A 56,753-nucleotide genomic window follows, 5' to 3' on the forward strand; every position below is an offset into this window, starting at 1 on the left:
TCTGGCGTTGACTTTTGGCACGCTGTTGAGTTCTCAAGGAACGGACGCTTCCTTTGTACTCACCCTCTCGGGCTTTCCTCCGGGCGCTTCCCTTCTGTGCTTCACACTCTATCAGGAGTTTTTCCGCTCTCCCGCCGCCCTGTTTTCCGCAGACATAAAGACATACGGACACACAGCAGCAGATCCGAGAAAGGATCACTTCTGATGGGGTGCTGCCCCCACCTCGCCGGCAGTTGACTGCGGGCCTCGGTCGTGGGCAGGGATCTGACAGTACATGCCCTCCCCACACGAGGCAAATCGATTACGCACCGCACACGCCGGGGGCCGCTTCGACTCGTGCGGAATCCTCAGTTCCTATGACTTAGGCTTCCGATCAGTGCGCCGTCCAGGACAGGTAGTGACGGCGCGTGACGAATCTCCACCTGGGAGGCTTCCCATGACCACCGTGTCGTCCCCGATCGCCGGACGCGCCATCGGACTCGCGGCAGTGCCCGATCCGGTCTTCTCCGGCGCGATGGTGGGACCCGGTACCGCCGTCGACCCCGTTCGTGAGCCCCACGCCGCGGTCTCCCCCGTCGACGGCGTCATTGTCTCGCTTCACCCGCACGCGTTCGTCGTCGTCGACGCCGAGGGCCACGGTGTGCTGACGCACCTCGGCATCGACACCGTGCAGCTCAACGGCGAGGGCTTCGAGCTGCTCGTCAACAAGGGCGACACCGTGACGCGCGGCCAGGAGGTCGTGCGCTGGAACCCGGTCGCCGTCGAGGCGGCCGGCAAGTCGCCGGTCTGCCCCGTCGTTGCGCTGGAGGCGACCGCCGACTCGCTCGGCGACGTCCGCGAGGACGGCGACGTCAAGTCCGGCGACCAGCTCTTCAGCTGGAAGTAGCCGATTCCGCTCCCGGTGACAGGGGGCGGCACGTACGACATCCACCGCGGCGGCCCGAGCCGCCGCATCAACCGGAGACGGGTGAAATGGAGACAACGCTGCGAGGCGTCGGCGTGAGCCACGGTGTGGCCATCGGCGAGGTCCGGCACATGGGCACGGCGGTGCTGGAGCCGCCGGCCAAGCAGATTCCGACGGACGAGGCGCCGCGCGAGCAGGGCCGCGCCCGCCAGGCCGTGGAAGCTGTGGCCGCCGACCTCATCGCGCGCGGCAACCTGGCCGGTGGCGAGGCCCAGCACGTGCTGGAGGCCCAGGCCATGATGGCCCAGGACCCCGAGCTGATGGCCGACGTCGAACGGCGCATCACCGTCGGCAGCACCGCGGAGCGCGCGGTGTACGACGCCTTCGCCGCCTACCGCGCGCTACTCGCCAACGCGGGCGAGTACCTGGCCGGCCGCGTGGCCGACCTGGACGACGTGCGCAACCGCATCGTCGCGCGCCTGCTGGGCGTGCCGATGCCGGGCGTGCCCGACAGCGACGAGCCCTACGTGCTGATCGCCCGGGACCTCGCTCCCGCCGACACCGCACTGCTGGACCCGACGCTGGTGCTGGGCTTCGTGACCGAGGAGGGCGGGCCGACCAGCCACAGCGCCATCCTGGCGCGGGCCCTCGGGGTGCCGGCGGTCGTGGCGCTGCCGGGTGCGGGTGAGCTTGCCGAGGGCACGGTGGTGGCCGTGGACGGCAGCACGGGTGACATCTTCGTGGACCCGAGCCCGGAGAAGCGCGCCGAGCTGATCAAGACGGCCGAGGAGCGCAAGGCGGCACTGTCGGCGTCGTCCGGTCCGGGTGCGACGTCGGACGGTCACAAGGTGCCGCTGCTGGCGAACGTCGGCGGTCCGGCGGACGTGCCGGCGGCCGTCGAGGCGGGTGCCGAGGGCGTCGGTCTGTTCCGTACGGAGTTCCTGTTCCTGGACGACAGCCAGAAGGCGCCGTCGGAGGCCAAGCAGGTCGAGGCGTACCGCAAGGTGCTGGAGGCGTTCCCCGAGGGCCGTGTGGTCGTGCGGGTGCTGGACGCGGGTGCGGACAAGCCGCTGGAGTTCCTGACGCCGGCCGACGAGCCCAATCCGGCGCTGGGCGTGCGGGGTCTGCGGACCCTGCTCGACCACCCGGAGGTGCTGCGCACGCAGCTCACCGCGCTGGCCAAGGCCGCCGAGGGGCTGCCGGTCTACCTTGAGGTCATGGCCCCGATGGTGGCGGACCGTACGGACGCGAAGGCGTTCGCGGACGCGTGCCGGGAGGCCGGGCTGCAGGCGAAGTTCGGTGCGATGGTGGAGATTCCGTCCGCCGCGCTGCGGGCCCGTTCGATCCTGCAGGAGGTCGAGTTCCTGTCGCTGGGCACCAATGACCTGGCGCAGTACACCTTCGCCGCCGACCGTCAGGTCGGTGCGGTCTCGCGGCTGCAGGACCCGTGGCAGCCGGCGCTGCTCGACCTCGTCGCCGCGTCCGCCGAGGCGGCGAAGGCCGAGGGCAAGAGCTGCGGCGTGTGCGGTGAGGCCGCGTCCGACCCGCTGCTGGCCTGTGTGCTGACCGGTCTGGGCGTGACGAGCCTGTCCATGGGCGCGGCGTCGATTCCGTACGTCCGCGCGACGCTGGCCAAGCACACCCTGGCCCAGTGCGAGCGTGCTGCTGCTGCGGCTCGTGCGACGGACTCCGCGGAGGAGGCCCGGCTGGCCGCGCAGGCGGTGCTGTCCGGCGAGTGAGCCGGGCCGTCGCCGTCGCGGTGATGTGAGGTGAAGGGTGTCCCGCCGGGTGGCGGGGCACCCTTCGTCTTTACGCCTCCCCGTCAGTCGTCCAGGGGCAGCCCCGCGTGGTAGTCGACGCCGGGCTCCGGTGGTACGGGTTCGCCGGTGCGGGGGTCGGTGCAGTAGGCGGCGAAGACTTCCGCTTCGGTCAGCGGGTGGAGGCGGCCGCCGTCCTTGAGGTTCCAGCCGCGGACGGTGTCGCGCCGGCCGGGCCTGGTGCTGCGCAGGACGACTCCTCCGGGCCGGTCCGTGGCGATGCCCGCCGCGAGGACCGTGCAGAAGAGGAGTGCTGCCGCTTCGCCGAGGTGCAGCAGCCCGTCGCCGCGGCTCTCCGCGTGGAGCACGGCGACGAGCGGGACCGGTCCTTCGGCCGGGACGCTGCAGACGAAGTGGTGGGTGCCGGGGCCGACGGCTTCGATGATGCGCCGCAGGAGTGCGGTGGCCCGGGCGAAGGCGGCGCGGCCGATGTCCTCGCCGCAGGAGTCGCAGTCGCCGCGGGTGAGCAGCGCCGAGGCGTACTCCCACGTGGCCTGCTGTTCCGCTTCGGCGACGAGGCGGGGCAGCAGGCGGGCGAGGGGCTGGCCCTCGTACGTGACCTTGGTGCCGGCGGCGGCGACCTCCGCGGTGTAGCGCGTGCGGCTGGCCGGGGTGTCGGGGTCGAGGTGGGACTCGGTGCAGAACTCCTCGTAGCCGACGGGGTCGAAGAGGGCGACGCTCGTGTGCGTGCCCCGGGCGGCGAATTCCCGCAGCAGGCCCTCCATCTGCCGCATGTACGTGGCGTGGTCGTCGAAGGTGAAGCTCGTGTAGCCCTGCATGGCGGCGAAGTCCTCCGCACCGGCCAGGACGGCCACGGTGCTGGGGACTTCGCTGCGCAGCCGGCGCCGGGCGCTCACCGTGCGGCGCTCGGTGAGGGGTCTCCTCCTCCCGTCGCGCTGTTTGGTGTGCGGACGTTTACCGCCCGGGGCGCGCTTACCGCCCGGGATGCGCTTGCCGCCCTTGGTGTGCCTGCCGCCCCCGTGGCGGTCCCCTCCTGCCGGCCGTCCTCTGCCGTCGCTCGTGTGCGCCATCTGTCTCCCCCTCAGCGCGGGTGATCAATGCTCACTCACCGTAATGCGTGGCACTGACAATGCGGTCTCGTCATCGTCGCGGGTGAGCCTGCGCTGGGCGAGGCATATGACGGAGAGTCCTGCGCCGAAGGCGAGCCAGCCGAGCGGGCCCGCGGCGATCGCGCCGGTCACGGCCAGGGGTCCGGCGCTGCGCTGGGCGGCTTGTGCGAGGCCGTGGACGCCGAGGTAGGCGCCCTGGGCCGTGGGCGGGGCGAGGGCGACGGACAGTTCCCAGGAGACGGTGGCGTGGAGCATCTCGGCGACGGTGAAAGCGATTGCGGCCAGGGTCAGTGCCGTTGCGGCGAGCCAGCGGCTGTCCGTGGCGGAGGCGGCGAGGGCCGCTCCGCCCGCGAGGAAGGCGGCGGCCAGGGCCGGCAGCGTGCCGCGGGCCTTCTCCGGGGTGGTGCCGAAGCGGGCGAAGGGGACCTGGAAGCAGACGACCAGGACGTTGTTGAGGACGAGGAGGAGGGGAACGAGCCCGTGGGGGACGGTCGTTGCCGTGACGGCCCACAGGGCGAGGCCCATCTTGAAGACGGAGTCGTCGAGGAAGAGGAAGATTTCGGTCACGGTGTAGGCGAGGTAGCGGCGGTCGCGCCAGGGGTTGGTGGTGCGGGCCGGGCGGGCCTCCGCACCGGCCGGGAGCTCCTGAGCACCGGCGCCCGCCGCGCCACCGGTGCCGGAGGCGGAACCGGTTCCGGAGCCCGTGCCGGATCCGGTGGAGGCGCTCGGGCCGCCCCTGGCTACCCGCCGCGACGCCGACGGCGGTTCGCCGCAGCGCAGGGTGAGCAGGGCGACGGCGACGAAGGAGAGCGCGTCGCCGGTCAGCAGCCAGCGGTAGACGGCGGTGGTTCCGGTGGTGAGGGCGGCGGCGGCCACGAGTCCGCCGACGGCCCAGCCCACGTTGGACATCGTGCGGTTGACGGCCTGGTAGTGGCTGCGGTCGGGGCCCGCGATCCGGGTCGCGTAGAGCTTGGTGAGGACGGCGGACGCGCGGTCGCCGAGGCTGCCGACGGCGGCGATGCCGAGCAGGACCCAAAGGTCGGTGCCGGCCAGGAGGGCGAGCGAGGCGACGGCGCGGAGTACCTGGACGGCGGCGAGCAGCGGCCGGAGGGGGATGCGGTCGGCGAGGAGGCCGCCGAGGGGCGGGCCGGCGATGCCGACGGCGCCGGAGACGCCGAGCAGCAGGCCGATCTCGGCCGTGCTCAATCCGGCGACGTAGGTGAAGTACAGGGCGGCGGTTGCGCCCCAGAGGCCGGAGCCGGCCTTGTCGACGAAGGCGACGGCCAGCATGCGGCGGCCGTCCGGCCCTCCCGGTATCTGCATGTGTGTAATCCCCCTTGACCCGGATATTGTATTGATACATACTCAGATCTGTGGCAACACAATATGAGATCACTGGTACGAACGCCAAGGGAATTGCCGCGTCCGTCGAGCGCGGCGTCGCCGACGGCTCGCTGACGCCCGGGAGTTCGCTCCCTCCGGTGCGCACACTCGCCGAGCGGCTCGGCGTGAGCCCGGGGACGGTCGCCACCACGTACAAGGAGCTGCGCCGGCGGGGCATCGTCGTCACCCGCGGGCGCGGCGGGACGGTGGTGGCCGAGGCCCCCGCGGTCGCCTCCCGGCGGCCGCCGAAGGTGCCGGAGGGCCTGCGCGACCTGGCGGGCGGCCATCCCGACCCCGCGTTCCTGCCCGTGCTCGCCCCGCCGGCGCAGGCGGTCCGGGCGGGGCGCTCGCACCGGTCGGCGCCGCGGCTGGCACGGCTGGAGGAGATCACCCGCGCCTGGTACGAGCGCGACGGCGTCCCGTCCGCGCACGTCACCTTCGCGCACAGCGCGCTCGACTGCCTGGCGCGGCTGCTCTCCGTCGAACTGCGGCCCGGTGACGCCGTGGCCATGGAGGATCCCGGCTACCACCACATGCTGGACCTCGTGCCGGCGCTCGGCCTGCGGATCGTGCCGGTCGCGGTGGACGACGAGGGGATGCGCCCGGAGGAGCTGCGGGCGGCGGTGCGCGGCGGGGTGCGGGCCGTCATCTGCAGCCCGCGGGCACAGAACCCGTACGGGGGCGGCTTCTCCGCCGCCCGGCGGGACGCCCTGCTCGCGGTGCTCGCGGAGGCGCCGGAAGTACTGGTGATCGAGAACGACTACGCCGCGGAGGTCTGCGGCGCCCCGCTGCACAGCCTGACGGCCGGGGGCGGCCTGCCCCGCTGGGCCCAGGTGCGGACGGTCACCAAGCACTTGGGGCCGGACCTGCGCTGGGCGGCGGTGGCGTGCGACGCGACGACGCTGGCGCGGCACGACGGGCGGCTGCTGCTGACGTCCGGCTGGGTCAGCCATCTCCTGCAGGAGACGGTGGCCGGGCTGCTCACCGATCCCGGGGCCCGGGCGCTGGTGGACGAGGCCCGCGCCGCCTACGCCGTGCGGCGCGAGGCGCTCATCGCAGAGCTGGCCCGGCGGGGCATCCCCGCGCACGGGGGGAGCGGGTTCAACGTGTGGGTGCCGGTGCGGGACGAGGCGGCCGTGGTCAACGGGCTGCGGTCGGTGGGGTGGTGGGTGGCTGCGGGGGCGCGGTTCCGGATCGGGGCGGCGCCCGGGGTGCGGATCACTGTGGCGGATCTGCGGCCGGCCGAGGCGGTTCGGCTTGCCGCGGACTTTGCTTCTGTGCTGGGTGAGGCCCAGGCTACGTACGGGGGGTGACGGGTCGGGGTTTTCCCCTACCCGCCCCTACCCGCCCTTCCCGTAACCGGGGCTCCGCCCCGGACCCCGTATCGCGCTGGACGCGCTCGTCCTCAAACGCCGGACGGGCTTGATTCTTTGGTGCTCGGACGGGCTGGATCAGTGCCCCCCGCCGCGCTGGACTCTCAGCGCTTCCGTCCCAGGTCCTCGTAGAACTTCAGCAAGTCCGCGTTGTCCACCGAGCCCGGGTTGACCGCCTTTTCCAGGGGTGTGCCCTGGAGGAGGCGTTTGACCGGGACCTCGATGCGCTTGCCGGTGAGGGTGTGGGGGACGGCCGGGACCTCGATGACCTCGTCGGGGACGTGGCGGGGCGAGAGGTTCTCGCGGATGGTGCGCTTGATGCGGTCCAGCAGCGCGTCGTCCAGGCGGGCGCCGGGCGCGAGGTGGACGAAGAGCGGCATCCAGTAGCCGCCGTCCGGCTGTTCGACGCCGATGACGAGGGACTCGCGGATCTCGGGGAGCCGTTCGACGACCTCGTAGATGTCGGCGGAGCCCATGCGGACGCCCTGCCGGTTGAGGGTGGAGTCCGAGCGGCCGTGGATGACGACGCTGCCGTGCGACGTGAGGGTGATCCAGTCGCCGTGCCGCCAGACGCCGGGGAACATCTCGAAGTAGCTCTCGCGGTAGCGGCTGCCGCCGGGGTCGTTCCAGAAGCGGACGGGCATCGACGGCATGGGGTTGGTGACCACCAGCTCGCCGACCTCGTCGGTGACGGGCTTGCCCTGCGGGTCCCAGGCCTGCAGGTCGGTGCCGAGGCAGGGGGCCTGGAGCTCGCCGATGCGGACCGGCAGGGTGGGCACGGCGCCGGCGAAGCAGCTGCACACGTCCGTGCCGCCGCTCACCGACGCGATCCACATGTCCTCCGCGACCTCGTCGTGCAGCCAGCGGAAGCCGTCCGGCGGCAGCGGTGAGCCCGTCGTGGCGACGCACTTGACGCGCGAGAGGTCGAAGTCACGGCCGGGGTGGACCTCCGCCTTGCGGCAGGCCATGACGTAGGCGGCGGAGGTGCCGAAGAGGGTCGCGCCGGTGCGTTCGGCGATGCGCCACTGGGCGGCGGTGTCGGGGTGGCCGGGGCTGCCGTCGTACAGGACGACCGTGGAGCCCACCAGGAGGCCGGAGACGAGGAAGTTCCACATCATCCAGCCGGTGGAGGTGTACCAGAAGAAGCGGTCGCCGGGGCCGAGGTCGCAGTGCAGGGAGAGCTGCTTGAGGTGTTCGACGAGGATGCCGCCCTGGGACTGGACGATGGCCTTGGGCAGGCCGGTGGTGCCGGAGGAGTAGAGCACCCACAGCGGGTGGTCGAAGGGGACTTGTTCGAAGACCGGCTCGGTGCCGGCGGACGTCAGGGCGTCCCACTCCAGGGCGCCTTCGGGGGCCGGGGTGCCCAGCAGCGGGATGTGGACGACGGCGCGCACGGTGGGCAGGCCGGCGCGGAGCTCGGCGACCGTCCCCGCGCGCTCGTGCTCCTTGCCGCCGTAGCGGTAGCCGTCGACGGTGAACAGGACGACGGGCTCGACCTGCTGGAAGCGGTCGAGGACGCTGCGGGCGCCGAAGTCCGGGGCGCACGAGGTCCACACGCCGCCGACGGCCGCGGTGGCGAGGAAGGCGACGACGGCCTGGGGGACGTTGGGCAGGTAGCCGCTGACGCGGTCGCCGGGGCGCACGCCGAGGCGGCGCAGCCCGGCGGCGAGCGAGCCGACCTGCCGGCGCAGGTCGGCCCAGGTGACGGGGCTCGGCTCGTGGGTTTCGTCGACGGCGAGCAGGGCCGGTTCGTCCGCCCGCGCGGGGTCCTCGGCGGCGCGCAGGGCGTGCTCGGCGTAGTTGAGGGCGGCGCCGGGGAACCAGCGCGCGCCGGGCATCGAGCGGTCGGCGAGGACGCGCTCGTAGGGGTGGGAGAAGCGGACGTCGCACCACTCGGCGAGGGCCTGCCAGAACGTCTCCAGCTCCTCGACGGACCAGCGGTGCAGTGCGGCGTAGCTCGCGGCGGGGTCGCCGGGGACCGCGGCGGGGGCGCCGTGCCGCTCGGCGGCCCAGGCCTGGAAGCGGGTGACCTGCGCGCGGGAGATGCGGTCCGCGCCGGGGCTCCAGAGGGGCTCCGGCCGGCCGGCGTGCTGCGGTGCGGTGGTCATGGCTGCTCCCGGGCTCCTGCGCGTCGTGGGCGGTGCCGCGCACGGCCGGATGAGCGCATGGCGCGGCTGAGCAAGGACGATGCCACGTGATCGACTCCTGCACCAGAGCCGGTGGCGTACGTCTCCGTCACGCCGCTCCGGGCGTGCGCGGTCCTCCCCGCGTCCCGCCCCCGTCCTCCCCGCGTCTTCCCTGCGCCTCCCTGCGTGGGTGAACGCCGTCTGAACGCAGGGCGCGGGCGATCGTCCGGGTGGCAGGCTGAGCAGCATGGATGCGCGTGATCTGCTGCGGTTACTGAGGACGGTCCGTACGGCGCGGGGGGCGCGGGCCCTGCGTTCGGCGCTGCGGCGGCGGTGCACGGACAGGGCGGGGCTGCCGCGGCCGGGTGCGGAGAAGGCGCGGGTGCCGGGTGCGGCGCAGGGGGCGGATCCCCTGCCGGGCGGCGGGGTGGTGCACTTCGCGCGGTCGTCGCTGCGGGTGCGGGTGGCGGTGGGCGGTGCGGTGTTCGTCGGCTGGGACGGGGCCGGGCCGGAGCCGTCGTACGCCCTGAGCGGGCCGGGGCCGGAGGCGGACGAGCGGGCGGTGCTGGAGCCGGACACCGACGGCGGCTGGCGGGTGGTGTCGGAGCGGATGCTGGTGGTCGTCGGCCGGCACGGCACGGTGGAGGTCCGGACTCCGGGCGGCGTCCTGCTGCGGCGTGACCTGCCGCCGCGGTGGTGGGAGCCCGTGGCGGACACGGACGCGGAGGCGGACGGCCGGCGGGGCGTGCGTGAGGCCCGCTGGGCGCTGCGCTCGGAGGTCGCGGCGGACGCCCGCTTCTTCGGGCTGGGCGGCCGGTCGGCGGGTCCGCGGCTGCGGGACGGCACGTACCGGCTGTGGAACACCGATCCGTACGGTGCCTTCGAACCGGGTGACGACCCGCTGTACATCACGATGCCGGTGCAGCTGGTGGTGGCGGACGCGGGGACGCACCTGGTGTTCCACGACGACTCGTGGGACGGGCGGGTCACGGTGGCGGAGGGCGAGGAAGGGGCCGGGTCGGGCCACGACCGGCCGGGCCGCTGCGAGGTGCGGATGGACGGCGGCCCGCTGCGCTACTGGGTGCTGGTGGGGACGCCGGCGCGGGTGCTGCACGGCTGGTCGGCGCTGACGGGGGCCGCGGCGGTACCGCCGTCGTGGGCGCTGGGGCACCACCACGCCCGCTGGGGTTTCGGCAGTGAGCAGGAGGTGCGGCGCGTGGTGGCGGGGTACGCCGAGCGCGGGCTGCCGCTGTCGGCGCTGCACCTGGACATCGACCACTACCGGGGGCACCGCGTCTTCACGGTGGACCGGGAGCGGTTCCCCGATCTGCCGGGGCTGGCGGCGGAGCTGCGGGAGAAGGGGGTGCGGCTGGTGTCGATCGTGGACCCGGCGGTGAAGGCCGAGCCGGGCCAGTGGGTGTACGACAGCGGCGCGGCGGCCGACGCGTTCGTGCGGGACGGCCGGGGGCGGCGGGTGCGGGGCGAGGTGTGGCCGGGCGAGTCGGTCTATCCGGACTTCACCGATCCGCGGGTGCGCAAGTGGTGGGGCGGGCTCTACGGGGAGCGGCTGGCGCAGGGTTTCTCGGGGGTGTGGCACGACATGAACGAGCCGGTGTCGTTCGCCCCGTTCGGGGATCCGTCGCTGCCGCTGTCCGCGCGGCACTCGCTGGAGGGCCGCGGCGGGGACCACCGCGAGGCGCACAACGTGTACGGCCTGTCCATGGCCAGGGCCGGGTACGAGGCGCTGTGCGAACTGCGGCCCGGCGAGCGCCCGTTCCTGTTCTCGCGTTCGGGCTGGGCGGGCATGCAGCGCTACGGCGGCACGTGGTCGGGTGACGTGGCGACGGGCTGGCCGGGGCTGCGGGCGTCCCTGGCGCTGGTGCTGGGCCTGGGGCTGTGCGGGGTGCCGTACTCGGGGCCGGATGTGGGGGGCTTCTCGGGGTTCCCGTCGCCGGAGCTGTACGTGCGCTGGTTCCAGCTGGGCGCGTACCTGCCGCTGTTCCGCACGCATTCGGCGATCACGGCGGGGCGCCGGGAGCCGTGGGAGTTCGGCGGGGAGGCCCTGGAGCACACGGCGGCCGTGCTGCGGGAGCGGATGCGGCTGCTGCCGTACTTCGTGACGCTGGCGCACCTGGCGCAGCGCACCGGGGCGCCGTACGTGCGCCCGGTGTGGTGGCGGTCGCCGGAGGACCGGGCGCTGCGGGACTGCGAGGACGCGTTCCTGCTGGGTGACGCGCTGCTGGTGGCGCCGGTGCTGGAGCAGGGTGCGGACCGGCGGGCGGTGCGGCTGCCGCGCGGGCTGTGGTACGACACGGCGACGGGCCGGCCGTACGAGGGGCCGGGGCAGGTGCTGCTGGATGCGCCGCTGTCGCGGATCCCGGTGCTGGCGCGGGCGGGATCGGTGGTGCCGGTGCGGCGGGACGCCGGGGACGGGGCCGGGCCGGTGGAGCTGGAGGTGTGGGCTCCGGCCCCGGGCCGTACGGGCGGCGGGGTCCTGGTGCCCGACGCGGGGGACGGGTGGGAGCAGCCGCAGGTGGTGCGGTTCACGACGCGGCTGCGGGACGGTGCGGTGGTCGTGGAGCAGGAGGGTGCGGAGGTGGTGGGGTATCCCGTGCGGGTGCGGGGTGAGGGCGCGCGGTGAAGGTGAAGGTGAAGTGAGGGGGCGGGGGCTCTTCCCGGGGCGCCCGTCCCGCTGCTATCTGGACGTCATGAACAGAACACGGTTCTCCTCCGCCCTGCGCTCCTCCGTCCTGCGGGCCGTCACGCTCCTCGCGGCGGCTCTCCTCGCCATGGTGGTCTTCCCGCCGGCGGCGCCCGCGTACGGGGCCGCGCAGGGAGCTCCGCACGAGCCGCGCCCGCCGCGCGGGTTCGTCGCCCTCGACGACGTGGATCCCACGATCCTGCAGGAGATGCGGTACGTCACCGTGCACAACTTCACGGGCCACCGCGTCGACGGCTACCGGCGGCCCCTGTGCGTCCTCACGCGGGAGGCCGCCGAAGCCTTGCACCGGGCGCAGCGCTCGCTGCTGCGCCGGGGCTACTCGCTGAAGGTCTACGACTGCTACCGCCCGCAGCGGGCCGTGAACGACTTCGTGGAGTGGGCGAAGGACCTCGGGGACACGCGCATGAAGGCGGAGTTCTATCCGCGCGTGGACAAGTCCCGGCTGTTCGCGGACGGGTACATCGCGGAGAAGTCGGGGCACAGCCGGGGCAGCACCATGGACGTGACGCTGGTGAAGCTGCCGGCCCTGCCGGCGCGGCCGTACGTGCCCGGGGAGCCTCTCGTCCCCTGCTACGCGCCGCAGCAGCAGCGCTTCCCGGACAACTCGGTCGACATGGGCACGGGCTTCGACTGCTTCGACACCCTCGCGCACACGCTGGACCCGCGCGTGACCGGCGCGCAGCGGGCGAACCGGCTGCTGCTGAAGTCCGCCCTGGAGGGCCAGGGATTCGTCAACCTGCCCGAGGAGTGGTGGCACTTCACGCTCAAGCCGGAGCCGTTCCCGGACACGTACTTCGACTTCCCCGTCCTGCGCCGCCCCGCTCACGCCGCGCCCTGACGCACGCCCTGACGCGCTCCTTGACGCTCCGTCACGGCGGGAGAACACTTCCCGTCCGGACAGGCTCCGGGTCATTCCGAGGTCAGGAGGCGCCATGACGGGTCCGTACGTCGCCGCGATCGACCAGGGCACCACGTCCAGCCGCTGCATCGTCTTCGACCGGGACGGCCGGCCCGTCGGCGCGGACCAGCGCGAGCACCGGCAGATCTTCCCCAAGCCGGGCTGGGTGGAGCACGACGCCGCCGAGATCTGGGCGAAGGTGACGGCCGTGGTGGCGGGCGCGCTGGCCGCGGCGGGCCTGCGGGCCGGCGACCTGAGCGCACTGGGCATCACCAACCAGCGGGAGACGACGGTCCTGTGGGACCGTTCCACGGGCAAGCCGGTGCACAACGCGGTCGTCTGGCAGGACACCCGCACCGAAGCGCTCTGCCGCGAGCTGGGCGGAGCGGACGGGCAGGACCGGTTCCGGGCGGCGACGGGGCTGCCGCTGGCGAGCTACTTCTCCGGCCCCAAGGCGGCCTGGCTGCTGGAGCACGTGCCGGGGCTGCGGCGCAGGGCCGAGAACGGCGAGATCGCCTTCGGCACGGTCGACTCCTGGCTGATCTGGAACCTGACGGGCGGCACGGACGGCGGGGTGCACGTCACGGACGTGACGAACGCGGCGCGCACCCTGCTGATGGACCTCGGCACGCTCCAGTGGGACGCCGGGATCCTGGCGGCGATGGGCATCCCGGAGGCCGTCCTGCCGGAGATCCGGTCCTCCTGCGAGGTGTACGGGAGGGCCGTGGGGCCGCTCGCCGGGGTGCCGGTGGCGGCCGCGCTGGGCGACCAGCAGGCGGCGGTGTTCGGCCAGACCTGCTACGGGGTGGGCGAGGCCAAGAACACCTACGGGACGGGCAGCTTCCTGCTGCTGAACACCGGGACCCGGCCGGTCCCGTCGAAGAACGGCCTGCTGACGACGGTGGGGTACCGGCTGGGCGGCGAGCCCGCCGTCTACTGCCTGGAGGGGTCCATCGCGGTCACGGGCGCGCTCGTGCAGTGGTTCCGCGACCAGCTCGGGCTCATCCGGTCGGCCGGCGAGATCGAGGCGCTGGCGGCGAGCGTCCCCGACAACGGCGGCGCGTACGTCGTGCCCGCCTTCTCCGGCCTGTACGCGCCGTACTGGCGCTCGGACGCCCGGGGCGTGATCACCGGCCTGACCGGCTACGTGACGCGGGCGCACCTCGCGCGGGCGGTGCTGGAGGCGACGAGCTGGCAGACGCGGGAGGTCGTCGACGCTATGTTCCAGGACTCCGGCGTGCGGATCAGCTCGCTGAAGGTGGACGGCGGCATGACGGCAAACGGCCTGCTGATGCAGCATCAGGCCGATGTGCTGGGGGTGCCGGTGATCCGGCCGGTGGTGGCCGAGACCACGAGCCTGGGCGCGGCGTACGCGGCCGGGCTGGCGACGGGCGTGTGGCGCGATCCGGACGAGCTGCGGGCGCACTGGCAGCGGGACGCGGAGTGGACGCCCCGGCGGGCGCCGGCGGAACGCGAGGCCGAGTACCGGGTGTGGCGGAAGGCGGTCGAGCGGAGCTTCGGCTGGCTCGAAGCGGAGGAGGAGGAAAGGCCGAGGATCGAGGGCTGAGAGCCGCGGGCTTGAGAGCCGAGGAGCCCCGGGGCTGAGGGCCCGGGGCCCGCCGGGCGGGCGCTACGCCGAGCGCTGCCGCGCCGCCCCGGCGGCGATCGCGTTCTCCACCACCGACACCAGCACCCCCTTGACCGACTCCTTCTCCCGCGCGTCGCAGAGGATCACCGGCACCGCGGGGTCGAGGTCGAGGGCGTCGCGCACGTCCTCCTCGGGGTAGCGGGCGGCGCCGTCGAAGCAGTTGACGGCGAGGGTGAAGGGGATGCCGCGGCGCTCGAAGTAGTCGACGGCGGCGAAGCAGTCCTGCAGCCGCCGGGTGTCGGCGAGGACGACGGCGCCGAGGGCGCCGCGGGCCAGTTCGTCCCACAGGAACCAGAAGCGGTCCTGGCCCGGGGTGCCGAAGAGGTAGAGGACCAGGTCGTCGCGGAGGGTGATGCGGCCGAAGTCCATGGCGACGGTGGTGGTGCGCTTGCCCTCCACGCCGGAGGTGTCGTCGACCGGCCGCCCCGCTTCGGTGAGCAGCTCCTCCGTGCGCAGCGGCCGGATCTCGCTGACCGCGCCGACGAGCGTGGTCTTGCCGGCCCCGAAGCCCCCGGCGACCAGGAGCTTGAGGGCCAGCGGGGCCGGCGCGGGGCGCGTGCCGCCGCGGTCGGAGCGCAGGAGCCTCATGGTTGTTCGTCCTCCGGTCGTGGGAGCTCCGGGGATGCCGTTCCCCCGGGTGGAAGGTGATCGTCCCCGAAGACCATGACCACGACAAGTCTCTCCAGGGGTGTGCGTCAGGGGTGCGCGGGGTCTCAGAGGGCCCGCAGGCCGTCGATCACCTCGCGCAGAATGCTTTCGTCGGGGAGCTCGGCCGGGGGCACGGGGCGGGTGACCCGTACGAGCCCCGTGGTCAGCAGGTCGCCGACGAGCACCCGCACCACGCCGACGGGCAGGTCGAGCCCGGCGGCCAGTTCCGCGACCGAGCGCGGCAGGTCCCGCGTGAGGTCGACGATGTCGAGGTGTTCCGGGGACAGCGACTGATCGGCGAGGGCGTGCGCGGCGCCGGGGAACGCGGCCGGGTCCTCGGCGACGACGACCGCGATGAGGTCGAGGCCGGGCGCGTCCGCGATGCGGGTGCGCCCGCGGGTCATGGCGTACGGGCGGACCACCGGGCCCGCCGCGTCGTCGTACCAGCGCACGTCCCCGTCGCCGGAGCCGTCCCCGGGCAGGCCGGCGGTCACTCCTCGGCGGCCACGCCGGTGCGCGGAGCAGTGGCCAGGTGCGCGCCCACCCGCTTGACCAGCAGGGTCATCTCGTAGGCGATCAGACCGATGTCGGAGTCGGCGTCGGCGAGCACGGCCAGACAGCTGCCGTCCCCGGCGGCGGTGACGAAGAGGAACGCTTCGTCCAGCTCGACGACGGTCTGGCGGACCTTGCCCGCGTCGAAGTGCCGGCCGACGCCCTTGGCGAGGCTGTGGAAGCCGGAGGCCACGGCCGCCAGGTGCTCTCCGTCCTCGCGCGAGAGGTCCTTGGAGGTGCCGGTCGCCAGCCCGTCGCCGGAGAGCACGAGCGCCTTGCGGATGCTGCCGACGCGCTCGACGAGTTCGTCGAGGAGCCAGTTCAGCTCGCCCGTCGCGGCCGGCGAGCCGTTCGCTGCGGTGGTTGTCCCGTTCTCGGCCTTCGGTGCGGTCATCGACCGTCCCCCTCAGATGTGGTTCGTGGTGCTGTGCTTGATGGACTGCCCGGTGGTTCCGCCTCATTGTGCTCCCGGGCGCGCTGCCAGCCGCGCTGGAGGGCGGCCATCCTGGACCGCACCTCCTCGGCGTCGCGCTCGGGTTCCGGACCGGCGGGGTCCGGGCCGGCGGTCCCGCTCCGGGTGCGGGGGGCCGCCGGATCCTTCCTCAGCTGGGGGGCGAGGCTCGCCTGGCGCACGCGCCGGGGCAGCCCGCCGGTGGGGGCCGGCTCGGTCACCGGCTCGTCCGCAGCGGGGGCGGAGGACCTGCGGCGGGGCAGCGGCACGGGGCGGTCGCCCGCCTGGTGGTGTTCCTCGTCCTCGTCCGCGCGCGGCTCGAACGGGCAGAGCGCGTCCTCGCCGGCGGCCGTCCCGCCGGGCCCGGAGCCGCGATCGGGATCGGGTGCGAGGGAAAGCGCCTCCCGCGCGGGCGGCACCGGCCCGGGCGCGCGGCTTCCGTGCATGTGGTTTCCGTGGGCGTGTGTTCCCCGGGTGAGGAGCTGTTCGCCCGTGTCCTCGTCCCCCGGCCGGGGTTCGGTCTCCGTGAGCAGGTCGAGGGGGATGAGGACGACGGCCGTGGTGCCGCCGTACGGGGAGGTCTGGAGCGTGACCCGGACGTCGTGGCGGCGCGCCAGGCGGCTGACGACGAACAGGCCGAGCCGGTCGGTGTCGGAGAGCTCGAACTCGGGGGTCTCGGCGAGCCGGAGGTTGGCCTCCAGCAGGGCGTCCGGCGCCATGCCGAGGCCCCGGTCGTGGATCTCCAGGGTGAAGCCGTTGGCGACGCGCTGGCCGTGCACCTGCACGGTGGTGTGCGGCGGGGAGAACACGGTGGCGTTCTCCAGGAGTTCGGCGACGAGGTGCGTGAGGTCGCCGACGGCGGGGCCGCGGACGGCGAGGCGGGGCAGCCGGCGCACCTCGATCCGCTCGTAGGCCTCGACCTCGGCGACGGCGGCCCGGACCACGTCCATGAGGCGGACGGGCCTGCGCCACTGCCGGGCCGGGGCGGCGCCCGAAAGGATGACCAACCCCTCGGCGTGGCGGCGCATGCGGGTGGTGAGGTGGTCGAGGCGGAAGAGGTCGGCGAGCTCCTCGGTGTCCTCGGTGCGGCGTTCCATGGTGTCGAGGAGGGTGAGCTGACGGTGCAGCAGGACCTGGCTGCGGCGGGCGAGGTTGACGAAGACGTCGGAGACGCCGCGCCGCATGTCGGCCTGTTTGACGGCGGCTTCCACGGCGGCCCGCTGCAGGGTGTTGAGGGCCTTGCCGACCTGGCCCAGCTCGTCCGGCCCGAACTCGCGGAGCGGGGCCTCGGCGTCCAGGTCGATCCGCTCGCCCGCGGCCAGGCGGCGCATGACGGCGGGCAGCCGGACGCCGGAGACCTCGTGGGCCTCCTTGCGCAGCTGCCGCAGGTCACGCACGAGGCCGCGGCCGATGCGCAGGGAGATGAACAGGGAGGCGGCGAGCGCGGCGGCGCCGAGGACGCCGGCGACGGCGGCCTTGATCAGCACGCGGGCGGCGATGGGCTCGACGCGGTCCGCGTAGCGGCCGGTGGCCTCGGTGTTCATCCGGGCGAGCTCGTCGAGGACGACGCCGGCGGCCTTCTCCCAGCGCTGCGGGTCGATGGTGTGCGGGGCGCGGCCGGCGCCGGCGAGGATCGCGGTGTCCTCGGCGGCGCGCAGGGTGTGCGGTGCGCTGCCGCGCCAGTACTCCTCGAAGATCTTCTGGTCGGTGGCGGGCAGGACGGCAAGGTTGGTGGTGTAGAGGATCTGCCGTTCGGCGACGCGGTCGGAGACGGCCCGCAGGTCCTGGCCGCTCATGGCGCCGGCGGTGAGGGCGGCCGCGAGGAGGGCGTCCTCGCGGGAGAGCGCCTCGCGGGCCCGGGCCACGCCGATGAGTGCGCGGGCCTGCTTGTCCATCTCGGCGTCCTCGTAGGCGCCGAGGCTGCCGAGGAACGCGTAGTACGGCTCGACCAGGTCGTTGTACGCCTGGAAGGCGCCGTGGCGGCTGATGGAGCCGGATTGGACCTTGCCGCGCAGGCCGTCGAGGTCGCCGAGGGCCTTTTCGAGGCGGCGGTAGCGGGCGTCGGTGGCCGGGCTCATGTCGTCGCGGACCTTCGCGGCGCCGGCCCGGAAGGCGCTCGCCGCCTTGTCGGTGGCGGCCTGCTGCTCGCGCAGGAGGGCGAGGTTGTCGGCGCGGCCCGGGTCGGCGAGCAGGACGAGCGTCTGGCGGCGTTCCTTCTGCAGCCCGCGGACGACGTCCTCGGCGGGGAGGGCCGCCGTGCGGATGGCCTCGGCGGCGGAGAGCAGCCGGGCGGCCTCCGTTCCGGTGATCACCGTGGCGAAGACCCACAGGCCGGTGAGGGACACCAGCGGCACCAGCAGCAGCGCCACGATCTTCCGGCGGATGGACTTCCCGCGAAAGCGCATGGCCTCCCCAACGTCGACCTCGCTCCGGAGGCGTGGTGTTCCGACAACAATGCGGCGTGAGCCTACTACTGCGGGGTACGGGACTCGAAGACCAGTACGGTGATCGGACTGCCGGGACGGCCACCCGTATGGCGGTAATTCCCTGCCCATGGGAACTATCGGGCACCGTCCTTCGCTCTAGTGGAGGGAGCCGGGCCGCCGTGCCCGGCCTTCGGCACGGGAGTCGGCGGGTCCGCCGACGAGGGGGTGAGCCGTCGTGGAGCGGGAAGATGACGTCCCGTCGCACCGGGCGCGACCGCCGCTGTGGGTGGAGGAGCCCGCCCGCAGGCGCCGGATGCCGGATCCGGTGCGGACGGCCGCGGTGCGCGCGGTCCTCTTCGCCGCCGTCACGCTGGTGCAGGGCATGGTCGCGGCGCTGTTCGCGCTGGCCGAGTCGTGGCTGGCCCTGCCGGCGCTGCTGTGCGCCCTCGCCAGTGTGGTGGCCAGCACGTGGGCGGTGCTGGACGTGTGGGTGACGCGGCAGGTGTGGCGGCAGAGGCACGGAGTGGTGTCCGTCCCCAGCAGTACCGCCCGCGCGGGAAGACGAGCGCGCCGCCCCGGGTTCCCCTGATCGTCAACTGCCGGGTAGGTTCGGCAGTTGAGGCGAGGGACGGTGGCGGCGGCCGGCGCCGGCGCACACCGGGCACGGGCGGGCGGACGGGCCATGGGGGGATGTACGGATGGTGGAGCGGGACCGGGCGGTGCATCGGATTCCGGAAGTCCTCCGGGATGCCGGCTGGACGGTGTGTCTGGTCGGCGAGGAGCAGTCGGGCAAACTGGCCCAGGTGACCGCCGGGTTGCGGCGCGGGCCCGACCCCTCGGGCTCGGGCAAGCTGATCACGTCCGGCTTCTCGTACTGGGGCCTGGAGTCGACGGTGGCCTGGGCCCACGCGTGCAACGACCTGTACTACCCCGTGATGCGCGAGAGCATCGCCTCCTTCAGCCGCCGCTGGCGCGGCCTCAGCGAGCTGCTCCCGGACGGGCCGCTGCACTACGTGAGCCTGGGCCCCGGCACCGGCCAGAAGGACCAGGCCCTGCTGCGCTCCCTGGACGGCCGGGGCCGCTGCGGCTGTTACCTCCCCGTGGACGTCAGCGCCGAGATGCTGCGCCTCGCCCAGCGCGAGGCGCTGCAGCACCTGCACGTGCCCGCCGCGGACGTGCTGCCCGTCCAGCTGGACTTCTCCATCCCCGCCAACCTCGACCGGCTCGGCACGCTGATCCGCCGCACGGTGGGCGACGAACCGGTGGTGTATTCGCTGCTGGGCAACACCCTGGCGAACTTCGACAGCGACACCCAGCTGCTGACGCTGCTGGCCGAGAAGCTGCTGCGGCCGCAGGACCGCTTCCTGCTGGAAGTGGCCAGCACGGCCGGTCAGGACGAGGTGGCGGCCCGCGCCGCCGCCCAGGAGTACGAGAACAGCCCGCGCTTCCGGGAGTTCGTCACCAGCGCCCTGCTGCAGTACACCGACCTGCAGATCGACATGAACAGCCTCACCTGCGAGGGCCTGGTCGAGGACGACCGGGCGCTGCTGATCAAGGTGATCTACCGCAACCGGACGGGGGCCGGGCTGGAGCTGACGCTGCCCGACCGCAGCACGGTGCAGTTCCCCGACCAGGACACCATCCGGCTCCTCCTCAGCCGCAAGTACACCCGCACCGGGCTGGAGAAGATGCTGGTGGACGCGCGGGTCACCGCGATCGGCGAGACCCACGAGTGCGGTCACGCGTCCTTCGACCGGCCCGCGTTCGGGATGACGCTGCTCCTCCTCGCCAAGGGCGACGGGGCACGGCCCGACGGGCCCAACCCCTTCGACTGACGGCGCGTCACCGTGACGGGCTTCCTCGGCCGGCTCAGCCGGCAGTTCTTCGCCGCCGCGACCATCTCCTGCCTGCTGCTCGCGCTCGGCATCTGCGGCTGGTGGCTGGCCGTCGCCCAGGGCCGCGACGGCCGCTTCGAGCCCGCCACGTCCGGGCTCGCGCTCGTCGCCGCCATCACCGGGGTGTACGCCGAGCGGCGGGCCGCGGCCCGCGAGCGGCGCGCCCAGGCGCTCCACGCCCTGGCCGACGAGCTGGCGAAGAACACCGAGCTGCTCACCGGCGGGGGCTTCGCGCCGCTGGACCGCTACGCGCCGAAGGCGCGCGTCCACCCCCGGCTGGTGCAGTCGGCGACGGACGCCGCGCTGGTGTCGGGGGTGTTCTCCGGCCCCGGGCACGCCGGCCTCGTCGCCCTGCTGCACCGCTGGCGGGACGCGGTGCACGACTTCAACCGGCGGCTGGACCTCACCGAGCTGCGCACGTACGTCACCCGGGTGCCCGCCGAGGAGCTCCTCGCGATCGACGACGCCATGCACCGGCCCGGCGGGCAGCTCGACGCCCTGCAGCAGCTGCGGGACGGGCTGGAGGAGGTGCTGCGGGAGCGGTACGGGGTTCCGGTGCGGTTGCGGCAATCCGGGTGACTGCCGCGCACCGCCCCGGGGCCCGTCCTAAGCGGGGACCTCCTCCGGCGGGCGGCGGTACATCCGGGTGGCCGTGATCTGGCCGTGCACCTTCTCCTCGTCCGGGTCCTGCTGCTGCGGCAGGCCGGGGCGCAGGTGCTCCTCGACGCTGATGTACTTCAGGCCCGCCCTCAGGTCGGCGTCGTTGCGCAGCCGGATGACCAGCGGGAACTCGGCCAGGGCCGTGGTGTCGAACAGGCCGGTGGTGTACAGCAGCTGGACGCCGAGGGCGTCGGCGACGGCCCGCTGGAGCTCCAGCAGGTACGTGGCGTTGGCGCGGCCGATGGGGTTGTCGAGGAACAGCGTGCCCGCGTGGCGCTGCTTGTCGCGGCCGCGGTCGTTGCTGCGGAGGGCGGCCATGGTGCAGTACAGAGCGATGGCCGCGGTCAGCAGCTGGCCGCCGGAGAACACGTCGCCCATCTGCCGGACGGGCACCCGCTCGGCGCGCAGCACCGCGTCGGGCTTGAGGATCTCCACGGCGACGCCGCGCGGCTCCAGGGCCGCCCCGACGCCGCGCAGCAGCAGGGACATGCCGTCGCGCCGCAGGTCGGAGTTCTTCTTGACGGCGGCGCGGGTCGCCTCGTCGATGACCTCGCCGAGGCGCTCGGTGAGCGTGCTCTGGTCGGGGTCGTCGAAGCGGATGCGCAGGAACTCCTGGCCCGACCACTCCCCCAGGCCCTCGGGCAGCCGGGAGAGGCGCTGGGCGGAGCGCAGCGTGGTGAGCGAGGACTCCACGAGGCCGCGCAGCCGGTCCACGATGCTGTCGCGGTTGCGCTCCAGCTGCTCCAGCTCGTCGGTCAGCACCCGCAGGCGGGGCGCGAACGCCTCGGCCCACGCGGCCGCGTGCTCGGGCAGGGCGGCGGCGGGCAGCTCGCGGATCTGCTGGCGTGCGGGGGTGCGCACCTGCTCGTAGCGGGTGGAGTTGGCGTGCCGGACGAGGACGTCACTGGCCTCGCGGACGGCGGACTCGGCGGCCGACAGGTCGCCGGCGCAGCCGCGCAGGGAGCGGCGGGCCTCGGCCGCGGCCTGGCGGGCCTCCTCCAGGCCGCCGCTGTACGGCTCGGGCTGCTCGCCCTCGTCCTCCGGGGAGTTGTCGCGCAGCAGGTCGCGCAGGAGGGCGGCGGTGTCGTCGAAGCCGGTGGCGGCGTCCTCGGCGGCGCGGTGGGCACGCAGCAGGTCGGCGTGGGCGGTGCGGGCGCGCTCCAGGGCGTCGGTGCGGGCGCCGAGCTCGGCGGTGACGGTGCGCAGGAGCTCCTTGGCGCGGTCGGCGTCGCCGGGCACGAGCTCCTCGGGGAGCTCGGTGTGGGCGTCGCCGTCGGCCGGGGCGAGCCGCTCGGCCTCGCCGCGCAGCCGGCCCAGCTGCTCGCTGGCCGCGGAGGCGCGGCTCTCCAGCATCTGGACGAGCTCCTCGGCGCGGGCCGCCGCGGCCTGCCGGGAGGGCCCGTCGGCGCCTTCGGTGCCCTCCAGGAGCTGGGCGGCGCGGGTGCGCACCTTGTTGGTGAGCCGGTCCAGCTCGTTGCGGGCGGCGCTCTCGTCGCTCTCGGCGCGGGCCTGCTCGGCGCGGAGGTCGGCGCCGACGCCGACCTTCTCGTAGACCTGGGAGGCGGCGCGGTAGGCCTCGCGCAGGGCGGGCAGCGAGGCGGTGGGCGGCTCGGCGGCCTCGGGCACCTCGTCGGGGGCGCCGGCGATCTCGGCGCGCTCGGCACGCAGGGCGCGGGCGGTGCGGCGGGCGTCGTCGGCGGCGCGCTGGGCGGCGCGGCGGTCCTCGTCGGCGGCGCGGGCGCGGTCGACGCAGGCGGCGGCGCGCTCCTCGGCCTCGGCGGCCTCCTCGGCGAGCTCGCGGGCGCGCGTCTGCCAGTTGGCGCGTTCGCGCAGCCGGTAGGCGAGGCCGGCGAGGGCGTCGGCGACGCGGCGGGCCCGCTGGGCGGTCTCCTGCCGCTCGTCGCGCACGCGGGCGGTCTCGGCGGCGGTCTCCTCCGCCTCGGCGCGGGCGGCGCGCAGGCCGGCGAGCTCCTCGTGGGCGGTGTCCGCGGCGCTGCGGGCGCGGCCGGCCTCCGCGGCCAGTTCGGCGAGGCGCCCGGCGGGGCAGCCGGCGCGCCAGGAGGCGAGGCGGGCGGCGAGGGTGCGGTCGCCGGCGAGCCGGGCCGCTATGGCGCGGATCTCCTCGTCGCGGGCGAGGGCCCGCTCGCGCAGCGTGTGCCGCTCCTCGTCGGCGGCCCGCTCGTCGTGCATGGCGGGGTTCGGCGTTACCAAGAAGACGCTGCCGACGCCCGCGTCCTGCCGGCCGGTCTCCGGCACGGGGGCGAGCAGGGCGTCGGACGTGCCGACGGCGAGGGCGGAGCGGGGCAGCAGGGAGGCCGCGCCGAGGACTTCGCGGGCCCGGGCGTGGGAGTCGGCGTCGGTGATGACGACGCCGTCGACGAGCTCGGGGCGGGCCGCGAGGACGGCCGCGTGCCGGGCCGGGTCGACGGCCTGGGCGAGGTAGCGCCAGCCGGGCAGGGCGGGGATGCCGTGCTCGCCCAGGTACTCCACGGCCGTGAGGACGTCGGGGCGGGGCGGCAGCAGGCCGCCGTCGCCGAGGGCGCCCAGGATGCGGGAGTCGTCGGCGGCGGCCGTGCGCAGGTCGAACAGGTGGCGCTCGGAGGCGGCGACGCTCTCGTCGAGCAGCTCGCGCAGCGCGTCGGCGTTGCGGTCGAGCTCCTCGGCGGTGAGCGGGCCGGTGACGGGCCGCTGCGCGCGGCCGCGGGCGGCGGCCGCGCGGACCGCGCCCGGGTAGTACGGGCCGGGGGCGCCGGGGTCCTCCTCGGCGGGGCGGCGCGGGGCGGGCGGCTGGTCGGCGCCGTGCGGGCCGGTCTCCGACCGCGGGCCGGGCACCTGGCCGGAGGCGTCCGGCTCGGGCAGGCCCAGCAGTTCGGTCAGGCGCTGCTCGGCGCCGATGGACTCGGCGGCGCGCCGCTCGGCGTCGTAGGCGGCCTCGGCGGCCGTGGCGGCGTCCGCGGCGCGGGCGGCGGCCAGCTCGGCGCGGCTCTCGGCGGCGGCCGTCTCCTTGGCCCGGTCGGCGGCCTGGCGGGCGGCCTCCCGCGCGGCTTCGTAGGCGGCGACGGCCGGCTTCTCGGCGTCGCTGGCGGCGAGCGCGGCGCGGGCCGGGTCGGCGTCGGGGCCGGTGTCGTCGATCCAGCCGGCGCGGACGGCCTCGGCGGTCTCCTGCTCGACCTCGGCCAGGCGCTGGCGGAGGTGGCCGGCCTCGCTGCGGGCGCGCTGGGCCTCGGTGGCGGCCGCGGTCGCGTCGCGGTGGGCGGCCTCGCTCTCCTCCTGGAGGGCGGCGGAGCGCTCCTCCTCCTCGTTGGCGCGCTGCTCGCCGTTCTCGGCGGCGGTGTTGAGGGCCCGTACGAGCTCGGTGGCGGCCCGGGCGCGGGCGGCGAGGGCGGGGGCGGCGTCGCGCTCGGCCTCGCGGATGGCGGCGGCGACGCGCGCGGAGCGGTCGGCGGCGGCGCGGTGGCGCAGGACGGTTTCGGCGGCCTGCCAGGCGGAGTGCAGGGTGCGGGCGTCGTTGAGCTCGCGGCGCTGGGCGGCGGCGGCCTTCTCGGCGGCGGCCAGTGCCAGGGAGGCGTGCCGGTAGGCGATCTCGGCGGCGATCAGGGAGCTGCGGCCGCGCTCGGTCTCGGCGTCGGTGACGGCGTGGGCCGCGGCGGCCACCTGCTCGGCCAGTTCGGCGGCCCGGCCGCGCTCTTCGAGCGCGCGGGCGGACAGGCGGCGGGCCAGGCCGCGGGTGCGGCGCTCGGCTCCGGCGTGCACGCCGCGGGCCTGCTCGCGCTTGACGGCCGCGTCGGCGATGCGCGACAGGAGGTCGAGGGAGCCGGCGGTGAAGTCCCGCTCGGCGGTGAGCTCGGCGCGGCGGCCGAGCTTGTGGGCGAAGCCGTGCACGAGGTCGGCGAGGCCGTCGGTGTCGCGGGTGTCGGTGACCGCGCGCAGCAGCAGGTCGGTGAAGTCGGAGTCGTTCTTGACGGCGAAGAGGCCGGCGGCCTCGCCCTCGTCGGCGTTCATCTCGCGCTGGTAGCGGAAGAGTTCGGGGTCGAGGCCGAGCTCGCCCAGGTGCTCGTTCCAGCGCTCGTGGATCTCTTCCCAGACCACGTCCAGGTGCGGGTAGGCCTTGCCGGCCTCGGTGAGGGCGTCGCGGAAGCCCTTCATCGTGCGGCGGCGGCCGCGGGCGCCCGAGGAGCCGTCGGCGGCGCGCATGGCGGTGGACTCGGCGACGGGCAGGGCGTCCAGGCTGAGGCCCGGGCCGGGCCGGAACGAGTACCAGGCCTCGGCGAACTTCCGCGGGTCGTTGGAGACCTGGCGGCCGCGCCACTCGCTGACCTTGCCGACCACGATGGTCTCGCCCGTCAGGACGTGCTGCCACTCCAGGGCGACGTGCCCGCAGTCGTCGGCGAGCAGGAACTTGCGGAGCACACCCGAGCTGGCGCCGCCCAGGGTGTTGCGGTGGCCCGGCAGCATGACCGAGAAGATCAGCTTGAGGAGGACGGACTTGCCGCCGCCGTTCTCCAGGAAGAGCACGCCGGCCGGCGCGGGGCGGCGCGGCGGCCCCACGGGCTCCTCCTCGAAGAACTCCGCCTGCGTCGGTGCGGGGGTGGGCACGGGCGCGCCCACTCCCCGGAGGTCCAGCACGGTGTCGGCGTAGCGCGCACCGGCGGGCCCGATGGAGTAGAGGCGGACCCGGGACAGCTCGTACATGGCGGCGGACTCTCGCTTGTTCGCAGTGGACGGACGACGGAGGAGGAGGCGGTGTCAGGAGTGCCGGGGGCGTCAGGAAGCGTGGAAGGGCAGGCCGGCGTCGGCGACCAGGTCGAGGTCGTCGGCGTCGTCCGGCGGCAGGAGCGTCGCGCTGCCGTCGCCGACGGGCACGATCCCCAGTTCCAGCAGCTCGGCCATGGCGGCGCTGCCGGCCATGTCGCGGACCTGGAGCTGGTAGCGGGCGGTGGTGCGGTACGCGCCGCCGGCGTCGTCGCCGGTGCGCTGCAGGAAGCCGGAGTCGACGAGGAAGGCGACGGCCTTGGCGATGATGCCCGTGGTCGAGCCGGCCAGGCGGCGGGCGTCCTTGGTGGCGCCGGTCGCGCTGCGGCGGGCGTAGACCCGCCAGGCGGCCTCCAGGCCGGGGGCGCCCGTCGTGGGGTCGGTGTTCTCGCCCTCCTGGGCGGCGCGCTCCTCCAGGCGGCGGCAGGCCTGCCGGACGAACGCGTCCACGCCGTTGACGGTGATGCGGCCGATGTAGCCGTCGTCGGCCAGGTCCTCCGGGCGGGGGAAGGCCAGGGCGGCGACGGCGAGGTGGGCCAGGCCGTGCAGGAAGCGGTCGCCGGAGTCGACGGTGGCGCGGCGGGCGTAGTCGCCCATGCGCACGGCGAAGACCGAGTCCTCGGCGGCGGTCACGGCCATGCCGGCCCGGGTGGACACCTCCAGGACGATCAGGCCGAGGCCCGCCGCGACGGCGTCCGCGAGGCGCGCGAACGCGGGGTCGTCGCGGTGCCGGCGCAGCAGCTCGGCGTACTCGGCGTCCCGCGCGGGCACGAGCTTGGGCTGCAGCCCGAACGCGATGAGCCGCGCGGCGTCGGCGGCGTCCGCGGGGGTCACCGGCGCGGTCCCGCTCGCCGCCGGGGCCTCCGTCTCGTCGACGGCGTCCGGCTGCGCCGTCTCGTAGGCGTCGTACTCAGTCACGTTCGCTCGCTCCTGCGGATGTGGTCTTTCGGTGGGCCCGGCACGGCCGGGCAAGAGTCGTCGGCGTCGGCCGCGGGCGAGCCGCCGTGCCGGGCAGGGCGCGATCCCGGGCCGCCCGCCGCGGGCGCCCCGTCACGACGCCTCCGCGCGGTCCGCTGCCATGCCGGCCGCGTCGAGGAGGGCCGTGCCGACGATGAGGTCCGCGCCGCCGAATTCGGGGTCGTCGAGGACCGTGCCGTCGTCGACGGCGAAGAGGAGGGACGGCTCGCCCTGGCGGTAGGCCGTGCCGACCGGGGGGCTCGCGGCGTGGACGGCCAGGAGGGCGACGAGGTAGGGCAGTTCGGGGTCGCGCCGGCGGGCGTCGGCGAGGAGGCCGGAGAGGCGGCGCGGCGCGTCGGGCGGGAGGGTGAGCAGCTCCATGGCGCTCGCGAGCTGCTCCTCGCTGAAGCGGCTGTCGTCGGGCGTGGCGATGAGGTCCGGCTCGGGCATCTCCGCGCCGAGGTGCTCCCGCTCGGCGGGCGGGCTGAGGAGTATGCCGACGAGGTCGGCGACGCGCACGGAGACGGGCGTGCGCAGGCCCGTGCCGCGGGCGAAGAAGGCGTCCGTGACGCGTCCGGCCTGTTCGAGCGGCAGGGGCAGCACGGGGGCGAGCAGCTGCCCGTAGAGGTCGAGGCCGGCCCGGCCGGCGGAGGTGGAGAACGCCTGGCGGTCCTGCTCGGCGCGGAAGAGGGGCCCGGCCTCCAGGAGCCGCGACTGGAGCTGGGTGTGGCGGCGGATGCAGTCCTTGACGATGTCGACGAGCTCGGCGGCGCGGCGCTTGTGCTCGGGCTCCTCGGCCTCGTCCCGCGCCTTGCGGATGTTGGTGAGGATCGCGTTCTCGTGGCGGTAGCGGTCGGCGACGTGGTCGAGCGCCTCGGCGATCATGTCGGGGACGGTCTTCAGCCAGTCGACGGCGCGGACGTTGCGCCGCGTGGCGTCGAGGGTCTTGCGGAGGGTCTCGGCGTACTGCACGGTGCGGTAGCGGGCCTGCTCCGCGGCGAGCTGGGCGTCGGCGAGCCGGCCCCGGCTGATGAGGACCTCCAGCTTCACCTCGGCCGCGATCTGCGCGCTGGTGACGTCGGTGTCGAGGGCGCCGACCAGGACGTTGACGGCTTCGTCGGTGGTGCGCAGGAAGACCGTGCCGCCGGGCCCGGGCACCTCCTCGACGAGCTTGAAGTCGTAGTCGCGCCGGACGTAGACCCCGTCGGCCCCGAAGGTGCCGTAGACGGCGCGGAAGCCGCGGTCGACGCTGCCGACGTTGATGAGGTTCTCCAGGACCCAGCGGGCCACGCGCTCGTGCTCGGCCTGCGGCCGCTCCGGCGCCTGGGCGGCGACGCGCGGCTGCAGCCGGGCCACTATCTGCTCGTGGTCGGCGCCGGTGTCGAAGTCCATGTTGAGCGTGACCAGGTCGATGGCGGCGAGCGCCACCTCCGCCATGGCGTAGACGCCGTACTCGCCCGCGAGGTTGGCCTTGCGCACGTCCAGGTCGTGCAGCGGCGCCGTGCAGGCGAGCGCGCGCAGCCGGCGGGCCAGGCCCTCGTCGGCGGCCGGGCCCGGGGCGACGGGGGCCGCCCCCGCCCGGGGGAGCGACGGCCCGTTGAGCTGGGGCGGAACGGCCGCCGGGGCTGGAGAAGTCACGTCGCACAGAGTAGGCGGTCACACCGACAACGGACGAAACGGCACGGGTGGAATGTCCGCCACGTCCCTAGTGTGTGGCTCCGCCTTCCGCACGGATGTCCACGGTGCGCCCGGCGGCGGTGACGGCGATCACACAGAGTGCCTCCGCGGCGGCGGAGACGGGAAGCGACGGCAGGGCCCGGTCGGTGACCTGTCCGGGCGCGTAGGGGACGTGGACGAACCCGCCCCGCAGCCCGGGGCGTTCGGTCGCGGCGAGGTGCATCAAGCCGTAGAAGACGTGATTGCAGACGAACGTGCCGGCCGTCTGGGAGACCGAGGCGGGCAGCCCGGCTTCCCGCACGGCCGCGACGCACGCCTTGACGGGCAGCGTCGCGAAGTAGGCGGCGGGGCCGCCGGGGACGACGGGTTCGTCGACGGGCTGCGCGCCCGCATTGTCGGGAATGCGAGCGTCGTCGATGTTGACGGCGATGCGTTCGACGGTGACGTCGGGGCGGCCGCCCGCCTGCCCCACGCACAGCACGAGGTCCGGTTCGGTGCGGTCGACGGCCTCCCGCAGGGCGTCGAGGGCGGAGCCGAAGACGCAGGGCAGCAGGGCGGTGGAGACGGCGAGGCCTCCGGGCGCCCGCGCGGCGGCGGCGCGGACGGCCTCCCAGAAGGGGTTCACGTCCTCTCCGCCGAAGGGCTCGAATCCGGTCAGCAGGACACGGGTCACGGTGGTGGCTCCCGGGCGGTCGTCAGACGGCGAAGGCGTACATGAGGGCGATGTTGCAGCCGAGCAGGACGACGGCCGTGGGCAGCTGGGCCTTGATGGGCCCGTACTGGTCCTTCAGTTCGAGGAGCGCCGCGGGGACGACGTTGTAGTTGGCCGCCATGGGCGTCACGAGTGTGCCGCAGAACCCGGCGAGCATGCCGATGGCCAGGACGGCCGGGGCGTTGCCGTGCTCCTGGAGGACGAGGACGGGCCAGCCGACGGCCGCGGTCATGACGGGGAAGGCGGCGAATCCGTTCCCCATGACGATGGTGAAGAGGAACATGCCGGTGCAGTAGACGACGACGGCGAGGAAGAGCGAGCCGTCGGGCAGCACCGCGGTGGCGATCCGGCGCACCTGGTCGCCGACGCCGGCGACGGAGAAGACGGAGCCCAGCGTGGCGAGGAGCTGGGGCAGCAGCATGGCCCAGCCCATCGTCTCCAGCATGGACCGGCCGGCGTGCAGGGGCGTCGACAGCCGCTTCTCGCGCAGCATCACCATGCCGACGACGAGAGCGACGACGGCGCCGATGCCGAGACCGAGGATGGTCTCGCTGCCCTTCTGGAGGACGGGTTCACCTCCTGCGGAGAGCCTCTTGACGCCGACCGCGCAGGTCAGGGCGACGGCGGGGATGGTGAGCGCGGGCACGAACAGGCGGCTCCCCCACCGTGCGGCGCGCGCCTCCCGCTGCGCGGGCGTGGCCGCCACGCCCTTGCCGCGCCCGGTGAAGCCGAAGCCGGCGAGACAGACCATCACGAGGACGGCGGCGCCCAGCGGCTCGGCGGGGGCGGACTTGTCCGCGACCCAGGTGCCGTAGACGAAGCCGAGACCGAGCAGGCCCCAGAAGGCGGCGGTGCCGAAGCGCTTGGGGTTGCTGCGGTCGGTGAGCATCTGGGCGGCCATCACCAGGAAGATCCCGCCGACCAGCCAGTAGAACCACTCGGCCTTGATCACTTGACGGTCTCCCCGAGCTCGGCGGCGCGGGCGGGCCCGGGGGCCGCGCCGGGCGGCGGTTGCAACTGGCGGTCCAGCCGCAGCAGCCGCCAGCCGTGGACGGCGAGCGCGCACAGCGCCGTGGGCACGGCCCACAGCGCGAGCTGCAGCGGTTCGAGGTGCGTGTGGTAGGTCGTGTTGACGAAGCCGGTGATCAGCAGGATCGACCCGACGGCCAGGAAGACGTCCTCGCCGAAGAACAGCCCGACGTTGTCCGCGCTCGCGGCGAACGAGCGCACCTTCTCGCGGGCCTTCTCGCCCAGCGGCCCGTGCCTGCGCTCGGCGGCGCCCTCGGCCATGGGCGCGGCGAGCGGCCGTACGGTCTGGGCGTGCCCGAAGACGTTGTTCAGGCCGACGGCGGCGGTGATCTGGCGCAGCAGCAGGTAGAGCGCGAGGAAGCGGCCCGCGGTGAGCCCGCCGAAGCGGGTGATCAGACGGCGGGCCTGCTCCTGCAGGCCGTGGTGTTCGAGCAGGCCGATGACGGGCAGGGTGATCACGAAGATCGTCACCGAGCGGCTGGAGGCGAACCCGGTGCCGAAGGCGGCCAGGACGCGCTGGGGCGAGAGGCCGCCGAGGAGGCCCGTGACGATGCCGGCGGCACCGACCACCAGCAGGGGGTTGCGTCTCGTGGCGAAGCCGAGCACGACCACGAGGACGCCCAGGAGAACGATCATGCGCTCCGCCTTCCGGGATCCCGGACGGCCCTCATCCGGTCGGGTGAGGGGATTGGCGAGGAGGCTAAGGTATTGTTCAACAATCCTCAATAGGCATGGGGGTTGCTGATGGCCTTGTCCACTGCGCAGCGCGCGGCCGGCGTGCTCCGCGACCGCATCGAGGGCGGCAGCCTGCCGCCCGGCACCCGCCTCTCGGAAGAAGCGCTCGGCCGGGACCTCGGAGTCTCGCGCAACACGCTGCGCGAGGCGTTCCGGCTGCTCGTCCACGAGAGCCTGGTGGTCTACCGGCTCAACCGCGGGGTCTTCGTCCGGGTGATCGGCCCCGAGGACGTCACGGACATCTACCGCCTGCGCGCCGCCCTGGAGTCCGCCGGCGTCCGGGCCGCGGCAGGGGCCGGGCCGGCGCTGCGCGAGGCCGTGACCGCGGCGGTGGACCGCGCCGAACGGGCCGCCGCCGAGGGCGACTGGCAGGAGGTCGGCTCCGCCGACATAGCCTTCCACCGCGCCCTCGCCGCCCTGTCCGGCAGCCCGCGCACCGACGCCGCCATGGACCGGCTGCTCGCCGAACTGCGCCTGGCGTTCCACGCGATGCCCTCGCCGCGCCGCTTCCACGAACCGTTCCTGGCGCGCAACCGCACCCTGGCCGGGCTCCTGGAGGACGGTGCGTACGCGCGCGCGGAGAGCGAGCTGACCACCTATCTGGACGACGCCCTGGACCTCATCCTGGGCGCGATGCGCGAGCGGGAACCACACGGCGGAGACACCGGGAGGGCTTCATGACGACAGGCACCGGCAGCGGCAACGGCGGCAGCAGCACGGACGCCGGAAGCGGCGGCACCGCCGCCGTGCTCGACCTCAACGCCGACCTCGGGGAGGGCTTCGGGCACTGGCGCCTCACCGACGACGACGCCCTGCTGTCCATCGTGACGAGCGCGAACGTCGCCTGCGGCTTCCACGCCGGCGATCCCTCCACCATGCGGCGGGTCTGCGAGCGGGCCGTCGAGCGCGGGGTGCGCATCGGGGCGCAGGTCTCCTACCGCGACCTGGCCGGCTTCGGGCGCCGCGCCATGGACGTGCCCCCCGGCGAGCTCGCCGACGAGATCACCTATCAGATCGGCGCCCTGCGCGTCTTCGCGCAGGCGGCCGGCGCCGACGTCGCCTACGTCAAGCCGCACGGCGCGCTCTACAACCGCACGGTCGCCGACGCCGGACAGGCCGCGGCCGTCGTCGCCGGAGTGCTGGGCGCGGGCAGAGCCCTGCCCGTCCTGGGCCTGCCGGGCTCGCGGCTCCTCGACGCCGCCGGAGAGGCCGGACTGCCGGTGGTCGCCGAAGCGTTCGCCGACCGCGCGTACACGGCCGCGGGCACGCTGGTGCCGCGCCGGACCCCCGGCGCGGTCGTCCACGACCCGGACGCCGTCGTCACCCGCTCCATACGGATGGCCCGGACGGCCGCCGTCACCGCCCTGACGGGCGAGGAGGTCACCGTGCGGGCCCGCTCGCTGTGCCTTCACGGGGACACGCCGGGCGCCGCGGAGCTCGCCCGGCGGGTGCGCACCGCACTGGAGGCCGCGGGCGTCCGCCTGAAGGCCTTCGCATGACCGCGCGCCCCGCGGACGCCCCGCCCCGCCGTCCGCTGCCCGTGGGCCGGCACGCCCTGCTCGTCGAGGTCGCGGGAGCCGGGGAGGCGCAGGCGCTGCACGCCGAACTGCTGCGGCGCCGGGCCGCCGGGACCCTGCCGTCCGTGACCGAGATCGTGCCCGCCGCCCGGAGCGTCCTCCTCGACGGGCTGGACGATCCGCGGGCCCTCGCCGCCGACATCGTGCGCTGGGACGTGCCTCCGCTCGCGGCCACCGGCAGCGAACCCGTCGTCCTGCCGGTCCGCTACGACGGTGCCGACCTCGCAGAGGTCGCCGCCCTGTGGGGAGTTGCCGCGGACGAAGTCGCACGCATCCACTCCGGCCTCGAATTCCGCGTCGCCTTCTGCGGCTTCGCCCCCGGCTTCGGCTACCTGACCGGCCTCCCGGAGCATCTGCACGTGCCGCGCCGGGCCACACCCCGCACCGCCGTGCCGGCCGGCTCGCTCGGCCTGGCGGGCCCGTACACCGGCGTCTACCCCCGCTCCTCCCCCGGCGGCTGGCAGCTCATCGGCCGTACGGACGCGACCTTGTGGGACGCCGCGCGGGAACCGGCGACGCTGCTGGCCCCCGGCACGCGCATACGTTTCGAGGTGACCGCGTGACCGGCCGGGACGAGGGCATATCCGGCCGGTGCGAGCGCACGACCGGCCCGTCGGCCGGGACGACCGCCGGGACGACCGCCGGGACGACCGCCGGGACGACCGCCGGGACGCGTGCCCTGACCGTCGCCCGGCCCGGTGCCCTGACGACCGTGCAGGACCTCGGCCGGCCCGGCCATGCGCACCTGGGCGTCGGCCGCTCCGGTGCCCTGGACCGGCCCGCGCACGAGCTCGCCAACCGCCTCGTCGGCAACCCGGCGGGCCACGCCACGCTGGAGACCACCGTCGACGGCTGTGCGGTCCGGGCCGGGGCGGCCGTGACCGCGGCGGTGACGGGCGCGCCCTGCCCGGTGCGGGTCGACGGCCGCCCCGTGGCCTGGGGCGCCGCGGTGCGGGTGCCGGCGGGCGCCGTGCTCGACGTGGGCCGGGCCACCTGCGGGCTGCGCAGCTACGTGGCGTTCGCGGGCGGCCTGGCCGTACCGCCCGTCCTCGGCAGCCGCTCCCGCGACCTGCTCTCGGGGCTCGGCCCCGAGCCCCTCGCCGCGGGCGCGGCACTGCCGCTCGGCGCGCCCTGCGGACCGCCCGCGGACGCCGACGCCGTCCCGTGGACGGGTCCGCCCGCCGGCGGGCTGGTGCTGCCGGTCGTGCCCGGCCCGCGCGACGACTGGTTCACGCCCGCCGCGCTGCGCACGCTGGCGCGCGGCGCGTTCCGGGTGTCGGCCGCGAGCAACCGGATCGGCCTGCGCACGGAGGGGCCGGCCCTGGAGCGCGCCGTCGACGGCGAGCTCCCGAGCGAGGGCATGGTCCTGGGCGCCGTCCAAGTCCCCCCGGACGGCCGCCCGGTCGTCTTCCTCGCCGACCATCCGACGACGGGCGGCTACCCCGTCGTCGGCGTCGTCCCCGAGGCGGAACTGGCCGCCGCGGCCCAGGCCGTGCCCGGTACGCCGCTGCGGTTCGTGCCCGTACGGGCCTGAGGGCGGCCGCCCGCGGTCGCCGGTCCCGCCGGGCGGCACCGGTCGCCGGCCGCCCGGGCGGGGTCCGGCGTTCAGTCCAGGCCGCGGATGATGTGCGACTCGGCGTCGGGGTCCTCGCCCGACCGGTCCGGGCTCTCGTCCCGGACCGGACCGCGGGTCCGCGCGGTCTCCTCCCGGGTCTCTCTCCGGTGCTGCATGTGCTCGTCCTGTGCCTTGAGCTGTTCCACGGCCGCCTCCTCGAGGTGCACTTCCGGCTGTTGCTCGTACGGCTCCCCGGAAACCGACTGGCCGGGTTCCCTCAGGGTGACGGTCCGAAACCGGGCACCGCCACAGGGGATATCGCCAGATATGGCGGCCTCCATTCGGGTGAAAAATCCGCCAATCGGGATAAAATGCATGCAGGTCCGACCTGACACTGAAAGAAGGTGGCTGACGTGACCGCTCCTACGTCGCCCCGGATAGACCAGCACCCGGACATCCTGGCGCTCCGCGCCCACTCCGAAGCGGCGACGAGCACCCCCGTCGCCCAGGCCGTCGAGGCACTCGCCCTCCTCTGCGGTGTCTACCTGGCCGCTTCGCCATGGATTGTGGGCTTCAGTGGCGCTTTCACCCTTGCCATCCACAATGTGATCGTGGGTGCGGCCTTTGCTTGCCTGGTCGGCGGTTTTGGTCCGGCCTACGAGCGCACCCATGCCATGAGCTGGGCGGCCCTGTGTCTCGGCGCCTGGACGATCATTTCGCCCTGGGTCGTCTCCGGCCACGCGTTCATCACGGCCGCCATCGTCAGCAACGTCATCACCGGAGCGGTGGCCTGCCTGGTGGCCCTCGCCCTGGCACGCATGGGGATGGCGAGGTCACGGCGCTGAACGCCACCCGTCCTGAAAAAGGCTGAATTTCGCCGTTCTTGCCGTTCGCCCCTTAGGCGTCCGGCACGGCGTCCGCCGGATCCCCCTTCAGGATCCCCCCTCCGGCCCCGTCGTCCGCACCCGGGCGACGGGGCCGGAGTACGTCCGCCCCGGACGGCAACGGAAACGGCAACGGCAACACCGGCGGCAACAGCAACCACCCCGTTCACCCCTGGGGATGAAAAGTCGGTTGATGTTCGTACCCGATGACTCCGCCGGACGTGAAGTGGCAATGCTCCCCCTCCCACTGATCACTTCACCCTCATAGAGGTCCGGAAGGCCCAGGGATGAACCACCTGTACAGCTACAGCGCGCCCGGGGTCGGCACGGGCCGGGACACGACGCTGCCCGCCGCGTCCGCGGGCGAGAATCTCCGGCTCACCCTCGTCTATTTCCTCCCCAACTACCTCAAGGGCGTCTTCCGCTCCCGGCCCCGGGTCGCCGCGTTGCTCGACCGGGCCGACACCGCCCGGCGCGGCCTGGAGGCCATGCGCCGGATGCGGCGGCGGCACGGCCGCGGCCCGGTCGTGGTGCGCGGCGCCGCCGGCCCCACCCTGCTCGTGCTCGACGCCGACGACGCCCGGCAGGTGCTGTCCGGCCCGGTCTCGGTCTACGCGGTCGACACCTGGGAGAAGGTGAGCGGGTTCGCGCCCGTCCAGCCCGAAACCCTGGTCGCCTCGCACGGACACCAGCGGGTCGTGCGCCGGATGTTCAACGACGCGGTCCTGGACGCCGGATGCCCGGTGCACCGGCTCGCCGACCGCTTCCTGCGCATCGCCGGTGAGGAGGCCGCCGCTCTGCTGGGCCCCGGCGCCGTGGCCGGGCTGCGCCCGGAGGCCGTCCGGGAGAGCTTCGAGCGCGTGGGGCGGCGCTGCTTCCTGGGCGAGGCGGCCGCCGGCGACGAGGAGTTCTCCCGGCTCCTGCACGCACTCCTCGCCGAGGCCAACTGGATGGGGGCCCGGTCCTGGCGGCCCGGCCGCACCCGCCGGCTGCGCCGCAGGATGATGCAGCGCCAGGCGAGATATCTGTACGAGGCGGATCCGCGCAGCCTGGCCGGTCTGTTCGCGTCCGCTCCCCGCAGCCCCGAGACGGCCCCGGAGTGCCAGGTCAGCCACTGGTTCATGGCGCTCGGAGCGCTGAGCGCGGTGACGGTGCAGACGCTCGCCCTGCTCGCCACGCACCCGCGCCAGCGCGAGCGCGTGATGGCGGAGATCCGCACGGCGGACCGCGCCCACGGCCCCCGCACGGTCCCCGGTTTCCTCGGCATGCCCTATCTGCGCGCCTGTGTGCAGGAAGCGGCCCGGCTGTGGCCCCCTGTGACGGGCCTCGCGCGCCGGACCACCGGCGAGACGCACTGGCGGGACGCCGTCGCGCCGGGCGGGATCAACGTCCTCGTACCGGCCGCCTTCCACTCCCGCGACGGCGAACGCCTCGACTACGCCCACCGGTTCGCCCCCGAGAAGTGGCTGGACGGCACGGCGGACCGCGACTGGGCGGTCAGCCCGTTCAGCCGGGGCGAGGCCCAGTGCAGCGGCATGGAGCTCGGCCTGCAGCTGGCCACCGGGTTCGTCGCCGAGCTGCTGCGCGGCGGTGAGCTGGCCGTCGCGGGGATCCGGCTCGGCCCCGGCCGCCCGCTCCCGTACGCCTTCGACACCTCGCGGCTGCGGATCGGGATCCGCGCCGCCCGCACGCCCGGAGCCCCGGCGCACGAAGCTCCGGCGCCCGAATCCCCGGCGGCGGAAGCCCGTCCGGCAGGGGCCCGCTCGCCCGAGGAGGACGCATGACGGCCGTCGGCACACCGAACACCCCGGGCATGACGGGAGCCGGCCCCGAGGATGCGGAAGCCGCTGCCCGGCTCGTCGCCGTGGCCCGGGAGCTGGGCGAGGCCGCCGGGGCGGTCCGGGCGGCGGAGCTGGCGGTCGCGGCCGTCGCCGGAGATCCCGCGCTGCTCGCCTCGCTCGCCCGCTCGCCGCGCCGCGGCCTGCAGGCGGCGACCGCCCTGGCCCGCGGCCTCGCCGGCCTGGGCTGCGTCCCGGGCGGCGGCCGCACCGCCCTGGTGGCGGGCGCCGTCGTCCGCCGCGGAGGCCTCGCCGCCGGCCTCGCGGCCACCGCGCTGCGGCTGCGGATCCGGCTGTGCACGACCCGCCATGCCGAATACGCGGCGGAAGGCCCGGTCCGGCGCATGCTCGTCGCCGTCGAAGCCGGGCTCCCCGACCTGGCCCTGCGCATCCTCCGGGAAAGCGTCCGCGTCCGGAGCGCCGGGCCCAGCCTGGCCGCGCTCACCCCGGCGCTGGAGGAGGTGACGGCCTGGCACGCGCTGGCCTGCGGCAAGCCCTTCAACGACGCGGCGGCCTGGCACACCGTCATGGGCACCGGCCTTCCCGGGGACCACCGGGCCGGGAGCGTTCCCTTGCCCGCCGTCCGGTCCCGCCGCTCCCGCCGGCCGGAGCCGGCCGTGGAGCCGCTGGACCGCGTGTTCCCGGACGGCCTCGACGAGAGCGGCGGCATCACCGCCCACCTGCGCAACCTGGCCGCCCTGGGCCCCGGCAGGATGCTCACCCGGCAGCTCACGGGCCCGGACGGCACCACCCGCTGCCTGGTGCTCCTGCCCGGCCCGGAGTTCGTCCTGCCGCGCACCGCCTCCCCGGAGGAGCTGGCCGGGGCCGTCGCCGCACTGGGCCGCGGCGACCTCCCGTACGCCCTGACCGCGCGCGACGTCCTCCGCCGGACGGTGCCCGAGGGGATGCCGGTCGCTCTCGTCGGGCACGGCCCCGGCGGTGTGACGGCCCTGCGTCTCGCCGGTGTCCCGGAACGGGCCGCCCCCGCCGTCACACAGGTCGTCACGGTCGGCTCTCCCGCCGGCCCGCGGCACCCGCACGCTGCCGGCGCCCCCGTCGCCGCCCTCACCGAGGAGCACGACCTGCTGCCCCGGCTGGAGGGGCGCAGCCCGGTCCCGGTCCTGCCCCCGCACCCCGGACGGCTGGAGATCGCCTGGGCGGATCCCTCGTTCGACGTCCCGCAGTGCCACGGCGCCGAAACGTACGCCCGGAGCCTCGACAAGACCGCCACCGAGGCCCGCGACCGGGTGGACGAACTGCTCGCCCCCTACCGGGGCCGGGCGGGGAGGACCGTCGTCCACCGCCTCCCCGGCGGCTAGGCCGGTGCGCCCGAGTGCCCGGCCCCCCTTCTGCAACCCTCACGGAGACCTGTCGATGACACCGGTACCGCGCCGCCGCGAGTGGCACTCCCTCCCCTTCCCCCTCGCGCTGCTGGAGCTCAGAAGACAGCGGCAAGTGCTGCGGGCGCACAATCTGTACGACACCTACGGGGCCGGCGGGGAGCGTCCCCGCACGCCCGTCGCCGAACTGCTCCCCCACCGCAGCTACGACGGCTCGGGGTACGACCCCGCCGACACCGACATGGGCCGGGCGGGCACCCGCTTCGACCGCAACTGCGCCCTGCCGGAGACGTATCCCGAGCCCGAGGACGACGGGCTGCTCTCGCCCAGCCCCCGCGAGGTCAGCCGGCAGCTGCTGCGCCGCCGCTCCGGCTTCCGGCCGGCCACCGGCCTCAACCTCCTGGCCGCGGCGTGGATCCAGTTCCAGAACCACGGCTGGTTCAGCCACGGGGACAACCGGGCCGACCGGCCGTTCGCCGTGCCGCCGGCCGCGGACGACGACCGGCCGCAGTGCCCCGTGCTCGTACGCCGCACCCGCCCCGACTCCGTGCCCCACACGGACACCACCGGCCCGGCCCGCCCGCCGACGTACGAGAACACCGTCACCCACTGGTGGGACGGCTCCCAGCTCTACGGGTCGAGTGAGGAGCGGTGCCGGGCGCTGCGTACGGGCGAGCGGGGGAAGCTCGCCCTGACGGACGGCCGGCTGCCCGCCGAGACCGCCCCGGGGCTGTCCGGCATCGACCTCACCGGGTTCAACGACAACTACTGGGCCGGGCTGTCCCTGCTGCACACGCTCTTCGCCAAGGAGCACAACGCGATCTGCGACCGGATCGCCGCCGCCCGGCCCACCTGGGGCGACGAGCGGCTCTTCCAGACGGCGCGGCTCGTCAACACCGCCGTCATGGCCAGGATCCACACGCTGGAGTGGACTCCGGCGCTGGTCGCCCACCCCGTCACGCGGGCGGCCATGCACATGAACTGGTACGGCGTCCTGCCCGCCCGGGTGCGGCGCCGCACCGGCCGGTTCGGCAAGGGCGAGACGCTGTTCGGCATCCCGGGCTCCCCGACCGACCACCACACCGCGCCGTACGCGATGACGGAGGAGTTCGTCGCCGCCTACCGGATGCACCCCCTGATCCGCGACGAGTACGCGATCTCTTCGCACCGCACGGGCGCGCTGATCGAGCGGACGGACTTCGACGCCCTGCAGGCCCTGGCCACCCGCCCGGCGGTCGACAAGTACGGCCTGTCCGACCTGCTCTACTCCTTCGGCGTCATGAACCCCGGCGACATCACGCTGCACAACCACCCCGACTGCCTGCGCGACCTCGTCCGGATCTCCGGCGAGCACGTCGACGTCGGGGCGGTGGACGTCCTGCGCGACCGCGAGCGGGGCGTGCCCCGCTACACCGCCTTCCGGGCCGCGCTGCACCGCCCGCCCGTCTCCGGTTTCGAGGAGCTGACCGGCGGCGACGTGGGGCTCGCCGCGGAGCTGCGCGAGGTCTACGACGGGCGGCTGGACCGCGTCGACACCATGGTCGGCATGTACGCCGAGCGGCGGCCGCGGGGGTTCGCGTTCAGCGACACGGCGTTCCGGCTCTTCGTCCTGATGGCGTCCCGGCGGCTGAAGAGCGACCGCTTCTTCACCCGGGACTTCCGCCCCGAGGTCTACACCCCCGAGGGCATGGAGTGGATCGAACGCACCGGCATGACGGATGTGCTCATGCGCCACCACCCGGAGCTGGCCCGGTCGTTGCAGGGGGTGCGCAACGCGTTCGCGCCCTGGCGGATGCTGCGGCCCGGGGGGATCCGGTGATGGGCACCGGCGCGGAGCACGCGCCCTGGTCGCAGCCCGTCCGGGCCCAGGCCTGCTCGCTGCGGGAGCAGGCGGCCCGGCTGCGGTCGAGCGCCGAGGAGGTGGCGTCGCTGGGCCCGGAGGGCGCGGCGCTGCGCAAGCGGATGATCGCCCATGCGGATCGCGCCGAGGCGGCCGCGCGCTCGCTGGAACGCGCGGCCGAGGCCCTGGCCCGGCACGAGGTGGTGCTGGCGGCCTTGGACCGCCGCCTGGAGGACGACGGCTTCAGCCCGCCGGGCGGACCGCCCCGGCCCGGGTGGCGGTAGCCCTGCCGGGCGGGCGGGGCCGCAGGTGACGTGGCCACCGCCGGTCCCGCGTCCCCGTGGCCGGGCCCCGCGGTGGCGGGAGGTCCTTCCGGCGCCACGGCGGCCCGGCGGGTCCTAGCGCGCCGCGAGCGCTCCCACCGGCTCGCGGGCGTACCAGCGTTCGTCGCGGAGCTCCGCCAGTCCTTGGTCCGCGAGGCCCTGGACGTGCTTGGTGACGGTGCGCGGCTGGTAGCCGGCAGCCGCGCACAGCTCTTCCAGGGAGGCCCCGGCGGCGCCGTACGTCCGCAGGCTCTCCCACGTGCGCGCGGCGTGCCGGCCGAGCCCGGGCTGAGCCGCCTGCTCCACGGGCGCCCCGGCCACCGCCTCCGCGGGCCGCCCGGCCGCCGGCTGCCGGACCGCCCGGGAAGCCGCCTCCGCCGCCGGCTCCCCGGCCGGCTGCGCGACCACCTGCGCGGCCGGCTGCGGCACCGCCGGCGACGCCGTCTGCGGGGCCGCCGCCGTGGAGCGCGGGCGGGCCGCGCCGACCGGGCGTGGTGTGCGGTTGACCCTGCGGTGCCTGCGGCCCTTCTGGCGTTTGCTCATGGATGTACCACTGCTCCGTCCTGTGGCGGGGTGCGTGCTGCGTGCTCTCTCCCGGGTCAACCCGGGGGTCATCAGGCGGTTACGGCCCTCTCTCCGAGTGTGCGGGACATCACGCGCGAGCCCGGAAGGACGCGCCGCAAGTGCTTCTCACGCCATGTGCGGCGCTCGGGACGTGCGCCGGGTGACGCCTTGTTGACTGAGGCACCCATTTTTGCGGAGGCTTGAGGCACCACTGCGGGGAAGCCAGCGAGTCGCAGGAACCAAGCAGGAAAGAGGCGCACGGATGTCCCTCACCCACGACGAGCCCACCGCCTATCCCTTCAACGACCCCACCGGACTGGATCTGTCCGGGAAGTACGCGGAAGCGCGCAGCGGCGAGGGGCTGCTGCGCGTCCGGATGGAGTACGGCGAGCCCGCCTGGCTCGTCACCCGTTACGCGGACGCCCGGCTGGTCCTCGGCGACCGCAGGTTCAGCCGGGCCGAGAGCGTCCACCACGACGAGCCCCGCCGCGGCGACGGGCCGCGCGACACCGGCCTGCTGAGCATGGACCCGCCCGACCACACCCGGCTGCGCACGCTGGTCACCAAGGCGTTCACCACGCCGCGGGTCGAAAGGCTCCGCCCGGACGTGCGCGCGCTGGCCGAGAGCCTCGTGGACGCGATGGTGGCGGCGGGCCCGCCCGCGGACCTGGTCGAGGACTACGCCCTGCCCATCCCCGTGGCGGTGATCTGCCGGCTGCTCGGGGTGCCGCTGGAGGACCGGCCCCGGTTCCGCAAGTGGAGCGACGCGGCGCTGTCCACCAGTGCGCTGACCGCCGAGGAGAAGACGGTCAACCGGGACGAGCTGCGGGCGTACATGGCCGGGCTCGTCGAGGAGCACCGCGCGCACCCGGCCGACGACCTGATGACGGCGCTCATCGAGGCGCGCGACGTGAACGACCGGCTCTCGGAGCCCGAGCTGATCGACCTGTGCGTGGGCATCCTCGTCGCCGGCCACGAGACCACCGCGACCCAGGTCCCCAACTTCGTGCTCACCCTCTTCGACCACCCCGGGGAGCTGGAGCGGCTGCGGAACGACCCGGGCCTGCTGCCCGCCGCCGTCGAGGAGTTGATGCGCTACGTCCCGCTGGGCGCGGGGGCGTCGTTCGCGCGGTACGCGCTGGAGGACGTCGAGGTGGGCGGGACGCTGGTGCGCAAGGGCGACGCGGTGCTGGTGGCCGTCGGCGCGGCCAACCGGGACGCCGGGCGGTTCGCCGACCCGGAGGCGTTCGACATCGGCCGGGAGGGCAACCAGCACCTCGGCTTCGGCCACGGCGTGCACCACTGCCTCGGCGCTCCCCTGGCCCGGCTGGAGCTGCAGGAGGCGCTGCGGGCCCTGGTCCTGCGGCTGCCGGGGCTCCGGCCGGCCGGTGACATCGAGTGGAAGACGGGCATGCTGGTCCGCGGGCCGCGGTCGATGCCGGTGGAGTGGTGAGCCCGGTGACGGACGCGACGGCAGGAGCAGCGGCGGGCCCGGAGGCGTGGCGGGTGGCGGTGGACCGGAGCGCGTGCATCGGTTCGGGGATCTGCGCGGCCCTGGCCCCGGAGTCGTTCCGGCTGGAGGACGAGCGGTCCCGGCCGCGCAGAGACACGACGGAGCCCGGCGAGGCGGTGCTGGACGCGGCGGACTCGTGCCCCGCGGCCGCCATCACCGTCACCGAGGGAACGGAGGTCATCGGCCCCCGGCCATGACGTGACGCGGGGTAAGGGCGCGGCGCGGCGATACGGGCGAGCCGGGACGGGTACCTAACCCGGTGCCCGGGCCCGACCACGCGCCCGCTCGCCGAAAGGACATACGCATGCAGCATGTCCGGCTCCCGCACCGCAAGGGCGGGGCTCTTCTCGCCCTGCTCCTCGCCCTGTTCTCCGTCACCTCCGTCACCTCCGCCGCCGCGGCGCCACCGGGCCCGCAGCGGACGGGCACACCGGACGGACCGGTCGTGACCACCGATCACGGCCCGGTGCGCGGCAGAGCGCACGGCACGTACGCCACGTACGAGGGCATCCCCTACGCGGCGCCCCCGACCGGGGACCTGCGCTGGCGCCCGCCGCACCCGGCCCGGCCGTGGCAGGGCGTACGGGACGCCGGAGCGCCCGGCCCGCAGTGCCTGCAGCTGCCGATGGCCGGCACCGGCGGCCCCACGGGCTCGGAGGACTGCCTGTACCTCAACGTCACCACGCCGGCGGGCCGCGCCCCCCACCGGGGCCGGCCCGTCATGGTGTGGGTGCACGGCGGCGGGTTCATCGGGGGCGCCGGCAGCGACTACCGCACCGGGCGGCTGGCCGAGCGCGGGGACTCCGTCGTCGTCACGGTCAACTACCGGCTGGGCGCCCTCGGCTTCTTCGGCCACCGGGAGCTCGGTGACGCGCCCGCCTTCGGCCTCGCCGACCAGCAGGCCGCGCTGCGCTGGGTGCAGGCCAACGCCGCCCGCTTCGGCGGCGACCCGCACAACGTGACCCTCTTCGGCGAGTCCGCCGGCGCCATGAGCACCTGCGCCCAGCTCACGTCGCCCACCGCGGCCGGCCTCTTCCACAAGGCCGTTCTGCAGAGCGGCTCGTGCACCACGGCGTTCCCCCGCGGCGCGCTCGTCCCGGGCACGCCGGCCTCCGAGTTCTTCGCGCCCGAGGAGACCGTGCAGAAGGCTGGGGCCGCGGCGGCCGCGAAGCTCGGCTGCCCGGAGGGGTCCGGGGCGCTGGCGTGCCTGCGCGGGCTGAGCGCGGAGAAGCTGGTGACGCCCGAGCTGTCGCAGACGTTCAGCCGGCCGGTCTACGGCAACGCCCTGCTGCCCACGGCGCCCGACCGCGCGCTCGCCACGGGCCGCTTCCACAAGGTGCCGGTCGTCCAGGGCACGACCAGTGACGAGATGCGGCTGTTCACCGGCCTGAACCTGAAGCAGTACCCGCTGCGGAACGCCCAGGACTACCGGGCCCGCCTGGCGGACTCCTTCGGTGCCGCCGCGGCCGCGGTCGAGGCGGAGTACCCCCTGGCCAAGTACCCCTCGCCCGCGCTGGCCTGGTCCGCGCTGCTCACCGACACCACGTTCACGTGCACCTCGCTCCGGGCCGACCGGGCGCTGGCCGGGCACGTGCCCACGTACGCCTACGAGTTCGCCGACCGCGGCGCGCCCGCCGTGATGGGCGTGCCCGAGGTGCCCGGATTCCCCTTCGGGGCCGCGCACGCCTTCGAACTGCCGTACCTGTTCAGCCCCTTCCCCGTCCAGCGGCCGCTGGACGAAGCACAGGTCGCGCTCTCCGACCGGATGATCGACTACTGGACCCGCTTCGCGCACGCGGGCGACCCGAACGGCCCCGGTGCCCCGCACTGGGCCGCCTTCCGGGACCGGGCCCCGCTCGCGCTGTCCCTCGCGCCGGGCGCGCACGGCATCCGGCCGGTGGACATCGGCGCCGAGCACCACTGCGCGTTCTGGGACCGGCAGCAGGGCTGACCGGAGAGGACCCGGCGGACCGCGCGGCGGCGGCTCCGGCGCGCACGCCGCGCCCCGCCGGCGAGGCGCTGGCACGATGAAGACATGCTCCTGGCCGATGTCGCCCGCGTGTCCGCCGAGGTCGCCGCGACGTCCGCACGGTCGGAGAAGACCGCCCTGCTGGCCGGTCTCTTCCGCGGCGCGGACCCGCAGGAGGCGCCGATCGCCCTGACGTACCTGTCGGGACGGCTGCCGCAGGGCAAGGTCGGCATCGGCTGGAGCACGCTGCGCTCCTCCCCGGCCCCCGCGGCCGCGCCCACACTGACCGTCGCCGACGTGGACCGGGCGGTCGAAGGGATCGCCGCAGTGGCGGGCAAGGGCGCGCAGGCCGAGCGGCGCCGCCGGGTGGACGAGCTGATGGCCGCGGCCACGGCGGAGGAGCAGCGCTTCCTGCGGGGCCTGCTCGGCGGGGAGCTGCGCCAGGGCGCCCTGGACGCGGCCGCGGCCGAGGGGCTCGCTGCCGCCACCGGCGCGGACCCCGCCGAGGTGCGGCGGGCCGTGATGCTGAGCGGCTCGACGGCTGCGGTGGCCCGGGAGCTGCTGGCGCGGGGCCCGGAGGCGCTGGCCGGCTTCCGGCTGGAGGTCGGGCGCCCGGTGCTGCCGATGCTGGCGCACACGGCCAAGGACGTCGACGAGGCGCTGGACCGGCTGGGGCCGTGCGCCGTCGAGGAGAAGCTCGACGGCATCCGCGTACAGGTGCACCGGGACGGCGGCTCGGTGCGGATCTGGACGCGCAGGCTGGAGGAGATCACCGGGCGGCTGCCCGAGCTGTGCCGTACGGCGCAGGAGCTGCCGGTGTCGTCCGCCGTGCTCGACGGCGAGGTGATCGCGCTGGACGCGGAGGGGCGGCCGCGGCCGTTCCAGGAGACCGCGGGCCGGGTCGGCTCGCGGCTGGACGTGGCCGGGGCGGCCGTGACGGTGCCGCTGTCGGCGGTCTTCTTCGACGTGCTGGCCCTGGACGGCCGCGACCTGCTGGCGCTGCCGGCGTCGGCGCGCCACGCGGAGCTGGCGCGGGTGGTGCCGGAGCCGCTGCGCGTACGGCGCCTGGTGGTCTCGGATCCCGCGGGGGCGGAAGCCCGCTCCGCGGCGCGGGACTTCACGGAGGCGGTGCTGCGGCGCGGCCACGAGGGCGTGGTGGTCAAGGCGCTGGACACGCCCTACACGGCGGGCCGGCGGGGCTCCGCGTGGCTGAAGGTGAAGCCGGTGCACACGCTGGACCTGGTGGTGCTGGCGGCGGAGTGGGGGCACGGGCGGCGTACGGGAAAGCTGTCCAACCTGCATCTGGGAGCGCGGCTGCCGGACGGCTCGTTCGCGATGCTCGGGAAGACCTTCAAGGGCATGACGGACGCGATGCTGGCGTGGCAGACGGAGCGGCTGCGGTCGCTGGCGGTGAGCGACGACGGCTTCGTGGTGCGGGTGCGGCCGGAGCTGGTGGTGGAGGTCGCCTTCGACGGCCTCCAGCGGTCCTCCCGGTACCCGGCGGGGGTGACGCTGCGGTTCGCGCGCGTGGTGCGGTACCGGGAGGACAAGCAGGCCGGGGAGGCCGACACGGTCGACGCCGTGCTGGCGCTGGGCGCTACGGGATAGGCCCTCGCCTCGCCCCCCGCGGAGGGGGCAATGGGCTGTCGAGCAGCGGCCGTTGACCTGCCGGAAAGCGCATCGCACTGCCGGGAGGCGGCCGTTGCGGCCGGGCCGGCGGTGCCGGTCCGGCCGCCCGGGTCTCACTCGCCGCGGAAGAGCTCCAGCAGGTCCTGCCGGCCGAACACGCCTGCCGCCTCCACGGCGGAAGGCGCCCCCGCCGCGGGGTCCGCCCCGTGCGCGAGCAGGGTGCGGATGATCTCGTCCTCGCCCTTGAAGACGGCGCCCGCGAGGGGCGTCTGGCCGCGGTCGTTGGCCCGGTTGGGGTCGGCCCCGCGGTCCAGGAGGGCCAGGACGGCGTCGAGGTGGCCGTGGTAGGCGGCCAGCATGACCAGGGAGTCGCCGCGGTCGTTGGTGAGGTTGGCCGGCACCCCCGCGTCGACGTAGGCGGCGAGCGTGTCGGTGTCGCCGTGGCGCGCCAGGTCGAAGACCTTGGCCGCGAGCTGGAGCACCTCGGGGTCGTGGGCGGGCTCGGTCTCGGGGGTCTGCTCGGTCATGGGTCTGCGGTCCTCCGGTCAGGGCGCCTGCGGTGCACGCGATATCGGTGTGCCCCCCACCCTATGTACGGCCGCCGCACGGTGTCCGGCAGGCACGGACGCGCCCGTCCGGGTGAATTACCGGACACCTGCACGGGAAGCTCCGCGACCGGCCGGTGCCGGTGTATGAGGCGCGGGCCGGGCCCCGGTCTGGGGGTTTGCGCATTTGCGGCCCCTTACCACCCCTCCGTGGGCCGCGGCAGGACCTGCCCGCTCGAACTGCGAGGTCTTTTCGTCGCATTAATACTTTTCGTGAGTCCTGAGGAGCTCATGGTGAACCCCTCGACCCACTCAGGAGAAACATCATGATTCTGTCCATCTCCGGCGTCGTGCTGTTCGGTGTCATCGTCTTCCTGTTCTTCCGCAAGGACAGCCTGAAGGCCAGCCACGCCATCGTCTGCGCCCTCTTCGGCTTCTACCTCTCCAGCACGGCCATCGCCCCCAGCATCAGGGCCGGCAGTGCCAGCCTCGCGGGCCTCCTGGGGGGTCTCAAGTTCTGACCCCCGCGCCGGCGGCGCTCCCGCCCGCACCCACCCGCAGGAGGAGACCGACGTGGACCCACGACAGCTCCCCCGCACCCTGGCCGGCGGCCGGCCGGTCGCCCGCGGGCAGGAGCTCGCGCGCACGGCGGCCGACAGCGCGGCCGACATATTCCACCCGCTGCTCGTCATCGCGCGCGGCCTGCGCGTCCTGGCCGCCGCGGCCTGGGGCAAGTGGCTGGAGACGCCGGGCGACCGGCGCGGCCCCACGCTGCTGCTGGCGGCCTCGTGCGCGGTGATCGTGGCGCTCGTGCCGTACGGGCCGGTGCTCTCCGGCGTCGTCCTGATGACCGTGGCGGCCTGGGCCGGCCGTGACCGCGGAAGGGCGGACGAGGCGGCCCGGGAGGGCAAGGGCGAGCGGCTCCAGGCGCTGTACGAGGCCCTCGTGCCCTACTTCTCCGTCCCGGAGGACCCGGCGCCGCTCTACGCCCACGACGGCGACTGGGAGCAGGCGTTCACGGACCACGCCTTCGACCACCGGGGCCGGCTGGCCTCCCTGGAGCTGCGCTACCCGCCCTACTTCACCGACGGCGAACCGGAAGCGCGCGCCAGGATCGAGCAGTTGCTGCGGATGAAGGCCGGGCGGGGGCGCGAGTACCGGTTCGACTGGGACGCGGAGGCCAACCGCCTCCACGTGCACGTCCTGCCCCCGCTGCCGTCGGACATCTTCGCCCAGCGGTTCGTGACCGCGCCCGGCGAGACCGTTCTCGGCTTCACCGACCCGGGCGCCGTGCCCCGCACCCTGCCCGTCTTCGACGGCACGGGCCGCCGCGACGAGCCGCCGGTGCTGTGGCGCACGGGGCCGCGCTCCACCGAGCCGCACCTGCTGGTCCTCGGCCGGCCCGCCGCCGGGACCGGCACGCTGCTGCGCTCGCTCGTGCTGCAGGCCCTCCACCAGGGCGACGTGGTGGCCGTGGACGGCAGCGGGTCCGGCGAGTTCTCCTTCCTCCGCGGCCGGGACGGCGTCCTGGCCGTCGAGTCCTCGCCCTCCGGCGCGCTCGCCGTCCTGGAGTGGGCCGTGCGCGAGACCGAGCGGCGGCTCATCACGGCCGACCGCGCGCGCCGGCAGGGCCACCGGCTGCCCGCGGACGTCCGCCGCCCGCTGTGGATCGTCGTCGACCGGCCGACCGCGCTCAGCCACCTGGCGGCGAGCGAGGGCCGGGCCGATCCCCAGGGGCTGCTGCAGGTGCCGCTGCGGCACGGGCGGATCGCGAGCGTCACGGTCGTCGTCGGCGAGCACCTCGACAGCATGGAGCTGCTGGCCGAGCCGGTGCTCACGTACGCGCGCGCACGCGTGCTGCTGGGCGCCGTCACCGACGAGCAGGTGCGGACCGTGCTCGGCGCCCCGCCGCGGACCACCCCGCCGCCGGAGGCTCCGCCGGGGCGCGGCTACGCGCGGCTGGGCTCGGGCCCGGTGCACCGGATACAGGTGCCGGCGACGCCCGACCCGTACGACGAGGACACGTCCGACGACGAACGGGCGGCCGTTCTGGCCCTCCTCCCGGGCACGGGCCACGAACACCTGCCCCCCGGCGAGGCCGCCGTCCCGGCCCGAACGAGCTGACCGACCGATCCGGGGCCCGGGGCCGCCCCCGCCCGGTCCGCCGGACAGGTGGCCGCCGGCGGTCCGCCCGGCCCCTCAGGCCACGAACGTGCGCGGTGCCTCCACCGCTGCCGTCGCGCCGCTCGCCACCAGGCGGGCGGCCTCGGCCAGGCGGGACGCGGCCTCCTCCGCGACCGCGCCGGTGACGGTGAACGGCAGCCGGACGTAGCCCTCGAAGGCCCCGTCGACCCCGAAGCGCGGCCCCGACGGCACCCGCACGCCGAGCCGCTCCCCCGCCTCGGCGATCCGGGAGCCGGACAGGCCGCCGGTGCGCACCCACAGGGTGAGCCCGCCGCGCGGCACGGTGAACTCCCAGTCGGGCAGGTGGCGCCGGACCGCCGCGACGAGCGAGTCGCGGCTCTCGCGCGTGGTCGTCCGCCGGATCTCGGCGGCGGCGTCCCAGCCCTCGGTGGTCAGCAGCCAGGTGACGGCGAGCTGTTCGAGGACGGGCGTGCCGAGGTCGGCGTACATGCGGGCGGCGACCAGGCTGCGGATGACCTCCGGCGCGGCCCGCACCCAGCCGATCCGCAGCCCGGCCCAGAAGGTCTTGCTCGCGGAGCCGACGGTGATGACGGCGTTGCCGGCGGGATCGAAGGCGCAGACGGGCCGCGGCAGTTCCATGCCGGGCTCCAGGCAGAGGTCGGCCATGGTCTCGTCGGCGACGAGCAGGGTGCCCGCGGCGCGCGCCGCCTCGACGAGCTGGCGGCGCTGCTCCTCGGTGGCGAGGGCGCCGGTGGGGTTGTGGAAGTCGCCGATGACGTAGGCCATGCGGGGGGCGGCGTCGCGCAGCACCTGGCGCCAGGCCGGCAGGTCCCAGCCGGCGAGGCCGTCGCCCATGGCGACGGGGACGAGCCGGGCTCCGGCCTCCCGCATGAGCTGGAGGACGTTGGCGTACGAGGGCGAGTCGACGGCGACGCGCTCGCCGCGCCCGGCGAAGAGCCGGCAGATGGCGGCGACGGCCCCCATGGCCCCCGTGGTGATCATGATCTGTTCGGGCATGGTGGGCACGCCGCGGGCGGTGTAGCGGTCGGCGACGGCCTGCCGCAGGGCGGGCAGTCCGGCGGGGTAGTCGCCGTGGGTGGCGGCGTAGGGCGGCAGCTCCTCCAGCGCGCCCTGGACGGCGCGGCCGAGCCAGGGCTCGGGGGCGGGCAGGGCGGCGCAGCCCAGATCGATGATCGAGGCGGCGGCCTCCGGGGGCAGCGGGTCCAGGGCGCGGGTGGGCAGCGGATTGCCGGCCGGGACCGCGGTCCAGCTGCCGGCGCCGCGCCGGGACTCCAGGAAGCCCTCGCCGCGCAGCGCCTCGTAGGCGGCGGCGACGGTGGTGCGGCTGACGGAGAGCGCGGCGGCGAGCTCCCGCTCGGCGGGCAGCCGGGCGGCGACGGGGACGCGGCCTTCGAGGACGAGCAGGCGGATGCCGTCGGCCAGCGAGCGGTAGGCGGGGGCGCGGCGGCCGCCGAGCGGCGTGACCGTGCCGCGGACGCCCTGCACCTCGCGGTCCCGCTGCGAGCCGAGGAGGTGCGCGAGCTTCTGCGCGCCCACCGAGGAGGTCCAATGACTCATCTGAATCGGTCCACCTTTCGGGGATTGGCCATGGATCATGCGTCCACCTGTCCCCCAGACTGACATGCGGCAGGCCACTTGCACCACTGCGGGTGGCCGCTCAGCTTGCCTGCACGCGCCTTCGGGGCCGTGCCGGCCGCCAGTCCGATCGCCAGGAGGAACCGTTGTCCGCATCAGGGGGACCGTCGGGAGGGGCGTCTCTCGCCCGCCGGCTGCTGCAGCTCTACACGGGGCTCGCGCTGTACGGGGCGAGCGGCGCGCTGCAGCTGCGGGCGGGGCTGGGGCTCGCGCCGTGGGACGTGCTGAACCAGGGCGTCGCGCGCCACACGGGGATTTCGATCGGCGCGGCGTCGATCGCCATCGGTGCGCTCGTCCTGCTGCTCTGGATCCCGCTGCGGCAGCGCCCCGGCCTGGGGACGGTCTCCAACGTGCTGGTCATCGGGCTGGCGATGGACGCGACGCTGAGCGTGGCGCCCGACCCGCGGTCCCTGTGGATCCGGATCCCGCTGCTGGGCTTCTCGGTCGTGCTGTGCGCGGTGGCGACCGGGCTGTACATCTCGGCGCGGTTCGGGCCGGGCCCGCGCGACGGGCTGATGACGGGGCTGCACCGGCGCACGGGGCGCTCGGTGCGGCTGGTGCGGACGTGCATCGAGGTCGCCGTGCTGGTGACGGGGTTCGTGCTGGGCGGCTCGGTGGGTGCGGGCACCGTCTTCTACGCCCTGGCGATCGGCCCGCTGTCACAGTTCTTCCTGCGGCTGTTCGCACTTCCGGAGCAAGCCGTTCCGGCTGCTGCCGCGGCCCCCGTCGCCCCGGCCGGGGAGAAAGTTCCGGACCTGGTTTAGGCCTGGACGAAGCGGGCCGGTAGTGTACGCCTTCGACCCACCGAACGAACCGTTACTGCACGCTAAAGCGACAGAAACGCAGGGTGACATCCGTTGCCAGATGTGACAAAACGGGCGTTGGTGGGTACAACAAGGGGCGGCACGACGGGCGACGCATGTCCCTCAACGGGAATCTTCACCGCCGACCGGACGTTGACCGGATGACGACGACAGCGACACCTGTCCTGTGGGCGACTAAGCCCGGGAGGCACGATTCATGAGTGAGCGAGCTCTCCGCGGCACGCGACTTGTGGTTACCAGCTACGAGACCGACCGCGGCATCGATCTGGCCCCGCGCCAGGCGGTGGAGTACGCATGCCCGAACGGCCATCGATTCGAGATGCCGTTCTCGGTAGAGGCGGAGATTCCGCCGGAGTGGGAGTGCAAGGCGTGCGGCGCCGTGGCACTCCTGGTGGACGGCGATGGTCCCGAGGAGAAGAAGGGCAAGCCTGCGCGTACGCACTGGGACATGCTCATGGAGCGGCGTACCCGTGAGGAGCTGGAGGAGGTGCTGGCCGAGCGGCTGGCGGTCCTTCGTTCCGGCGCCATGAACATCGCCGTTCATCCGCGGGACACCCGCAAGTCCGCCTGAGCGGGCGAACGAGCAGCAACAGCAGTACAAAAGGGCCCGGGCCACTGCCGAAGCAGTGGCCCGGGCCCTTTTGCGCGTCCCTCCGGGCCCGTGCCCACGTCCCTCAGCGGGGCAGCTGGGGGCCGCCCGGCCGCGGCGCGGGCGGCTCGTCGTCGCGGATGACCTCGCCCTGGACGACCTTGCCGCCGGGCTGCTGCATCTTCGCCTGCTGGAAGGCGTCACCGAGGGTGCCGGGGGCCGCCGGACGGGTCAGCCACCGCTCCCCCGACCTGCGCAGCAGGGCGCGGGTGGGCGGGAAGAGGCAGAGCAGGCCGGCCAGGTCGGAGAGCAGGCCCGGCAGGATGATCAGCAGCCCGCCGAGCATGGTGAGGGCGTTCCCCCCGGCCTCCTGCCCGCCCGGCTCGGCGGTCGCGCCGCCGGGCTGCAGGGAGACCGTGAGCCGCTTCCAGGCCCGCCGCCCCGCCCGCTTGATCACGTACGAGCCGAGCACGACGCCGCCGGCCAGCAGGGCGAAGACGGTGAGCCCGCCGGCGGCACCGGCCACCAGCGTCAGCAGCCAGATCTCCAGGACGGCCCAGAGGGCGATTCCCAGGGGGATGAGCCTGCGGGCGCGCCGCCGCTGCGGCGGACGGCCGTTCATCGTCTGCTGTGCTCCGAACGTCATGCCTCAAGTGTGCCTGGCCTGCGACGGAACCCGGGGCCGGCGCTTATGGGCCGCTTACGGGAGGAGCCGCCCGCCGGGCTACTTGCGGCCGAGCGCCTTGCCGACCCGGGAGCCGACGCCCCAGGAGGTGACCCGCCACAGGGCCTCGGCGACGATGTCGCGGCTCATCTTGCTGTCGCCGAGCTCGCGCTCGACGAAGGTGATGGGCACCTCCACGACGTGGAAGCCGGCCTTGACGGCGCGCCAGGCCAGGTCGACCTGGAAGCAGTAGCCCTGGGAGGCCACGTCCTCCATGCCGAGGCCCTCCAGCGTCTCCCGGCGGAAGGCCCGGAAGCCGCCCGTGACGTCGCGGATCGGCACGTCGAGGAGCAGCCGGGAGTACGTGGAGCCGCCGCGGGAGAGGAACTCGCGCGACTTCGGCCAGTTCACGACCCGCCCGCCGGGCACCCAGCGCGAGCCGAGCACCAGGTCGGCGCCCTTGAGGGCGGTGAGCAGGCGGGGCAGCTCCTCCGGCTGGTGGGAGCCGTCGGCGTCCATCTCGACCAGGACGCCGTAGCCGTGGTCCAGGCCCCAGCGGAAGCCCGCGAGGTAGGCGGCGCCGAGGCCCTCCTTGCCCTTGCGGTGCAGGACCTTGACGTGGTCGTCGTCGCCCGCCAGCTCGTCGGCCAGCTTGCCGGTGCCGTCGGGGCTGTTGTCGTCGGCGACGAGGACGTGCGCCTCCGGCACGGCCGATCGCACCCGGCCGACGATGCTCTTGATGTTCTCCGCCTCGTTGTAGGTCGGGATGATCACCAAGGTCGTGCCGAGCGGACCGAATTTCCGCTGCCCACCGTCGTTCACTACTGGCCTCTCTTTTCCGGCTTGTCCGGCGTTTCCCGCTCGTCGGGCGTTTCCCGCTCGTCCGTCCGTACCCGACGACCGATCAGGAGTGCGGCCGCGCAGGACAGAAGGCCCACCATAGCGAGCGTCCATTCGGGCGCCGCACCCGCGCGGTCGGCCACGGTCGTGCCGTCCCGCAGGGGAAGGGTCGCGCTGATCACGTCGCGGGTGAATTCCTCGCTCCGCTGCTGCACCGTGCCGTCCGGGGCCACCACGGCGCTGATGCCGCTGGTGGCGACGGTGACGACGGCGCGGCCGTGCTCGACGGCCCGCAGCCGGGACATGGCCAGCTGCTGCTCGGGCTGGCCGGTGCGGCCGTAGGTGGCGTTGTTGGTCTGCACGACGAGGGCGCGGGCGCCGTCCTTGACGGTGTCGCGGACGATCTCGTCGTAGGCGACCTCGAAGCAGATGACGTCGCCGAGCCGGGCCGGGCCGACCTGCATCACTCCGGTGTGGTCCCCGGGGTAGAAGTCGCGCTGGACGCGCTGGAGGCGCGTGATGACCTTGCTCAGCGCGCTGCGGAAGGGCACGTACTCGCCGAACGGCACGGGGTGCTGCTTGGCGTAGGAGGCGCCGGGGCCGGTCCGCGGGTCCCAGACGATGCCCTTGTTGTCGATGTAGCCGCTCTGCCCGGGGTGGTCCACCAGGGCGCCGACGAGGACGGGCACGCCGATCGCCTTGACCGCCTGCTCGATGCGGTCGTAAGCCTGCGGGTACTGGAAGGGGTCGAGGTCGGAGGAGTTCTCCGGCCAGATGACCAGGTCGGGCTTGGGGACGCGGCCGGCCTTGACGTCGCGGGCCAGCTGGAGCGTGGCCTCGGCGTGGTTGTCGAGGATCATCATCGGGCGGCCGAGGAAGTCCATGCCGGCGTGCTGGACGTTGCCCTGGACGAGCGCCACCTTGACCTCGTCGGCGGCCTTCGTGGGCACGGGCACCGCGTAGCCGGCGAGCAGGACCGCCGCGGCCAGCGCCAGCGCCTCGACGCCGGGCAGGACGGCCCGGAACGTACCGGCCGTACGGGGTTCCGTGCGCAGCTTCACGACGGTGGTGACCGCGTACGCGAGGAGGCCGCCGGTCAGGGCGACGGCGAAGGTCACCAGCGGGGCGCCGCCGAGGGCGGCGAGCGGGGTGAACGGCGAGCCGGTGTTGGCGAAGGCGAGCCGGCCCCAGGGGAAGCCGCCGAGGGGCAGCCGGTCGCGGGCCAGCTCCTGGGCGACCCACAGGCAGGCGCCCCACAGCGGCCACGCGGGCAGCCGGGAGACGAGGGCGAGCGCCGCGGCGAGGACCGCGACGAACAGGGCCTCGGCGAGCGACAGGCCGGTCACGGCGTCGTAGCCGACGACGCGCAGCCAGCGCAGCAGCACGAAGAAGAAGGGCAGCGCGAAGGCGAAGCCGGTCCAGGCGGCCTGCCGGGCGGTGCGGCCGCGGGTCAGCAGGGCCAGTGCGGCGACGGCCACGACCGACAGCGGCCACGCGTCGTACGGCGGGAAGGCCAGGGCGAACGCCACGCCGGCGAGGGCCGCGATCCCGGTGCGGGCCGCCTCCCGGCGCGCGAGCCGGCCGAGGCGCACGGCCCGGCCGGGGCGCGGCTGCGGGGCGGGTGCGGACTCCTCGGGGGCGTCCGGGGAGTGCTCGTCGCCGGGGGCGGGTGCCGGGGCGGCACCGGCGGTGGTTTCGGGACCCGGGGGCACGGGCGAGCCTTCCTGCTGTCTTGCGGTGGTGAGCCCGACGGTACATCGCTCGGGGCACCGTGCCCGCCCTGGGTGCGCGCACAAGACCGGGGCAAGCCGGGAGGAAGGCCGGGACGGGGGCGGGGACGGAGGGGTGGGACGAATGGGGGCCCGGCGTCCTTCGGGCCGGCCCGGGACCCGCTGGCTGCGGGTCGACCTAGAGCCGTTGTCTACTGAACATCCGGGCCCCACCCGGGTCGCACCTGCCGGCCCGGCGGCACCTCCCTGCCCCCGTGCGCTGGAACCTGGCTGCCAGTGGCGGTGGCCGCTCCCCGGCGCACCGCCCCATGGCCCAGCTGCGTTCGACGACTGTGTGGAAGTGCACCGGCCGGACGTCCTGTGGTGGACTCCGCAGAACCTACCGGCCGCCGCCCGCACCCTGTCAACACCTCTGTGACCTGGCTCTATGTCCTAAATCAGCAGGTCAGTACGGCGAATGATCACGGGCGGCGACAGGCCGGTCTCTCATCGTTCGGCGGTACGGACCGGGCCCGGAGTCACTCGTTCGGACGCTCGTAGACGGTGTGCCCGCCGACGACGGTGCGCAGGCAGACCGGGAGCTCGGCGCCCGGCGACAGGTCGGGCAGGCCCGGAGTGCCCGAGCGGGGGTCCGTGGACCAGCTCGCCACGCGCTCGTCCGGCACCTGCACGACGAGGTCGCCGGACCGCCAGACCGCGTAGTCGGCGGGTGCGCCCGGCACCAGGACGCCCGCGTCGTCCCGGCCGACGGCCCGCCAGCCCCCGCGCGTGTGCGCGGTGAACGCGGCCCGGACCGAGATGCGGTGGGCGGGAGTGCGGTGGAAGGCGGCGGCGCGCACGGTGCCCCACGGGTCGAGCGGGGTGACCGGGCTGTCGGAGCCGAGGGCGAGCGGCACGCCGGCGCGCAGCAGGGCCGCGTACGGGTTGAGGGTGCGGGCCCGCTCGATGCCCAGGCGCTGGGCGTACATGCCCGTGTCGCCGCCCCACGTGGCGTCGAAGGCGGGCTGGACGGAGGCGGTCAGGGCGAATTCGGCGAAGGCCGCGATGTGCTCGGGGGTGAGCATCTCGGCGTGCTCGACGCGGTGCCGGGCCGCGCGGACGCGGGCCAGGCCCAGCTTGTCCGCGGCGGCGCGGACGCCCTCCACGACGGCGGTCAGCGCGGCGTCGCCGATGGCGTGGAAACCGGCCTGGATGCCGGCCTCGGTGCACGCGGCGACGTGGGCGGCGACGGCGGCGGCGTCGAGGTGGGCGGTGCCGCTGCTGCCGGGCAGGTCGGCGTACGGCTCGTGGAGGCACGCGGTGTGCGAGCCGAGGGAGCCGTCCACGAAGAGGTCGCCGGCGGCGCCCGCCGCGCCGAGCTCACGGATGCGGCCGGCTTCGTTCGCGGATGTGATGGCTTCCGCCCAGTAGCCGACGACGCGCGGGCCGGGGCGGCCGGCGGCGAGGCGCAGCAGCCCGGTGAGGTCGCCGGCGCCGGAGATCTGCGGTCCGGCGCACTCGTGCAGCGAGCCGATGCCGAGCGAGACGGCGCGGTCGAGCGCGGCGGCCTGGGCCGCGGTGCGCTGGGCGGCGGTGACGCCGGCGTGCGCGGCGGTCCGCACGGCGTGGTGGGCGTCGCCCGTCAGCGGTGCGCCGGGGGCGTACCCGTCCAGCTCGGCGAGGCCCGGTACGAGGTCGAGGAGGGCCGTGCTGACGACGGCGGAGTGGACGTCGGCCCGGGTGAGGTACAGCGGACGGCCGCCGGTGGCCTCGTCCAGCTCGCGGCGGGACGGGGGGCGCTGCTCGGGCCACGCGCTGGCGTCCCAGCCGTGGCCGAGGAGGACGCCTTCGGCGGGGCGGGCGGCGGCGTGCGCCCGGATCCGGTCGAGGGCCTCGGCCAGGGAGCGGGTGCCGGTGAGGTCGAGACCGGTGAGGGCGAGGCCGGTGGCGGTGGTGTGCACGTGTGCGTCCGTGAACGCGGGGGTGACGAGCGCGCCGTCGAGGTCCAGGACCTCGTCCACTCCTTCCGCGAAGGAGTCCGCGGCCCCTTCGGAGCCGACCCAGGCGACGCTGTCGCCTTGCACGATCATGGCGGTGGCGAAGGGGTCGGCGGGGCTGTGGATGGTGCCGTTGCGCAGCAGCACGGTCTTGTCCGGTCGCTCGGTCATGGGGATCAGTCTCTCCCCTCACCCGCCCCTTCCCGTAACCGGGGCTCCGCCCCGGACCCGGTGTCCTCAATCGCCGGACGGGCTCAAGATGATGTGAGCCCGTCCGGCGATTGAGGACAAAAAGGGAAGACGTCAGCCCACCCGTG

49 protein-coding genes (1 of these 49 running past the window's edge) are annotated in these 56,753 nt (G+C 74.8%); 27 read left to right on the forward strand and 22 right to left on the reverse strand.

What is annotated here, in order from left to right:
• The 3 genes from ACFZCD_RS26030 to ptsP form a co-directional block, all read left to right on the forward strand.
• Positions 1–205: hypothetical protein (locus tag ACFZCD_RS26030; RefSeq protein WP_391834873.1), on the forward strand; the 205-nt coding region annotated here is incomplete at its 5' end.
• A 231-nt stretch (positions 206–436) separates the two neighbouring features.
• The gene (locus ACFZCD_RS26035; protein WP_391834875.1) at positions 437–886 is read left to right on the forward strand and encodes a PTS glucose transporter subunit IIA; all 450 of its coding nucleotides are present in this window, start codon (positions 437–439) and stop codon (positions 884–886) included.
• Positions 887–972: 86 nt separating this feature from the next.
• On the forward strand, positions 973–2,643 hold the full coding sequence (gene ptsP, locus ACFZCD_RS26040; protein WP_391834877.1) for a phosphoenolpyruvate--protein phosphotransferase: 1,671 nt from the start codon (positions 973–975) through the stop codon (positions 2,641–2,643).
• Positions 2,644–2,726: 83 nt separating this feature from the next.
• Here ptsP and ACFZCD_RS26045 read toward each other — a convergent pair whose 3' ends face one another.
• Both ACFZCD_RS26045 and ACFZCD_RS26050 read right to left on the reverse strand, forming a co-directional pair.
• Positions 2,727–3,752: a hypothetical protein gene (locus tag ACFZCD_RS26045; RefSeq protein WP_391834879.1), complete on the reverse strand. Its 1,026-nt coding sequence runs from the start codon at positions 3,750–3,752 to the stop codon at positions 2,727–2,729.
• A 24-nt stretch (positions 3,753–3,776) separates the two neighbouring features.
• Positions 3,777–5,114 (reverse strand): MFS transporter, encoded by a 1,338-nt coding sequence (locus ACFZCD_RS26050; protein WP_391834881.1) that lies wholly within the window; start codon positions 5,112–5,114, stop codon positions 3,777–3,779.
• Positions 5,115–5,164: 50 nt separating this feature from the next.
• On the opposite strand from ACFZCD_RS26050, the gene ACFZCD_RS26055 reads away from it, so the two are divergent.
• Positions 5,165–6,487 carry an aminotransferase class I/II-fold pyridoxal phosphate-dependent enzyme gene (locus ACFZCD_RS26055; RefSeq protein WP_391834883.1) on the forward strand — a complete coding sequence of 441 codons (1,323 nt, stop codon included), beginning with the start codon at positions 5,165–5,167 and terminating at the stop codon, positions 6,485–6,487.
• Positions 6,488–6,651: 164 nt separating this feature from the next.
• Here the strand turns inward: ACFZCD_RS26055 and ACFZCD_RS26060 are convergent, their stop codons facing one another.
• Positions 6,652–8,655 (reverse strand): acetoacetate--CoA ligase, encoded by a 2,004-nt coding sequence (locus ACFZCD_RS26060; protein WP_391834885.1) that lies wholly within the window; start codon positions 8,653–8,655, stop codon positions 6,652–6,654.
• Positions 8,656–8,920: 265 nt separating this feature from the next.
• On the opposite strand from ACFZCD_RS26060, the gene ACFZCD_RS26065 reads away from it, so the two are divergent.
• From ACFZCD_RS26065 to glpK, 3 genes are all read left to right on the forward strand, one after another.
• Positions 8,921–11,314: a glycoside hydrolase family 31 protein gene (locus tag ACFZCD_RS26065; protein WP_391834887.1), complete on the forward strand. Its 2,394-nt coding sequence runs from the start codon at positions 8,921–8,923 to the stop codon at positions 11,312–11,314.
• A gap of 67 nt (positions 11,315–11,381) precedes the next feature.
• On the forward strand, positions 11,382–12,233 hold the full coding sequence (locus ACFZCD_RS26070; RefSeq protein WP_391834889.1) for a M15 family metallopeptidase: 852 nt from the start codon (positions 11,382–11,384) through the stop codon (positions 12,231–12,233).
• Between the two features lie 94 nt (positions 12,234–12,327).
• Complete coding sequence (glpK, locus tag ACFZCD_RS26075; RefSeq protein WP_391834891.1) at positions 12,328–13,860, forward strand: glycerol kinase GlpK; 1,533 nt, start codon at positions 12,328–12,330, stop codon at positions 13,858–13,860.
• Between the two features lie 63 nt (positions 13,861–13,923).
• Here the strand turns inward: glpK and ACFZCD_RS26080 are convergent, their stop codons facing one another.
• The 4 genes from ACFZCD_RS26080 to ACFZCD_RS26095 all read right to left on the reverse strand — a co-directional run bounded on the left by ACFZCD_RS26080 (position 13,924) and on the right by ACFZCD_RS26095 (position 17,997).
• The gene (locus tag ACFZCD_RS26080) at positions 13,924–14,529 is read right to left on the reverse strand and encodes an ATP/GTP-binding protein (RefSeq protein ID WP_391834893.1); all 606 of its coding nucleotides are present in this window, start codon (positions 14,527–14,529) and stop codon (positions 13,924–13,926) included.
• A gap of 125 nt (positions 14,530–14,654) precedes the next feature.
• On the reverse strand, positions 14,655–15,083 hold the full coding sequence (locus tag ACFZCD_RS26085) for a DUF742 domain-containing protein (RefSeq protein ID WP_391834895.1): 429 nt from the start codon (positions 15,081–15,083) through the stop codon (positions 14,655–14,657).
• Positions 15,080–15,535 (reverse strand): roadblock/LC7 domain-containing protein, encoded by a 456-nt coding sequence (locus ACFZCD_RS26090; RefSeq protein ID WP_391834897.1) that lies wholly within the window; start codon positions 15,533–15,535, stop codon positions 15,080–15,082. Before ACFZCD_RS26090 ends, ACFZCD_RS26085 begins: the two co-directional genes overlap by 4 nt.
• A complete protein-coding gene (locus ACFZCD_RS26095) occupies positions 15,532–17,997 on the reverse strand; it encodes a nitrate- and nitrite sensing domain-containing protein (protein ID WP_391834899.1) in 2,466 nt (821 codons plus the stop codon). The genes ACFZCD_RS26090 and ACFZCD_RS26095 overlap by 4 nt, the downstream gene beginning before the upstream one ends.
• Positions 17,998–18,253: 256 nt before the next feature.
• On the opposite strand from ACFZCD_RS26095, the gene ACFZCD_RS26100 reads away from it, so the two are divergent.
• From ACFZCD_RS26100 to ACFZCD_RS26110, 3 genes are all read left to right on the forward strand, one after another.
• Positions 18,254–18,607 carry a hypothetical protein gene (locus tag ACFZCD_RS26100; protein WP_391834901.1) on the forward strand — a complete coding sequence of 118 codons (354 nt, stop codon included), beginning with the start codon at positions 18,254–18,256 and terminating at the stop codon, positions 18,605–18,607.
• 130 nt (positions 18,608–18,737) lie between these two features.
• Positions 18,738–19,853 (forward strand): L-histidine N(alpha)-methyltransferase, encoded by a 1,116-nt coding sequence (locus ACFZCD_RS26105; protein WP_391834903.1) that lies wholly within the window; start codon positions 18,738–18,740, stop codon positions 19,851–19,853.
• A gap of 12 nt (positions 19,854–19,865) precedes the next feature.
• Entirely contained in the window at positions 19,866–20,492 is a 627-nt protein-coding gene (locus ACFZCD_RS26110) for a hypothetical protein (RefSeq protein ID WP_391834905.1), read from the forward strand.
• Between the two features lie 27 nt (positions 20,493–20,519).
• Here ACFZCD_RS26110 and ACFZCD_RS26115 read toward each other — a convergent pair whose 3' ends face one another.
• From ACFZCD_RS26115 to ACFZCD_RS26140, 6 genes are all read right to left on the reverse strand, one after another.
• The gene (locus ACFZCD_RS26115) at positions 20,520–25,265 is read right to left on the reverse strand and encodes a hypothetical protein (RefSeq protein ID WP_391834906.1); all 4,746 of its coding nucleotides are present in this window, start codon (positions 25,263–25,265) and stop codon (positions 20,520–20,522) included.
• A gap of 72 nt (positions 25,266–25,337) precedes the next feature.
• Positions 25,338–26,243, reverse strand: a complete 906-nt coding sequence (locus ACFZCD_RS26120) for a hypothetical protein (RefSeq protein ID WP_391834908.1) — start codon at positions 26,241–26,243, stop codon at positions 25,338–25,340.
• Positions 26,244–26,375: 132 nt separating this feature from the next.
• Positions 26,376–27,920: a hypothetical protein gene (locus tag ACFZCD_RS26125; RefSeq protein ID WP_391834910.1), complete on the reverse strand. Its 1,545-nt coding sequence runs from the start codon at positions 27,918–27,920 to the stop codon at positions 26,376–26,378.
• Between the two features lie 67 nt (positions 27,921–27,987).
• Positions 27,988–28,632, reverse strand: coding sequence for a pyroglutamyl-peptidase I (pcp, locus tag ACFZCD_RS26130; protein WP_391834912.1), 645 nt, complete (start codon positions 28,630–28,632; stop codon positions 27,988–27,990).
• Between the two features lie 22 nt (positions 28,633–28,654).
• Positions 28,655–29,623, reverse strand: a complete 969-nt coding sequence (locus ACFZCD_RS26135) for a DUF979 domain-containing protein (protein WP_391834914.1) — start codon at positions 29,621–29,623, stop codon at positions 28,655–28,657.
• Positions 29,620–30,336, reverse strand: coding sequence for a DUF969 domain-containing protein (locus ACFZCD_RS26140; RefSeq protein WP_391834916.1), 717 nt, complete (start codon positions 30,334–30,336; stop codon positions 29,620–29,622). The genes ACFZCD_RS26135 and ACFZCD_RS26140 overlap by 4 nt, the downstream gene beginning before the upstream one ends.
• Before the next feature lie 108 nt (positions 30,337–30,444).
• Here ACFZCD_RS26140 and ACFZCD_RS26145 point away from each other — a divergent pair, with 108 nt between their 5' ends.
• The 4 genes from ACFZCD_RS26145 (at position 30,445) to ACFZCD_RS26160 (ending at position 33,546) form a co-directional block, all read left to right on the forward strand.
• Entirely contained in the window at positions 30,445–31,116 is a 672-nt protein-coding gene (locus ACFZCD_RS26145) for a GntR family transcriptional regulator (RefSeq protein ID WP_391834918.1), read from the forward strand.
• Positions 31,113–31,934, forward strand: a complete 822-nt coding sequence (locus ACFZCD_RS26150; protein ID WP_391834920.1) for a LamB/YcsF family protein — start codon at positions 31,113–31,115, stop codon at positions 31,932–31,934. The genes ACFZCD_RS26145 and ACFZCD_RS26150 overlap by 4 nt, the downstream gene beginning before the upstream one ends.
• A complete protein-coding gene (locus ACFZCD_RS26155; RefSeq protein WP_391834922.1) occupies positions 31,931–32,575 on the forward strand; it encodes an allophanate hydrolase subunit 1 in 645 nt (214 codons plus the stop codon). Before ACFZCD_RS26150 ends, ACFZCD_RS26155 begins: the two co-directional genes overlap by 4 nt.
• Positions 32,576–32,691: 116 nt before the next feature.
• On the forward strand, positions 32,692–33,546 hold the full coding sequence (locus ACFZCD_RS26160; RefSeq protein ID WP_391835619.1) for a biotin-dependent carboxyltransferase family protein: 855 nt from the start codon (positions 32,692–32,694) through the stop codon (positions 33,544–33,546).
• A gap of 71 nt (positions 33,547–33,617) precedes the next feature.
• Here the strand turns inward: ACFZCD_RS26160 and ACFZCD_RS26165 are convergent, their stop codons facing one another.
• Positions 33,618–33,773, reverse strand: coding sequence for a hypothetical protein (locus ACFZCD_RS26165; RefSeq protein ID WP_391834923.1), 156 nt, complete (start codon positions 33,771–33,773; stop codon positions 33,618–33,620).
• A gap of 207 nt (positions 33,774–33,980) precedes the next feature.
• Here ACFZCD_RS26165 and ACFZCD_RS26170 point away from each other — a divergent pair, with 207 nt between their 5' ends.
• The 5 genes from ACFZCD_RS26170 (at position 33,981) to ACFZCD_RS26190 (ending at position 39,753) form a co-directional block, all read left to right on the forward strand.
• Positions 33,981–34,412: an SPW repeat protein gene (locus ACFZCD_RS26170; RefSeq protein ID WP_391834925.1), complete on the forward strand. Its 432-nt coding sequence runs from the start codon at positions 33,981–33,983 to the stop codon at positions 34,410–34,412.
• 326 nt (positions 34,413–34,738) lie between these two features.
• Entirely contained in the window at positions 34,739–36,235 is a 1,497-nt protein-coding gene (locus ACFZCD_RS26175; RefSeq protein ID WP_391834927.1) for a cytochrome P450, read from the forward strand.
• Positions 36,232–37,608 (forward strand): hypothetical protein, encoded by a 1,377-nt coding sequence (locus tag ACFZCD_RS26180; protein ID WP_391834929.1) that lies wholly within the window; start codon positions 36,232–36,234, stop codon positions 37,606–37,608. Before ACFZCD_RS26175 ends, ACFZCD_RS26180 begins: the two co-directional genes overlap by 4 nt.
• Positions 37,609–37,663: 55 nt before the next feature.
• Positions 37,664–39,448 carry a peroxidase family protein gene (locus ACFZCD_RS26185; protein WP_391834931.1) on the forward strand — a complete coding sequence of 595 codons (1,785 nt, stop codon included), beginning with the start codon at positions 37,664–37,666 and terminating at the stop codon, positions 39,446–39,448.
• A complete protein-coding gene (locus ACFZCD_RS26190) occupies positions 39,448–39,753 on the forward strand; it encodes a hypothetical protein (protein ID WP_391834933.1) in 306 nt (101 codons plus the stop codon). Before ACFZCD_RS26185 ends, ACFZCD_RS26190 begins: the two co-directional genes overlap by 1 nt.
• A gap of 114 nt (positions 39,754–39,867) precedes the next feature.
• On the opposite strand, the gene ACFZCD_RS26195 is transcribed toward ACFZCD_RS26190, so the two are convergent.
• Positions 39,868–40,335: a hypothetical protein gene (locus ACFZCD_RS26195; RefSeq protein ID WP_391834935.1), complete on the reverse strand. Its 468-nt coding sequence runs from the start codon at positions 40,333–40,335 to the stop codon at positions 39,868–39,870.
• 283 nt (positions 40,336–40,618) lie between these two features.
• Here ACFZCD_RS26195 and ACFZCD_RS26200 point away from each other — a divergent pair, with 283 nt between their 5' ends.
• From ACFZCD_RS26200 to ACFZCD_RS26215, 4 genes are all read left to right on the forward strand, one after another.
• Entirely contained in the window at positions 40,619–41,809 is a 1,191-nt protein-coding gene (locus ACFZCD_RS26200; protein ID WP_391834937.1) for a cytochrome P450, read from the forward strand.
• Positions 41,810–41,814: 5 nt separating this feature from the next.
• The gene (locus ACFZCD_RS26205) at positions 41,815–42,066 is read left to right on the forward strand and encodes a ferredoxin (protein WP_391834939.1); all 252 of its coding nucleotides are present in this window, start codon (positions 41,815–41,817) and stop codon (positions 42,064–42,066) included.
• 107 nt (positions 42,067–42,173) lie between these two features.
• Complete coding sequence (locus tag ACFZCD_RS26210) at positions 42,174–43,820, forward strand: carboxylesterase/lipase family protein (RefSeq protein WP_391834941.1); 1,647 nt, start codon at positions 42,174–42,176, stop codon at positions 43,818–43,820.
• Positions 43,821–43,904: 84 nt separating this feature from the next.
• A complete protein-coding gene (locus ACFZCD_RS26215; protein WP_391834943.1) occupies positions 43,905–45,446 on the forward strand; it encodes an ATP-dependent DNA ligase in 1,542 nt (513 codons plus the stop codon).
• A gap of 134 nt (positions 45,447–45,580) precedes the next feature.
• Here ACFZCD_RS26215 and ACFZCD_RS26220 read toward each other — a convergent pair whose 3' ends face one another.
• Positions 45,581–45,994 (reverse strand): ankyrin repeat domain-containing protein, encoded by a 414-nt coding sequence (locus tag ACFZCD_RS26220; protein WP_391834945.1) that lies wholly within the window; start codon positions 45,992–45,994, stop codon positions 45,581–45,583.
• Between the two features lie 344 nt (positions 45,995–46,338).
• Here ACFZCD_RS26220 and ACFZCD_RS26225 point away from each other — a divergent pair, with 344 nt between their 5' ends.
• Together ACFZCD_RS26225 and ACFZCD_RS26230 are read left to right on the forward strand one after the other, a co-directional pair.
• Complete coding sequence (locus ACFZCD_RS26225) at positions 46,339–46,533, forward strand: hypothetical protein (RefSeq protein WP_030365431.1); 195 nt, start codon at positions 46,339–46,341, stop codon at positions 46,531–46,533.
• A gap of 52 nt (positions 46,534–46,585) precedes the next feature.
• Positions 46,586–48,136 carry a hypothetical protein gene (locus ACFZCD_RS26230; protein WP_391834947.1) on the forward strand — a complete coding sequence of 517 codons (1,551 nt, stop codon included), beginning with the start codon at positions 46,586–46,588 and terminating at the stop codon, positions 48,134–48,136.
• A 75-nt stretch (positions 48,137–48,211) separates the two neighbouring features.
• On the opposite strand, the gene ACFZCD_RS26235 is transcribed toward ACFZCD_RS26230, so the two are convergent.
• Positions 48,212–49,735 carry a PLP-dependent aminotransferase family protein gene (locus ACFZCD_RS26235; protein WP_391834949.1) on the reverse strand — a complete coding sequence of 508 codons (1,524 nt, stop codon included), beginning with the start codon at positions 49,733–49,735 and terminating at the stop codon, positions 48,212–48,214.
• 164 nt (positions 49,736–49,899) lie between these two features.
• Here ACFZCD_RS26235 and ACFZCD_RS26240 point away from each other — a divergent pair, with 164 nt between their 5' ends.
• Both ACFZCD_RS26240 and ACFZCD_RS26245 read left to right on the forward strand, forming a co-directional pair.
• Complete coding sequence (locus ACFZCD_RS26240) at positions 49,900–50,577, forward strand: YitT family protein (RefSeq protein ID WP_391834951.1); 678 nt, start codon at positions 49,900–49,902, stop codon at positions 50,575–50,577.
• Between the two features lie 256 nt (positions 50,578–50,833).
• The gene (locus ACFZCD_RS26245; RefSeq protein ID WP_004948858.1) at positions 50,834–51,208 is read left to right on the forward strand and encodes an RNA polymerase-binding protein RbpA; all 375 of its coding nucleotides are present in this window, start codon (positions 50,834–50,836) and stop codon (positions 51,206–51,208) included.
• A gap of 103 nt (positions 51,209–51,311) precedes the next feature.
• Here the strand turns inward: ACFZCD_RS26245 and fxsA are convergent, their stop codons facing one another.
• From fxsA to ACFZCD_RS26270, 5 genes are all read right to left on the reverse strand, one after another.
• Complete coding sequence (fxsA, locus tag ACFZCD_RS26250) at positions 51,312–51,872, reverse strand: FxsA family membrane protein (protein WP_391834953.1); 561 nt, start codon at positions 51,870–51,872, stop codon at positions 51,312–51,314.
• Positions 51,873–51,950: 78 nt separating this feature from the next.
• Positions 51,951–52,712, reverse strand: coding sequence for a polyprenol monophosphomannose synthase (locus ACFZCD_RS26255; RefSeq protein ID WP_391834955.1), 762 nt, complete (start codon positions 52,710–52,712; stop codon positions 51,951–51,953).
• Positions 52,712–54,442 carry an apolipoprotein N-acyltransferase gene (lnt, locus tag ACFZCD_RS26260; RefSeq protein ID WP_391834957.1) on the reverse strand — a complete coding sequence of 577 codons (1,731 nt, stop codon included), beginning with the start codon at positions 54,440–54,442 and terminating at the stop codon, positions 52,712–52,714. Before lnt ends, ACFZCD_RS26255 begins: the two co-directional genes overlap by 1 nt.
• Positions 54,443–54,978: 536 nt before the next feature.
• Positions 54,979–56,607 (reverse strand): amidohydrolase, encoded by a 1,629-nt coding sequence (locus ACFZCD_RS26265; RefSeq protein ID WP_391834959.1) that lies wholly within the window; start codon positions 56,605–56,607, stop codon positions 54,979–54,981.
• Between the two features lie 132 nt (positions 56,608–56,739).
• Positions 56,740–56,753: the final stretch of an Lrp/AsnC family transcriptional regulator gene (locus tag ACFZCD_RS26270; protein ID WP_030365423.1), read on the reverse strand. The gene runs 430 nt beyond the window's last position; only the last 14 of its 444 coding nucleotides appear in the window; its start codon lies off the right edge, out of view; the stop codon is at positions 56,740–56,742.

The sequence above is a fragment of the Streptomyces sp. NPDC008001 genome, from assembly GCF_042958085.1.
In the GTDB taxonomy this organism is placed as follows: domain Bacteria; phylum Actinomycetota; class Actinomycetes; order Streptomycetales; family Streptomycetaceae; genus Streptomyces.

Coding starts and splice junctions, on each gene's coding strand:
- ACFZCD_RS26140 (WP_391834916.1), bottom strand. CDS start 30,336: ATGATCGTTCTCCTGGGCGTCCTCGTGGTCGTGCTCGGCTTCGCCACG.
- ACFZCD_RS26035 (WP_391834875.1), top strand. CDS start 437: ATGACCACCGTGTCGTCCCCGATCGCCGGACGCGCCATCGGACTCGCG.
- ptsP (WP_391834877.1), top strand. CDS start 973: ATGGAGACAACGCTGCGAGGCGTCGGCGTGAGCCACGGTGTGGCCATC.
- ACFZCD_RS26090 (WP_391834897.1), bottom strand. CDS start 15,535: ATGACCGCACCGAAGGCCGAGAACGGGACAACCACCGCAGCGAACGGC.
- ACFZCD_RS26195 (WP_391834935.1), bottom strand. CDS start 40,335: ATGAGCAAACGCCAGAAGGGCCGCAGGCACCGCAGGGTCAACCGCACA.
- ACFZCD_RS26210 (WP_391834941.1), top strand. CDS start 42,174: ATGCAGCATGTCCGGCTCCCGCACCGCAAGGGCGGGGCTCTTCTCGCC.
- ACFZCD_RS26220 (WP_391834945.1), bottom strand. CDS start 45,994: ATGACCGAGCAGACCCCCGAGACCGAGCCCGCCCACGACCCCGAGGTG.
- ACFZCD_RS26180 (WP_391834929.1), top strand. CDS start 36,232: ATGACGGCCGTCGGCACACCGAACACCCCGGGCATGACGGGAGCCGGC.
- ACFZCD_RS26065 (WP_391834887.1), top strand. CDS start 8,921: ATGGATGCGCGTGATCTGCTGCGGTTACTGAGGACGGTCCGTACGGCG.
- glpK (WP_391834891.1), top strand. CDS start 12,328: ATGACGGGTCCGTACGTCGCCGCGATCGACCAGGGCACCACGTCCAGC.
- ACFZCD_RS26050 (WP_391834881.1), bottom strand. CDS start 5,114: ATGCAGATACCGGGAGGGCCGGACGGCCGCCGCATGCTGGCCGTCGCC.
- ACFZCD_RS26060 (WP_391834885.1), bottom strand. CDS start 8,655: ATGACCACCGCACCGCAGCACGCCGGCCGGCCGGAGCCCCTCTGGAGC.
- ACFZCD_RS26175 (WP_391834927.1), top strand. CDS start 34,739: ATGAACCACCTGTACAGCTACAGCGCGCCCGGGGTCGGCACGGGCCGG.
- ACFZCD_RS26245 (WP_004948858.1), top strand. CDS start 50,834: ATGAGTGAGCGAGCTCTCCGCGGCACGCGACTTGTGGTTACCAGCTAC.
- ACFZCD_RS26200 (WP_391834937.1), top strand. CDS start 40,619: ATGTCCCTCACCCACGACGAGCCCACCGCCTATCCCTTCAACGACCCC.
- fxsA (WP_391834953.1), bottom strand. CDS start 51,872: ATGACGTTCGGAGCACAGCAGACGATGAACGGCCGTCCGCCGCAGCGG.
- ACFZCD_RS26095 (WP_391834899.1), bottom strand. CDS start 17,997: ATGCGCTTTCGCGGGAAGTCCATCCGCCGGAAGATCGTGGCGCTGCTG.
- ACFZCD_RS26145 (WP_391834918.1), top strand. CDS start 30,445: ATGGCCTTGTCCACTGCGCAGCGCGCGGCCGGCGTGCTCCGCGACCGC.
- ACFZCD_RS26235 (WP_391834949.1), bottom strand. CDS start 49,735: ATGAGTCATTGGACCTCCTCGGTGGGCGCGCAGAAGCTCGCGCACCTC.
- ACFZCD_RS26045 (WP_391834879.1), bottom strand. CDS start 3,752: ATGGCGCACACGAGCGACGGCAGAGGACGGCCGGCAGGAGGGGACCGC.
- ACFZCD_RS26185 (WP_391834931.1), top strand. CDS start 37,664: ATGACACCGGTACCGCGCCGCCGCGAGTGGCACTCCCTCCCCTTCCCC.
- ACFZCD_RS26080 (WP_391834893.1), bottom strand. CDS start 14,529: ATGAGGCTCCTGCGCTCCGACCGCGGCGGCACGCGCCCCGCGCCGGCC.
- ACFZCD_RS26115 (WP_391834906.1), bottom strand. CDS start 25,265: ATGTACGAGCTGTCCCGGGTCCGCCTCTACTCCATCGGGCCCGCCGGT.
- ACFZCD_RS26225 (WP_030365431.1), top strand. CDS start 46,339: ATGATTCTGTCCATCTCCGGCGTCGTGCTGTTCGGTGTCATCGTCTTC.
- ACFZCD_RS26155 (WP_391834922.1), top strand. CDS start 31,931: ATGACCGCGCGCCCCGCGGACGCCCCGCCCCGCCGTCCGCTGCCCGTG.
- ACFZCD_RS26150 (WP_391834920.1), top strand. CDS start 31,113: ATGACGACAGGCACCGGCAGCGGCAACGGCGGCAGCAGCACGGACGCC.
- ACFZCD_RS26265 (WP_391834959.1), bottom strand. CDS start 56,607: ATGACCGAGCGACCGGACAAGACCGTGCTGCTGCGCAACGGCACCATC.
- ACFZCD_RS26215 (WP_391834943.1), top strand. CDS start 43,905: ATGCTCCTGGCCGATGTCGCCCGCGTGTCCGCCGAGGTCGCCGCGACG.
- ACFZCD_RS26070 (WP_391834889.1), top strand. CDS start 11,382: ATGAACAGAACACGGTTCTCCTCCGCCCTGCGCTCCTCCGTCCTGCGG.
- ACFZCD_RS26190 (WP_391834933.1), top strand. CDS start 39,448: ATGGGCACCGGCGCGGAGCACGCGCCCTGGTCGCAGCCCGTCCGGGCC.